Origin of the sequence: Roseburia amylophila, assembly GCF_025567465.1 — a bacterium.
Lineage (GTDB): Bacteria > Bacillota > Clostridia > Lachnospirales > Lachnospiraceae > Roseburia_C > Roseburia_C amylophila.
Genome location: NZ_JAOQKI010000006.1, coordinates 1 through 57,671 on the forward strand (window position 1 = coordinate 1; position 57,671 = coordinate 57,671).

General features: G+C 39.4%; 55 protein-coding genes and 1 pseudogene (1 of these 56 running past the window's edge). 5 read left to right on the forward strand and 51 right to left on the reverse strand.

Annotated features, from left to right (window positions below):
• The 25 genes from OCV43_RS04800 to truA all read right to left on the reverse strand — a co-directional run.
• The coding region (locus OCV43_RS04800; RefSeq protein ID WP_262623542.1) for a zinc-ribbon domain-containing protein at positions 1 to 390 on the reverse strand (390 nt) is incomplete at its 3' end.
• 131 nt (positions 391 to 521) lie between these two features.
• Positions 522 to 1,385, reverse strand: a complete 864-nt coding sequence (locus OCV43_RS04805) for a DegV family protein (protein ID WP_262623543.1) — start codon at positions 1,383 to 1,385, stop codon at positions 522 to 524.
• Positions 1,386 to 1,574: 189 nt separating this feature from the next.
• On the reverse strand, positions 1,575 to 3,197 hold the full coding sequence (gene groL, locus OCV43_RS04810; protein WP_022242509.1) for a chaperonin GroEL: 1,623 nt from the start codon (positions 3,195 to 3,197) through the stop codon (positions 1,575 to 1,577).
• 67 nt (positions 3,198 to 3,264) lie between these two features.
• Positions 3,265 to 3,549, reverse strand: coding sequence for a co-chaperone GroES (gene groES / locus OCV43_RS04815; protein WP_022242508.1), 285 nt, complete (start codon positions 3,547 to 3,549; stop codon positions 3,265 to 3,267).
• A 232-nt stretch (positions 3,550 to 3,781) separates the two neighbouring features.
• On the reverse strand, positions 3,782 to 4,570 hold the full coding sequence (locus OCV43_RS04820; RefSeq protein WP_262623544.1) for a Cof-type HAD-IIB family hydrolase: 789 nt from the start codon (positions 4,568 to 4,570) through the stop codon (positions 3,782 to 3,784).
• Between the two features lie 167 nt (positions 4,571 to 4,737).
• Positions 4,738 to 6,231, reverse strand: a complete 1,494-nt coding sequence (locus tag OCV43_RS04825; protein ID WP_262623545.1) for a glutamate synthase subunit beta — start codon at positions 6,229 to 6,231, stop codon at positions 4,738 to 4,740.
• A gap of 14 nt (positions 6,232 to 6,245) precedes the next feature.
• On the reverse strand, positions 6,246 to 10,799 hold the full coding sequence (gltB, locus tag OCV43_RS04830) for a glutamate synthase large subunit (protein WP_262623546.1): 4,554 nt from the start codon (positions 10,797 to 10,799) through the stop codon (positions 6,246 to 6,248).
• A gap of 538 nt (positions 10,800 to 11,337) precedes the next feature.
• Positions 11,338 to 12,009 carry a thioester domain-containing protein gene (locus OCV43_RS04835; RefSeq protein WP_262623547.1) on the reverse strand — a complete coding sequence of 224 codons (672 nt, stop codon included), beginning with the start codon at positions 12,007 to 12,009 and terminating at the stop codon, positions 11,338 to 11,340.
• Positions 12,010 to 12,307: 298 nt separating this feature from the next.
• Positions 12,308 to 13,075, reverse strand: coding sequence for a hypothetical protein (locus tag OCV43_RS04840; protein ID WP_262623548.1), 768 nt, complete (start codon positions 13,073 to 13,075; stop codon positions 12,308 to 12,310).
• Positions 13,076 to 13,127: 52 nt separating this feature from the next.
• Positions 13,128 to 13,463 carry a type II toxin-antitoxin system HicB family antitoxin gene (locus OCV43_RS04845; RefSeq protein ID WP_022242502.1) on the reverse strand — a complete coding sequence of 112 codons (336 nt, stop codon included), beginning with the start codon at positions 13,461 to 13,463 and terminating at the stop codon, positions 13,128 to 13,130.
• On the reverse strand, positions 13,460 to 13,711 hold the full coding sequence (locus OCV43_RS04850; protein ID WP_022242501.1) for a type II toxin-antitoxin system HicA family toxin: 252 nt from the start codon (positions 13,709 to 13,711) through the stop codon (positions 13,460 to 13,462). Before OCV43_RS04850 ends, OCV43_RS04845 begins: the two co-directional genes overlap by 4 nt.
• Before the next feature lie 92 nt (positions 13,712 to 13,803).
• Positions 13,804 to 14,193 (reverse strand): hypothetical protein, encoded by a 390-nt coding sequence (locus OCV43_RS04855; RefSeq protein ID WP_022242500.1) that lies wholly within the window; start codon positions 14,191 to 14,193, stop codon positions 13,804 to 13,806.
• Positions 14,156 to 14,410, reverse strand: a complete 255-nt coding sequence (locus OCV43_RS04860; RefSeq protein WP_022242499.1) for a helix-turn-helix domain-containing protein — start codon at positions 14,408 to 14,410, stop codon at positions 14,156 to 14,158. Before OCV43_RS04860 ends, OCV43_RS04855 begins: the two co-directional genes overlap by 38 nt.
• A gap of 267 nt (positions 14,411 to 14,677) precedes the next feature.
• Positions 14,678 to 15,421 (reverse strand): CPBP family intramembrane glutamic endopeptidase, encoded by a 744-nt coding sequence (locus OCV43_RS04865; protein WP_022242498.1) that lies wholly within the window; start codon positions 15,419 to 15,421, stop codon positions 14,678 to 14,680.
• Positions 15,408 to 16,871 carry a 2-amino-4-hydroxy-6-hydroxymethyldihydropteridine diphosphokinase gene (gene folK, locus OCV43_RS13845; RefSeq protein ID WP_022242497.1) on the reverse strand — a complete coding sequence of 488 codons (1,464 nt, stop codon included), beginning with the start codon at positions 16,869 to 16,871 and terminating at the stop codon, positions 15,408 to 15,410. The genes OCV43_RS04865 and folK overlap by 14 nt, the downstream gene beginning before the upstream one ends.
• Positions 16,864 to 17,682, reverse strand: a complete 819-nt coding sequence (gene folP / locus OCV43_RS04880; RefSeq protein ID WP_022242496.1) for a dihydropteroate synthase — start codon at positions 17,680 to 17,682, stop codon at positions 16,864 to 16,866. Before folP ends, folK begins: the two co-directional genes overlap by 8 nt.
• Positions 17,683 to 17,748: 66 nt before the next feature.
• Entirely contained in the window at positions 17,749 to 18,255 is a 507-nt protein-coding gene (locus OCV43_RS04885) for an HD domain-containing protein (RefSeq protein ID WP_227701199.1), read from the reverse strand.
• A gap of 13 nt (positions 18,256 to 18,268) precedes the next feature.
• On the reverse strand, positions 18,269 to 18,823 hold the full coding sequence (folE, locus tag OCV43_RS04890) for a GTP cyclohydrolase I FolE (RefSeq protein WP_022242494.1): 555 nt from the start codon (positions 18,821 to 18,823) through the stop codon (positions 18,269 to 18,271).
• A complete protein-coding gene (locus OCV43_RS04895; protein ID WP_262623549.1) occupies positions 18,813 to 20,135 on the reverse strand; it encodes a bifunctional folylpolyglutamate synthase/dihydrofolate synthase in 1,323 nt (440 codons plus the stop codon). The genes folE and OCV43_RS04895 overlap by 11 nt, the downstream gene beginning before the upstream one ends.
• A gap of 1 nt (position 20,136) precedes the next feature.
• Complete coding sequence (locus tag OCV43_RS04900) at positions 20,137 to 22,374, reverse strand: DNA gyrase/topoisomerase IV subunit A (protein WP_262623550.1); 2,238 nt, start codon at positions 22,372 to 22,374, stop codon at positions 20,137 to 20,139.
• Positions 22,375 to 22,469: 95 nt separating this feature from the next.
• Positions 22,470 to 24,392 (reverse strand): DNA gyrase/topoisomerase IV subunit B, encoded by a 1,923-nt coding sequence (locus tag OCV43_RS04905; protein ID WP_117840847.1) that lies wholly within the window; start codon positions 24,390 to 24,392, stop codon positions 22,470 to 22,472.
• 208 nt (positions 24,393 to 24,600) lie between these two features.
• Entirely contained in the window at positions 24,601 to 25,680 is a 1,080-nt protein-coding gene (locus tag OCV43_RS04910) for a DUF1002 domain-containing protein (RefSeq protein ID WP_022242490.1), read from the reverse strand.
• A gap of 14 nt (positions 25,681 to 25,694) precedes the next feature.
• Complete coding sequence (locus OCV43_RS04915) at positions 25,695 to 26,633, reverse strand: lysophospholipase (protein ID WP_262623551.1); 939 nt, start codon at positions 26,631 to 26,633, stop codon at positions 25,695 to 25,697.
• A gap of 166 nt (positions 26,634 to 26,799) precedes the next feature.
• The gene (recJ, locus tag OCV43_RS04920) at positions 26,800 to 28,560 is read right to left on the reverse strand and encodes a single-stranded-DNA-specific exonuclease RecJ (RefSeq protein ID WP_262623552.1); all 1,761 of its coding nucleotides are present in this window, start codon (positions 28,558 to 28,560) and stop codon (positions 26,800 to 26,802) included.
• 19 nt (positions 28,561 to 28,579) lie between these two features.
• Complete coding sequence (gene truA, locus OCV43_RS04925; protein ID WP_227701208.1) at positions 28,580 to 29,317, reverse strand: tRNA pseudouridine(38-40) synthase TruA; 738 nt, start codon at positions 29,315 to 29,317, stop codon at positions 28,580 to 28,582.
• Positions 29,318 to 29,409: 92 nt separating this feature from the next.
• On the opposite strand from truA, the gene OCV43_RS04930 reads away from it, so the two are divergent.
• Positions 29,410 to 30,417 carry a SpoIID/LytB domain-containing protein gene (locus tag OCV43_RS04930; protein WP_262623553.1) on the forward strand — a complete coding sequence of 336 codons (1,008 nt, stop codon included), beginning with the start codon at positions 29,410 to 29,412 and terminating at the stop codon, positions 30,415 to 30,417.
• Positions 30,418 to 31,073: 656 nt separating this feature from the next.
• On the forward strand, positions 31,074 to 32,411 hold the full coding sequence (locus OCV43_RS14125) for a DNA translocase FtsK (RefSeq protein ID WP_317246656.1): 1,338 nt from the start codon (positions 31,074 to 31,076) through the stop codon (positions 32,409 to 32,411).
• Positions 32,412 to 32,678: 267 nt separating this feature from the next.
• Here OCV43_RS14125 and OCV43_RS04945 read toward each other — a convergent pair whose 3' ends face one another.
• The 16 genes from OCV43_RS04945 to OCV43_RS05020 form a co-directional block, all read right to left on the reverse strand.
• A complete protein-coding gene (locus tag OCV43_RS04945) occupies positions 32,679 to 32,975 on the reverse strand; it encodes a Txe/YoeB family addiction module toxin (protein WP_262623554.1) in 297 nt (98 codons plus the stop codon).
• Between the two features lie 4 nt (positions 32,976 to 32,979).
• Complete coding sequence (locus tag OCV43_RS04950; protein ID WP_262623555.1) at positions 32,980 to 33,228, reverse strand: type II toxin-antitoxin system Phd/YefM family antitoxin; 249 nt, start codon at positions 33,226 to 33,228, stop codon at positions 32,980 to 32,982.
• A 333-nt stretch (positions 33,229 to 33,561) separates the two neighbouring features.
• Complete coding sequence (locus OCV43_RS04955; protein WP_262623556.1) at positions 33,562 to 33,864, reverse strand: hypothetical protein; 303 nt, start codon at positions 33,862 to 33,864, stop codon at positions 33,562 to 33,564.
• A 182-nt stretch (positions 33,865 to 34,046) separates the two neighbouring features.
• Positions 34,047 to 34,193, reverse strand: a complete 147-nt coding sequence (locus OCV43_RS04960) for a hypothetical protein (RefSeq protein ID WP_262623557.1) — start codon at positions 34,191 to 34,193, stop codon at positions 34,047 to 34,049.
• Between the two features lie 96 nt (positions 34,194 to 34,289).
• The gene (locus OCV43_RS04965) at positions 34,290 to 34,871 is read right to left on the reverse strand and encodes a rhomboid family intramembrane serine protease (protein WP_331494970.1); all 582 of its coding nucleotides are present in this window, start codon (positions 34,869 to 34,871) and stop codon (positions 34,290 to 34,292) included.
• Positions 34,872 to 34,930: 59 nt separating this feature from the next.
• Positions 34,931 to 36,091, reverse strand: coding sequence for a toxic anion resistance protein (locus tag OCV43_RS04970; RefSeq protein ID WP_262623558.1), 1,161 nt, complete (start codon positions 36,089 to 36,091; stop codon positions 34,931 to 34,933).
• Positions 36,092 to 36,113: 22 nt separating this feature from the next.
• On the reverse strand, positions 36,114 to 36,992 hold the full coding sequence (locus OCV43_RS04975; RefSeq protein ID WP_262623559.1) for a toxic anion resistance protein: 879 nt from the start codon (positions 36,990 to 36,992) through the stop codon (positions 36,114 to 36,116).
• Between the two features lie 22 nt (positions 36,993 to 37,014).
• Positions 37,015 to 38,121, reverse strand: coding sequence for a 5-bromo-4-chloroindolyl phosphate hydrolysis family protein (locus OCV43_RS04980; RefSeq protein WP_262623560.1), 1,107 nt, complete (start codon positions 38,119 to 38,121; stop codon positions 37,015 to 37,017).
• 20 nt (positions 38,122 to 38,141) lie between these two features.
• Positions 38,142 to 38,720 (reverse strand): His-Xaa-Ser repeat protein HxsA3, encoded by a 579-nt coding sequence (gene hxsA3, locus OCV43_RS04985; RefSeq protein ID WP_262623561.1) that lies wholly within the window; start codon positions 38,718 to 38,720, stop codon positions 38,142 to 38,144.
• Complete coding sequence (locus OCV43_RS04990) at positions 38,713 to 40,077, reverse strand: MORN repeat-containing protein (RefSeq protein WP_262623562.1); 1,365 nt, start codon at positions 40,075 to 40,077, stop codon at positions 38,713 to 38,715. Before OCV43_RS04990 ends, hxsA3 begins: the two co-directional genes overlap by 8 nt.
• Before the next feature lies 1 nt (position 40,078).
• Positions 40,079 to 41,470, reverse strand: coding sequence for a His-Xaa-Ser system radical SAM maturase HxsB (hxsB, locus tag OCV43_RS04995; protein ID WP_262623563.1), 1,392 nt, complete (start codon positions 41,468 to 41,470; stop codon positions 40,079 to 40,081).
• Positions 41,467 to 42,573 carry a His-Xaa-Ser system radical SAM maturase HxsC gene (hxsC, locus tag OCV43_RS05000; RefSeq protein ID WP_262623564.1) on the reverse strand — a complete coding sequence of 369 codons (1,107 nt, stop codon included), beginning with the start codon at positions 42,571 to 42,573 and terminating at the stop codon, positions 41,467 to 41,469. The genes hxsB and hxsC overlap by 4 nt, the downstream gene beginning before the upstream one ends.
• The gene (locus OCV43_RS05005) at positions 42,570 to 43,571 is read right to left on the reverse strand and encodes a hypothetical protein (protein ID WP_262623565.1); all 1,002 of its coding nucleotides are present in this window, start codon (positions 43,569 to 43,571) and stop codon (positions 42,570 to 42,572) included. Before OCV43_RS05005 ends, hxsC begins: the two co-directional genes overlap by 4 nt.
• 20 nt (positions 43,572 to 43,591) lie before the next feature.
• A complete protein-coding gene (locus OCV43_RS05010) occupies positions 43,592 to 43,804 on the reverse strand; it encodes an HxsD-like protein (protein ID WP_262623566.1) in 213 nt (70 codons plus the stop codon).
• Positions 43,791 to 44,156, reverse strand: a complete 366-nt coding sequence (gene hxsD / locus OCV43_RS05015) for a His-Xaa-Ser system protein HxsD (RefSeq protein WP_262623567.1) — start codon at positions 44,154 to 44,156, stop codon at positions 43,791 to 43,793. Before hxsD ends, OCV43_RS05010 begins: the two co-directional genes overlap by 14 nt.
• Positions 44,157 to 44,182: 26 nt before the next feature.
• A complete protein-coding gene (locus OCV43_RS05020) occupies positions 44,183 to 44,383 on the reverse strand; it encodes a helix-turn-helix domain-containing protein (protein WP_262623568.1) in 201 nt (66 codons plus the stop codon).
• Positions 44,384 to 44,599: 216 nt separating this feature from the next.
• Here OCV43_RS05020 and OCV43_RS05025 point away from each other — a divergent pair, with 216 nt between their 5' ends.
• The 3 genes and pseudogenes from OCV43_RS05025 (at position 44,600) to OCV43_RS05035 (ending at position 47,167) form a co-directional block, all read left to right on the forward strand.
• A complete protein-coding gene (locus tag OCV43_RS05025) occupies positions 44,600 to 46,108 on the forward strand; it encodes a recombinase family protein (RefSeq protein WP_262623569.1) in 1,509 nt (502 codons plus the stop codon).
• A 27-nt stretch (positions 46,109 to 46,135) separates the two neighbouring features.
• Positions 46,136 to 46,549: pseudogene (locus OCV43_RS05030) on the forward strand (peptidoglycan-binding domain-containing protein); the annotation flags it as partial.
• 111 nt (positions 46,550 to 46,660) lie between these two features.
• Positions 46,661 to 47,167, forward strand: a complete 507-nt coding sequence (locus OCV43_RS05035; protein ID WP_117946658.1) for a flavin reductase — start codon at positions 46,661 to 46,663, stop codon at positions 47,165 to 47,167.
• A gap of 145 nt (positions 47,168 to 47,312) precedes the next feature.
• Here OCV43_RS05035 and OCV43_RS05040 read toward each other — a convergent pair whose 3' ends face one another.
• The 10 genes from OCV43_RS05040 to OCV43_RS05085 all read right to left on the reverse strand — a co-directional run.
• The gene (locus OCV43_RS05040) at positions 47,313 to 47,969 is read right to left on the reverse strand and encodes a FadR/GntR family transcriptional regulator (protein ID WP_022242484.1); all 657 of its coding nucleotides are present in this window, start codon (positions 47,967 to 47,969) and stop codon (positions 47,313 to 47,315) included.
• A 46-nt stretch (positions 47,970 to 48,015) separates the two neighbouring features.
• The gene (locus tag OCV43_RS05045; protein ID WP_262623570.1) at positions 48,016 to 48,708 is read right to left on the reverse strand and encodes an LrgB family protein; all 693 of its coding nucleotides are present in this window, start codon (positions 48,706 to 48,708) and stop codon (positions 48,016 to 48,018) included.
• A complete protein-coding gene (locus OCV43_RS05050; RefSeq protein WP_022242482.1) occupies positions 48,701 to 49,066 on the reverse strand; it encodes a CidA/LrgA family protein in 366 nt (121 codons plus the stop codon). Before OCV43_RS05050 ends, OCV43_RS05045 begins: the two co-directional genes overlap by 8 nt.
• Positions 49,067 to 49,376: 310 nt before the next feature.
• Positions 49,377 to 50,207, reverse strand: coding sequence for a delta-lactam-biosynthetic de-N-acetylase (locus OCV43_RS05055; RefSeq protein WP_022242481.1), 831 nt, complete (start codon positions 50,205 to 50,207; stop codon positions 49,377 to 49,379).
• Positions 50,208 to 50,287: 80 nt separating this feature from the next.
• A complete protein-coding gene (locus tag OCV43_RS05060; RefSeq protein WP_022242480.1) occupies positions 50,288 to 51,595 on the reverse strand; it encodes an O-acetylhomoserine aminocarboxypropyltransferase/cysteine synthase family protein in 1,308 nt (435 codons plus the stop codon).
• A 74-nt stretch (positions 51,596 to 51,669) separates the two neighbouring features.
• Positions 51,670 to 52,602 (reverse strand): cysteine synthase A, encoded by a 933-nt coding sequence (cysK, locus tag OCV43_RS05065; RefSeq protein ID WP_227701193.1) that lies wholly within the window; start codon positions 52,600 to 52,602, stop codon positions 51,670 to 51,672.
• Positions 52,603 to 52,756: 154 nt separating this feature from the next.
• Positions 52,757 to 53,191 (reverse strand): RrF2 family transcriptional regulator, encoded by a 435-nt coding sequence (locus tag OCV43_RS05070; protein ID WP_022242478.1) that lies wholly within the window; start codon positions 53,189 to 53,191, stop codon positions 52,757 to 52,759.
• Positions 53,192 to 53,268: 77 nt separating this feature from the next.
• The gene (gene nifU, locus OCV43_RS05075) at positions 53,269 to 53,706 is read right to left on the reverse strand and encodes a Fe-S cluster assembly scaffold protein NifU (protein WP_022242477.1); all 438 of its coding nucleotides are present in this window, start codon (positions 53,704 to 53,706) and stop codon (positions 53,269 to 53,271) included.
• A 24-nt stretch (positions 53,707 to 53,730) separates the two neighbouring features.
• The gene (gene nifS, locus OCV43_RS05080; protein WP_262623571.1) at positions 53,731 to 54,909 is read right to left on the reverse strand and encodes a cysteine desulfurase NifS; all 1,179 of its coding nucleotides are present in this window, start codon (positions 54,907 to 54,909) and stop codon (positions 53,731 to 53,733) included.
• Between the two features lie 254 nt (positions 54,910 to 55,163).
• Positions 55,164 to 57,671, reverse strand: partial view of an alpha-amylase family glycosyl hydrolase gene (locus OCV43_RS05085; RefSeq protein WP_262623572.1) — the 3' portion only. Its footprint extends 2,067 nt past the window's final position; the window shows 2,508 of its 4,575 coding nt (coding positions 2,068-4,575); its start codon lies beyond the right edge, outside the window; the stop codon is at positions 55,164 to 55,166.

Consider the following 57,671-nt stretch of genomic DNA (forward strand, 5'->3'; position numbering starts at 1 on the left):
TCCCTGGAACTGTCCCTGCTGCGGCTGTCCCTGGAACTGTCCCTGCTGCGGCTGTCCCTGGAACTGTCCCTGCTGCGGCTGGCTCTGGAACTGTCCCTGCTGCGGCTGACTCTGGAACTGTCCCTGCTGCGGCTGCTCCTGTACCGGTGCTGCCTGCTCTGCCGGCTGCTCCTGTACCGGTGCTGCCTGCTCTGCCGGCTGCTCCTGTACTGGTGTTTCCTGCTCTGCCGGCTGCTCCTGTACTGGTGTTTCCTGCTCTGCCGGCTGTTCCTGTACCGGTGCTGCCTGCTCTGCCGGCTGTTCCATCTCCCCCTTTAATTTCTGGCCACAATTCGGGCAAAAATCTGCATCATCACCCACTTGTGTGCCACAATTTCCACAAAATGCCATTTTCATTTTCCTCCTTGGTTTTACTATGATATGTTACTTGCTTTTATACATTAACAAGTTAAACTATTTCAATTCTACACAATATTTTGTGGTTGGTCAATCAATTTTACCAAGAATTTACACTTTAAATCTTATAATTTTCTAGCACAGGCAAGTGCTAATGCTCCCGGTCCGATATGGCAGGATACATTTAAAGAAAGCGGATCCATCATAATGTCTGTAATTCCAAATTCTGCTTCCACTTCTTTGCGGAATTCCATCGCTGCACTTATATCTCCAGTGTATGCAATACAAAGCTGCATCTCATCCTGACACTCCTTAAAGCGGGATGCATAGTCATCTTTTACTGCTTTTATCATAATGCTTTTTGCCTGCTTTACCGTTCTGGCTTTTGCAAAAGCATCCAGCTTTTCACCCTGAATCTGTAATACCGGTTTTAATTTCAACAATGTTCCCAGTGCTGCTGCTGCCGGTGTAATTCTTCCACCTTTTTTCAGATAGTAAAGGGTATCTACCATGATATAAATGCTGGACTGGAATTTTGCATCCTCTAAAATATCTTTAATCTCTTTTCCGCTCTTGCCACTCTCTGACAGCCTGATTGCATCAAATACGGACTGTTTCTGTGTTACAGAAATTCTCTGATTGTTTACTACAAAAACCTTGCCCTCATACTCTTCATCTGAAGATAATGCTGTTGCTGTCTCACAGGAACTGCTCAATCCACTGGATAAAGGAATGTATACTATTTCATCATATTCTTTTAAAAGCTCATCCCAACGGTCTGTAAGGTCTCCTACTGCCGGCATGGATGTTGAAATCTCAGCTCCATCTGTCAGATGCTCATAAAATGTATCCTGTGTCAGATTGATATCCTCAAACAGTGTTTCACCATTTATAAAAAAAGGCATTGGTAATACGCTAATCCCTAACTGCTGCGCTTCTGCCTGACGAATTCCACTGGAACTGTCTGTAAGAATAACTACCCTTCCCATTTTTCTTCCTCCTTGCTATTCAGACTTCATGTTACACAATGAAATAATTGTAACATATTTTGCAAATCAAAACAACTGCCCCCAAAAACTAACATCAGGAAAAAAACTGCATAGCAAAACTCCTGACTGCATTATCCGCAGCCAGGAGCTCTCTATCCTTACTTTTCAGTAATATATTTTATTTTCTTATTACATCATTCCCATACCTGGGTTTCCTGCCGGCATTGCAGGAGCATCTTCTTTGATATTTGCTACAACAGATTCCGTTGTAAGTAATGTAGATGCTACAGATGTTGCATTCTGCAAAGCACTTCTTGTAACCTTAACCGGGTCAAGGATACCAGCTTCTACCATATCTACATATTCTTCTGTTGCTGCATTAAATCCGATACCAGGAGCCGACTCTTTTACTTTATTAATAATAACTGCACCTTCAAGACCTGCATTTGCGGAAATGTAATACAATGGAGCCTCCAATGCTTTTAAGATAACCTTTGCACCGGTCTTCTCATCACCTTCCAATGTCTCAGCAAGCTTTGCAACCTCTTTGGATGCATGGATGTATGCAGAACCGCCACCTGCGATGATTCCTTCTTCGACTGCTGCTCTTGTTGCATTCAAAGCATCTTCCATACGAAGTTTTGCTTCTTTCATTTCTGTCTCTGTTGCAGCACCAACACGGATAACTGCTACGCCGCCTGCCAGTTTTGCAAGTCTTTCCTGTAATTTTTCTTTATCAAATTCAGATGTTGTCTCTTCAAGCTGTGCACGAATCTGGCCGATTCTTGCCTGGATTTCTTCTTTATTTCCTTCACCATCAACGATAACGGTGTTCTCTTTCTTAACCTTAACAGATTTTGCACGGCCAAGCTGTGCCATAGTAGCATCTTTTAATTCCAGGCCAACTTCTTCTGAAATTACCTGACCACCGGTAAGGATAGCGATATCTTTTAACATTTCTTTTCTTCTGTCGCCATATCCTGGAGCTTTTACTGCTACAACGTTAAATGTTCCACGCAGTTTATTTACAATCAATGTAGTTAAAGCTTCACCCTCGATATCTTCAGCAATGATAAGAAGTCTGGAACCGGACTGAACAATCTGTTCTAACAGTGGAAGGATTTCCTGAATGTTGCTGATTTTCTTATCGGTAATTAAGATGTACGGCTCATCTAAAACTGCTTCCATCTTATCCATATCTGTGCACATATATGCGGAAATGTATCCACGGTCAAACTGCATACCTTCTACCAGGTCAAGCTCTGTCTGCATGGTCTTGCTCTCTTCAATGGTAATAACACCATCATTGGAAACTTTTTCCATTGCGTCTGCTACCATGTTGCCAACGCTTTCATCACCTGCGGAAATAGATGCAACTTTTGCAATCTGGTCTTTTCCGGTTACTTTAGAAGACATTGCTGCGATTGTTTCAACTGCTTTTTCAGTTGCTTTCTTCATACCACGTCTTAAAACGATTGGGTTTGCACCAGCCTCTAAGTTCTTCATTCCTTCCTGAATCATTGCCTGTGCAAGAACGGTTGCTGTTGTAGTACCATCACCGGCGACGTCATTGGTCTTGGTTGCTACTTCTTTTACAAGCTGTGCGCCCATATTTTCGAATGCATCTTCCAATTCGATTTCTTTTGCAATGGTAACACCATCGTTTGTGATTAATGGAGCTCCATATGATTTATCCAGTACAACGTTTCTTCCTTTTGGTCCGATTGTTACTCTGACTGTATTTGCCAGTTTATCAACTCCAGCCTCTAATGCTGTTCTGGCTTCTGTTCCATATTTGATTTCCTTTGCCATAATTTCTTACCTCTTTCTTCTATTTTCCTATTTTATTATTTGTTTTATTTACCAATTATCAATTCGATTATTCTACTACTGCAAGAATATCATTCTGCTTTACGATGATATATTCTTCGCCATCCAGTTTTACTTCTGTTCCGGCATATTTAGAATAAATAACCTTCTGTCCTTCTTTTACCTGCATGGTAACTTCTTTGCCATCTACCACTCCGCCAGGACCAACTGCGATTACTTCTGCTTCCTGTGGTTTCTCCTGTGCAGCACTTGCTAAGATAATTCCGGATTTGGTTTTTTCCTCTGCTTTTAACTGTTTTAATACAACTCTGTCTGATAATGGTACTAATTTCATGATTCATTGCCTCCTTGATTCGGTCTCTTTGTTTTCTTTCTTTTTTATTAGCACTCATTCAAGCCGAGTGCTAACCGATAGTCATATAATAGTTTCTGCGTCTCTTTTTCGCAAGCCTGACCATTTTTTATTTTTCTTTTGTTTCCTTATATTTACTCTTAATATCTCGTTTTTTCTCTCGTTTTCTCACTTTCTTCAATTTGTAACGATTTAATACTTTTTTTAGATTTGTTTATGAAATCAGTCCAAAATGCTCCAATCCCTTATAAATGCCGTCTTCGTGCAATGGTGCTGTGATATAATCCGCTGCTTCTTTTGCTGCTTTGGTACCATTTCCCATGGCAATTCCATGCTGCACATGCTTTAACATTTCCACATCATTGATACTGTCTCCAAATGCATAGGTATCTTCTTTCTCAATACCAAGAAGTTCACAGGTTTTTTCGATGCCGGACGCTTTGGAAAATCCTTTTGGAATAAACTCTGCGCATGCCGCATCATGCACCAGCGGTGTGAAATTCTCTTCCAGATGGGAAAGTACCTTAAGATAAGCATCATCCGGTGTGGAGCAGGAAAACTTACTGATTTCCATAATTGCTTCATTTCCCGTTACCGGCAGCAAATCCTCTCCCAATGTCTCTTTTAGTCTCAAGCCATAAGGGTCTTCTTCAAATTCTTCCAGATCCATATACAAATTCCGGCTTCCCTCATATACCGTAGGAATTCCATACTCTTTTAATATATGTATGGTATCCTCTATCAATTCCTGTTCTAATTTTTTATAAAAAAGTGTTTTTCCATCCATCTCTATCCAGGTACCGCAGCCTGCCACAATTCCGTCGAATCCCAGTGCCAGCAATCTTTCATCCTGAATAAATGCTCTGGTTCTTCCGCTGCAGAGAAATGCCAGCTGTCCATTTTCCCGCAGCTTCCGGATTGCTTCCTTTGTGCTCTCCGGTATCACAAAATGCTCGTCCCACAATGTTCCATCAATATCAAAAAATACTGCTTTCCTGCTCATTCTCTTTATGTCCTTTCGCTGTTTTCTTCTCGCTCTTTTTGTCACAAGGGTTATTTTATGCCCCAAAAGCAGAATGTGTCAACCACGAAAAAGCCGCCTGCCACAGTTCACCTTCCGGCGTCACCATAGTCAGACGACTTTCTTCTATCATTATATTGTAATTTTCATTACTGTACAGAAAGATAAGAATATCCCATCAGACTTTCGTCTACTTCACGGGCTGCTTCTCTTCCTTCACGGATTGCCCATACAACCAGGGACTGTCCACGATGCATATCTCCTGCTGTAAAGACATTTTCCACGTTGGTCTTGTAATGACCGGCTTCTGTTGCCACATTGGTTCTGGCATTTAAGTCTACGCCGAATGCTTTGGCAATGTAATCTTCTGTTCCAAGGAAGCCTGCTGCAATCAGAACCAGATCACAATCTAACTTGCTTTCGGAGCCCGGTACTTCCACCATCTGCATCCGTCCGGTCTTTTCATCCTTTTTGCCCTCTAATTTTACGGTTTTTAATCCGCAGAGCTTACCGTTCTTGTCTTTTAAGAACTCTTTTACGGTTGTCTGGTAAATACGAGGGTCGGAACCGAACATGGCAATTGCTTCTTCCTGACCGTAGTCTGTCTTGCAGACTCTTGGCCACTCCGGCCATGGGTTGTTCTCTGCACGCTCATCCGGTGCTTTTGGCATCATTTCAAGCTGGATGACACCGGCTGCGCCGTGACGGATAGAAGTTCCGACACAGTCATTTCCGGTATCTCCACCACCGATGATAACTACTTTCTTTCCCTTGGCAGAAATATATTTGTTATCTTTAAGCTCGGAATCTAAAAGGCTCTTGGTAGTTGCCTTTAAGAAATCTACTGCAAAGTAAATGCCTTCTGCATCTCTGCCCGGAGCTTTGATGTTTCTTGGATTCTTTGCTCCACAGGCTAAGATGACACGGTCATATTCTTTTAAGAGTTTTGCCGGCTTGATGTCTTTTCCAACATTGGCATTGGTAATAAACTCGACACCCTCTTCTTTCATTATATTAATCTTACGGTCAATAACCCATTTTTCCAGCTTCATATTCGGGATCCCATACATCAAAAGTCCACCGACACGGTCATCTCTTTCAAATACAGTAACGGAATGTCCTCTTTTATTCAACTGGTCTGCTGCTGCAAGTCCGGCAGGACCGGAACCGATGATTGCAACCTTCTTTCCAGTACGGACTCTTGGAGGTTTTGCTGCCGCATATCCTTTTTCATAGGCATTTTCAATGATTCCATGCTCATTTGCCTTACAGGTTACCGGGTCTTCCCAGTGTCCACAGGTACAGGCTGCTTCACAAAGTGCCGGACATACTCTTGAGGTAAATTCCGGGAAGTTGTTGGTCTTGGTCAGACGGTTATATGCCTGCTCCCAGTTGTTGGTATACAAAAGGTCATTCCACTCCGGTACCAGATTATGCAGCGGACATCCGCTGGTCATTCCCATGATATTCATACCAGCCTGGCAGAACGGCACGCCGCAGTTCATACAACGTGCTGCCTGTACTCTTTGTTTTTCTTTTGAGAGAGGGGTATGGAACTCGTTAAAGTTCTTGATACGCTCCTTTGGTGCAACCGCTGCTGCATTCTCTCTGTCATATTCCATAAATCCTGTTGGTTTTCCCATTTTGCGTCCCCTCCTTAATTTCTTGTATTCGCATAAAATGCTTCAATCTGTGCCTGTTCGGAAGACAATCCTTTTTCTTCCATCTGAACAATTGCCATTAACATACGATTATAATCGTATGGAATTACTTTCTTGAACTTCGGCAGATACTCACTGAAGTTATCTAAGATTTCTTTTCCCTTTTCAGAATTGGTCAAAGCTACGTGTTCTTTAATCATATCTTTTAATTCCATAACATCGTATTTGTTTCCGACTTCTTCTGAGAATACCATTTCCTTATTGATTCTGGTATAAAGGTCGTTGTCCTCATCTAATACATAAGCGATACCACCGCTCATTCCGGCTGCAAAGTTTTTACCAGTCTTACCAAGGATAACCACACGGCCACCGGTCATGTATTCACATCCATGGTCACCGACACCTTCTACTACTGCAGAAGCTCCGGAATTTCGTACGCAGAAACGTTCTCCTGCCACACCACTGATAAATGCTTTACCACTGGTTGCACCGTAAAGTGCTACGTTACCGATGATGATATTTTCATCCTTCTTATATTTCACACCTGCCGGAGCGTAGACAACCAGTTTTCCACCGGAAAGTCCTTTTCCGAAGTAATCGTTGGAATCTCCTACCAGTTCTAAGGTAAGTCCCTTTGGAATGAATGCGCCAAAGCTCTGTCCGCCGGCACCGGTACATTTTACGATAAAGGTATCTTCCTCTAAAGTATCGTCATATTTCTTTGTAATCTCGGAACCAAAGATGGTGCCAAAGGAACGGTCTGTATTGCTTACTTCTACATCAATGCTTCTCTTCTGTTTCTTATCCAGTGCAGAAGAAAGCTGTTTTAACAGTACAGTTTCGTCCTTGGTCTTCTCCAGTTCGAAATCGTATACATGTTTTGGATCAAATGTAACTTTCTCCTTTGGTCCTGCAAACGGGTTATTCAAAATCTTGGAAAGGTCGATTTCTTTTTCCCGGTCTGTCAAATCCTCTCTTACCCGGAGAAGGTCACTTCTTCCTACCATTTCATCAATGGTACGGCAGCCTAACTTCGCCATGATTTCTCTTAATTCTTCTGCAATAAACCGCATGAAGTTTTCTACATATTCCGGTTTTCCCGCGAAACGTTTCCGAAGCTCCGGATTCTGTGTTGCGATTCCGGCAGGGCAGGTATCCAGATTACATACACGCATCATCACGCATCCCATGGTTACCAGCGGTGCAGTTGCAAATCCGTACTCTTCTGCTCCAAGCAATGCAGCAATTGCTACATCACGGCCGCTCATCAGCTTACCATCTGTCTCGATTCTTACCTTATTACGAAGTCCGTTCATAATCAGAGTCTGGTGTGTCTCTGCAAGTCCAAGTTCCCAAGGAAGTCCTGCATTATGGATAGAACTGCTTGGTGCTGCACCGGTACCACCGTCATATCCGGAAATCAATACTACCTGCGCTCCTGCTTTGGCAACACCGGCTGCGACTGTACCCACACCTGCTTCTGATACCAGTTTTACGGAAATTCTTGCATCACGGTTGGCATTCTTCAAATCATAAATCAACTGCTCCAAATCCTCGATGGAGTAGATATCATGATGAGGTGGCGGCGAAATCAAGGATACACCCGGTGTGGAAAGTCTTGTCTTTGCAATCCAAGGATATACTTTCTTGCCCGGAAGGTGTCCACCTTCACCAGGTTTTGCACCCTGTGCCATCTTAATCTGAATCTCTTCTGCACTGACTAAGTAACGGCTGGTTACACCAAACCGGCCGGACGCTACCTGCTTGATTGCAGAACATCTGTCTAAGCTTGTATGTTTACTTGCGATACGGTCCGGATCTTCTCCACCCTCACCGGTATTGGATTTACCATGTAAATGGTTCATGGCAATTGCCAGTGTTTCATGGGCTTCCTTGGAAATAGAACCATAGGACATCGCACCTGTTTTAAATCTTGTTACAATAGAATCTACGCTTTCTACTTCTTCAATCGGAACACCTTTTTTCGGGAAATTGAAATCCATCAGTCCACGAATATTTGCATCACGCTCTTCGCTGTTTACAAGATCTGTGTACTGTTTGAAAAGGTTGTAATCTCCACGTTTGGTTGATTCCTGTAAAAGGTGGATGGTTGCCGGATTGTAAAGATGGCTGTCTGCGCCACTTCTCATCTTGTGACGTCCCTTGCTGTCTAAAGTAAGGTCTGTCTCTAATCCCAATGGATCATAGGCTGCAGAATGCAGAGTATCTACATCTTTTGCAATGTCTTCCAGTGTAATTCCACCGATACGGCTTACGGTATTTGTGAAATATTTATCAATTACTGCGGAGTCAATACCAATTGCCTCAAAAATCTTAGAACCCTGATAAGACTGAATGGTTGAAATACCCATTTTGGAAGCAATTTTTACGATACCACTGATAATTGCCTGATTGTAATCATGGATTGCTGCATAGTAATCCTTGTCTAACATATGCTCGTCTACTAACTGCTTTACGGTATCCTGTGCCAGATATGGGTTGATTGCACAAGCACCATAACCAAGCAATGTTGCAAAATGATGTACTTCTCTTGGTTCACCGGATTCCAGAATCATGGCAACTGCAGTTCTCTTCTTGGTCTTTACCAGATGCTGCTGCAAACCGGATACTGCCAGAAGGGATGGGATTGCCACATGGTTCTCATCAATGCCACGGTCGGAAAGAATCAGGATATTTGCACCGTCACGGTATGCACGGTCTGCTTCTACAAACAGATGATCCAATGCTTTTTCCAGGCTTGTATTTTTATAATATGTAGTAGGAAGAACCACAACCTTGAAGCCTTCTACTTTCATATTTTTAATTTTCATCAAATCTGTGTTGGTAAGAATCGGGTTATCTACCTTTAATACCTGGCAGTTAATCGCCTTTTCTTCCAGCAGGTTACCATCTTCTCCGATATATACGGTAGTTGATGTTACCACTTTCTCACGAATGGAATCAATTGGCGGGTTTGTTACCTGTGCAAATAACTGTTTGAAATAATTAAACAGTGGCTGATGGTCTCCTGCCAGTGCTGCCAGCGGAGTATCAATACCCATTGCAGAAGTTCCTTCTCCTCCGTTTAATGCCATCGGAAGGATTGCTTCACGCAGTGATTCGTAAGTATAACCGAATGCTTTCTGCATTCTCTGACGCTCTTCTTTGGTATATTCCGGAACACGCTGATTTGGAATCTTTAAATCCTCCAGTTTAATCAGGTTACGGTCAAGCCATTCACCATAAGGCTGTTTGCTTGCGTAATACTCTTTTAATTCATCATCATTGATGACTCTTCCCTGGATGGTATCTACTAAGAGCATTTTACCCGGACGAAGTCTTTCTTTTACAACAATCTTGGTCGGATCAATATCAAGTACTCCGACCTCGGAAGAAAGAATCAGCTGGTCATCATCGGTAATATAATATCTGGAAGGTCTTAATCCATTACGGTCAAGAACAGCTCCCATGACATCTCCATCTGAGAAAAGAATGGAGGCTGGTCCATCCCACGGCTCCATCATGGTTGCATAGTACTGATAGAAGTCTTTCTTCTTCTGGGACATGGTATTGTTATTTGCCCATGGCTCCGGAATCATAATCATAACTGCCAGTGGTAAATCCATTCCACTCATTACTAAGAACTCTAAGGTATTATCTAACATTGCTGAGTCAGAACCTTCGGAATTAATAACCGGAAGGACTTTCTGCAGTTCCCCTTTCAGTTCTTCGGACTCCATGGTCTCTTCACGGGCAAGCATCTTATCTGCATTACCTTTGATGGTATTAATCTCTCCGTTATGTACAATGAAACGGTTCGGATGTGCTCTCTCCCAGCTTGGATTGGTGTTGGTTGAGAATCTGGAATGTACGGTTGCGATTGCAGATTCATAATCTTTATCCTGAAGGTCTGCAAAGAACTGACGCAGCTGGTCTACTAAAAACATTCCCTTATATACGATGGTTCGGCTGGAAAGGGATACTACATAAGTGTCATCATTGGACTGCTCGAATACCCGTCTTGCCACATACAGCCGGCGGTCAAAATCAAGTCCCTTGGCTACTTCAGCTGGACGTTTTACAAATCCCTGCATGATATATGGCATACAGTCTACTGCTTTCTGTCCCAGTTTATCCGGGTCAGTCGGAACTTTTCTCCATCCTAAGAATTTCATTCCTTCCTTTTCCACGATAACCTCAAACATTTTCTTTGCCTGATTCCGTTTCAGTTCATCCTGTGGGAAGAAAAACATTCCGACACCGTAATCTCTTTCTCCACCAAGTTCAATATCTGATTCCTTTGCTACCTTGGAGAAAAATTTGTGTGATACCTGAAGCAGAATACCAACACCGTCACCGGTTTTTCCTTCTGCATCCTTACCAGCTCTGTGCTTTAAGTTCTCTACGATTTTTAAAGCATTTTCTACCGTCGCATGGGATTTGATACCTTTGATGTTTACCACAGCTCCGATACCGCAGTTATCATGTTCAAAATTCGGATTATACATACCCTGTGCTACTGCTGTACTTTCATTCCACTGTTCTGTCATAATCGTTCCCTTTCTGCTTTCTCTTTATTTTCTGTCTTACTTTGTTACCTGCACTCTGCTGCTTTAAAGTGCTTTTATTTTCTGAACTAAGTTTACACCCGGCGTAATATACTTTGCAATAGTTTTTTTCTTGCTATTGTCTGATTATTAGACAATTCATTTTATATTCTTTTATTGTATTTATATTTATCAGTTTTTTGCATATAAAAAAGGCTTATCAAAACAATTCAACGTGTTCTTTGTTGAAAATATTTTTTCATAAGCCTTTTGAATTTGCCCGCTATTTTAAATTGTGTCTGAATTGTTTCTATGTTATTCTGGAATTTCTTAGGAAGGTTTTGAGTGTATCTGCCTTTTCATCGAATACGGATATTACATAAGGACTGTAAGGGGCACTGGGAATTTCGATATACTTTTTTACCTATCCGGCAACCGGTGCAAATTCACATCCATGTTCATATGCACCTCACCGGCACATCCCTGTGCCAGCGTTGCCAGTATATCAAACGAAATTCCCAGTGCCCCTAAACAGCCCTTATTATATATCTGTATTTCGATGAAAAGACAAATAAGCATCAATATCCATAAGATTTACCATGTTTTTAATACCATCTGCAGTAGCTGCATTCCCCTTAAAGGCATCAGAATCATCACTACAGCCATCATACACCCAGGATAAAGCCATATGGGTAATAACATACGCATATGGACGAACATTCTCCTGCAGCATGTTGTACATACCCTTATCACTTTCATATCCCGGTCCACCATATCCATAGTAGGCTACTGCTGAAAGCAGTGCATCATTGGATACGGAAGTTGTATATTGTCCATTGCTCGGATTTGCTTTACTTGGTTCCAGACAACAAACTACGTTTCCATCCGAAAGACTATACTGGTGTGTCTGATAGCCATTGTAATTAATCGTCTTTTCTACAGTTAAATCTACATTAAAATCATAGTTTCCAGAGGCATAAGTTTTAACTACCAATCCCTCATCGGCACTGTTAAGAGCAATCTGCTCCGCTTCATGCTCTTTGTTTTCTTCTGCCGCCTTGCGTACCAGTTCATCAAAGTTATCTGAAAGAATCGATTCTTCCTGCTCCGGTAAACTTTCCGCAAAAGCAGTCAGCGGACTGGCTGCCATACAGACACATAATGCTGCAGCCAGGAACGCTTTTAACTTTTGTTTTACGCTAAATTTCTTCATACTTTCTATTTTCCTCCTTCCATTTGCTAAAAGAAAGCATATCCTTGTGAAAATACTTTTCACAAGATGTTACGGTATTCGTCAAAGTCCTGTACAAGTACAGACTTTTCCTCATTACACGCACAAAAAAAGAACCGATAGCATTATCAGTTCCCAGTTACCTTTATATTTTGTTTTCTATCCTCCCTTCCACTAAGCTATACGTACCGGATTCCGGTACAAGTATCTATAAAAAAAGGACTCAAAGTAAAACTACCTTGAATCCTTCTCTTACCATCTTTATATAAAATCTATTTCATTAATTAATGGATATACCGGAACCTACCGGTCCAATTTCTCCACATCCACTACACTGTGCATAAGGTGCTACATCCTGTACCCATACCTGTTTTGTTTCCGCATCATGATGAACGGTTCCTGTTTGAACCTGTACATAATCTATCCTATAGCTTCTTCCACAAGTATAACCGCTTTCCTGTGCATGTTGGTCAATTATTCCCGTTATATCAGCACCACACTGATTACAAATTGTTTTTGCCTGTGTTTCATATACCGGCTCGTCCCAGGCTTCTTTAACAACCTGTGTCTCATAATGACCGCTGCCCTCATGCAGCACCCAGGTATGAACATGTGCCGGAGCTGCACTATTGTCAGAAGTATTGGTGTTATTACTGCTTCCAGTTGTTCCACTGGCATTACTGGTCGTTGTTCCGGCTGATGCAGTACTGCCTGCACTTGCCTTATTGCCGGAATTGCTGTTGCTCTTATTTGATTTGCTTGTATTATTGTCAGATGGCTGTGCTGCAGTATTCTCTGCACTGGAAGTATTGCTCTCCAGTTTTCCAGTGGTCTCCTGCTCTGCAACTGCCTCTGTTTCCGGCTCTTCTGTCTCTGTAGCTGCTTCCAATTCTTCCGTTGCCGGCTCTTCTGCCTCTGCTACCTCTTCGGTAGCTTCTGTATTTATAACAGATTCCTTATCAGCGGTAGTATCTTTTTTCCCGCCGCAGGCTGCCATACTTACTGTTACCATCAACATTGTTACAATCATCGCTAATCTTTTCTTCATAATGATTCCTCCCATCAGCTTTTCTTTTTTGTCAATTATAATATAACAAATACTACAGCTTAACCATATTGTCGATTGCCTCTTCCACCGCAGCATTTAAACTTTTTCCATGCTCCATAGCATAGATTGCAATAGTTCTATGCAATTCCGGACTAATTCTTACATTAAAAGTCCCCTTATAAGGTTGCTCTGGCTCAATATTTCTCTCCTTACAATCCTCAAGATATTCATCCACTGCATTATGGAAATCCTGCTCTAATTCCTTTACGGATGCCCCTTCATAGGAAATCAGCGATTTAATACCGATTACTTTACCAAATAAACAATTATCTTCTTTCGAAAACTCTACTGTACCATTATAATTTTTGTATGATAGTAAGTCACTCATAATACGCCATCCTTTCTTAGTTTTTCAATCACCTGGTCTAAAATATAGCGTTTTAATGTCCCATTAGGATGAGGTCTATGAAAATTTATCACTTCATTAGAACCATCCTTTATAAATTTTACCCCTGAACCAGTGCCTCCCTGTTTTAATTCATATCCCAAATAGGAAAGTAATGATACCATTTCATCAAAGGTAAAATCTTTTGGCTTCTGCAAAAGTTTCTCTAATAATTTATCCTTTCTGCTCATAAATTTCTTCTCCTTTTATATTATACTCCCTGCTCACAGCAGATGCAACTAAAATTAGTTGCACTCACATATATGCCTTTTATACCTTGCCATTAAAAACATTCTGTTCTGACATCATCCCAGCAAAACTCTGGATGTATTATTTTCTGATGTTCATCTATTTCACATATTCTTGAATAGATTTTATTACATACCTCGGCTATAAGTGTATTAATATTCTTTTCTAATGGATATTTGTTTTGCGTATCCGAAAGATATGCTGTTTCATTATTAAATATCGGGCAATATAAATAACATCCATCCTCTTTCCGAATTAACGAAATATCGAAAAAATTTCGGTTCACATTTAATGTATAAATATTTAATTCCAATAAAAAAGTTAAATACTTTCCAAAATCATCCAATCTTGTAATACTTTTTACATCATCCACAAATTTTTCTATTCTATTGGACCTCTGCAACATCTTTCCCCGGTTCTTCATACTTAGAAAGTCTCTCCTCCAACTCCTTTACTCTTTTCTCAAGATGAAGTATACAACTCATCATTTCCGGAATATATGGAGCTGGCGTATTTTCTTTCTGTTCCCATTTTTGATACGTTCTTGTTGGTATTCCAAAGTATGCTGCAAACCGGCTCTGACTTAATCCAGTTTCCTTTCTCATCTTTGTTATTTCCACCAGTATTGTATCTTCTTTCATAATATAGTGTACCTTCCAGTTCTAATAATTTTTCTACCCATACTATACCCTATTAGGGTACAGGTGTCAACAAGCAATCCAGGATAGTTGTCATATCTATCAGCGAATACCTTCTACCTTTTTAGCTTCTCATGTTTCCAGTTTCTCTCCATTTTTTCAAAAAAATTCCCCTTAAGTAGACTAAGAACATTTACCTTATCTACCAAAGGGGAATTTTATCAAAATTAGATTCCTTTTATTTTTACAATTTATTCAATTAACCAGATTTTACTTCTCTTTTCCACCACGGAAAGCCAGCACAAGCAACACCACTATCAGCACGCTCTCCACCACGGTGCATATGACGCTTCCCGTCATGGATGCATCCATGAAATGAAACAGCTTTGTCTCGCTTCGAAGTACCGATACCAGATTCGTTACCATATGGGCTGCCATGGCTGCGCCAAGCCCTTCCTGTTCCATGATGACTGCCAGCAAGAGTCCTACCGCTGTGGCATAAAGGAACTGCACCAGATTAAAATGCATGGCTCCAAATATTACTGCCGATAATACAATTGCTGTCTTCACTCCCAAAAACGCTTTCAAACGCTGGTAAACGATGCCACGGTAAAGAAGTTCCTCTAAGAACGGAATTATGATACAGGTTCCAAGGATTTCTAATGCCAGAGTACTTCCGTAAAAAGCAGCACTTACATCCTGATAGCTCTGCGATGTTTCTTTTAAGCCGGTATATTCGATAAGATTATTTAACACTACGCCAAATAAGCCTGCGGCTGCTGCAAATAAAATGGTTCGTGGCAGATTTGCCATTTTCCCGCCATCTTCTTTCCGATAGAAAGCATAGATAAAGGGAAATGCTATCACCGTTGCAATAATCTGATAAATCATATAATTTTCATTGGTCATTGTATGCATGAGATTTAACACAAACATCACAACATTTGTTACTACAAAATAAATACCGATGGGATAAATCACTTCCCAGATGCGAAGTAGCTTATAATCTTTCAATATATTCTGCCGCCTCCTCAATACTGTCACAGATTGCTTTTGCACCAGCCTCCTGCAACTCTTCTTTCGTTCCGAATCCATAAGTGATACCGATGCAGTCCATATGTGCTTCTTTGGCTCCTGACACATCAAATCTGGTATCTCCAATCAATACTGCCTCGGTAGTATCATAAATATGCATCCGCTTTATCGTTTCCTGCAACACCTCATATTTGCTGTCTATTCTGCCATCCATTGTGGCTCCCACCACTTCATCAAAATAGGACAGGATATGGAAATGCTCCAAAATACGCCGGCAGGATTCTTCCGGCTTACTGGATGCCAGTCCGATACGATAGCCTTTTCGCTTGAGAGATTTCAAAGCATCCTCAACGCCATCAAAAAGGCTGCATTCAAAGATACCGGTTGGATGATAGCGTTCCCGGTACTTGGCTACTGCCGCTACTGCGGTCTCTTCATCCATGCCATAATGTTCCATAAAAGTATTTTTAAGTGGCGGTCCGATAAAGAATTCAAGCTTATCTGCATCCGGTTCGTCAATACCATATGCCTTTAGGGCATACTGGGCACACTTTGTTATTCCTTCCTTGGAATTGGTAATGGTTCCATCCAAATCAAATAAAACAATGTCTTTTCTGCCCTTCAGTTCCTGTTTCATCTGAAGCACCGTCTTTTTTAACACCGGATGCCAGAGATATGGTGCGATTTCACACAGCGGTTCTAACACAAACAGGCGGTTTGCCATATCAATATGCGGAATCGTAAGTTCCGGGGTAGATATCACTTCATCATCATAAAATAAAATATCAAGGTCTATCGTTCTTGAGCCCCAGCGCATCTTACGCTCCCGGTTGCCATGAGCTTCTATGGCATGAAGCTTCTCCAATAATTCTTCCGGTGTATACAGGGTATGAAGTTCCAGACATCCATTGAAAAATGCGCCTTCTGCCACGCCGCCATAAGGTTCTGTCTCGAGGATATCAGATACCTTTCCTACCTTGCAGTCTTCTAAGTTCCGCAGTTCTTCAACGGCATCTTCAATATATTTTCTCCGGTCGCCCATATTAGAACCAAAGGCAAGATATACCTTATGCCAGCCCCGTTCTATTTCCACTGCCACATCTGATAAAGGCAGTCCCACCGGTGCCCATGGTTTATGTATGGAAAATTTTAATTTCTGAATCAACGGAAAATGCAATAACACTGCCCGTGCTGTCTGCTCTGCTGCAGCTTCAATCAGCTTATAGGTATGTGTCGTCAGAAATTCTGTTACAAAATGGCTGACTTCTCCATAATTTACCGATTCTGTCAAATCATCCGAATATCCTGCTTTTCTGGTTGGTAAATAAAGTTCCATATTGATTAGAAACTTCTGTCCAAGCTTTGTCTCCTCCGGAAACACTCCATGATTTGCAAATAGCTCAAGATTTTCTATAATAATCTTATCCATGTAATCCTCCATCCCTGATTGCTTCTGCCATCTTAATTGCCTCTGCATTGGCACGCACATTGTGTACGCGGACAAATCCGCAATGTGCCCATACGGCATAAGCACTGGTTACTGCTGTAGCTGTATCACGTTCCTTTGCCGGAACATCCAGTGTCAGACCGATTACCGACTTCCGGGATGTGCCAAGCAGCACCGGATAGCCCAGTTCATTCAGTTCTCCCACGCATCGGATAGCTTCTAAATTATTCTCATAAGTCTTGCCAAATCCTACACCCGGGTCTGTCATAATACCATCTTCACGAATCCCCGCTTCCTTTGCAAGACGTAATGTTTCCCGTAAATCATTTTTCATATCTTCCATAAAGTTCTTATAATCTGCTTCGTTGCGGTTGTGCATCAGACAGCATGCGGCATCATATTTTGCAATCACGCCAGCCATTTTATCATCTGCTTTCAGTCCCCAGATGTCATTTAAAAGATGTGCTCCTGCCGCAAGGTTAGCCTCTGCCACCTTACTTTTATAGGTATCTACTGAAACCGGCACATCAAAACGGCTTACAATTGCTTCTACCACCGGAACAGTACGCTCAATTTCTTCTTCATCAGAAATCTTTGTATAACCCGGTCTTGTGGATTCTCCACCCACATCGATGATATCTGCCCCCTGTGCCATCATTTCTTCTACATGCTTTAATGCAAGGTCTAACTGGTTATAACTTCCCCCATCCGAAAAAGAATCCGGTGTTACATTTAAGATTCCCATTACATAAGTATGATTTGCTGTGTCAAATGTCCGATTGCCTATTCTCATTTTTCTTCTCCTTTTATGCTGTCTGTAGAACCTGCTACCAACAGCTTCTTACGGATTCCTGACAGCTTAAAACCAGGTCTCCGGTTTATTTTTCTCTTCTTCACTCCACTTGCAGCTGTCTGCTGCTTCACAGGCAAAGCACATACGGGATGCCTTATCCGCCCATTTCATAAGCTGTGTAAATGCTGTCTGCCATAATTTCTCCCCATGCAGCTCACTGCAGGTCTCTCTGCGGTGAGCCAGAATTGCCTGGCAGATGATATCTCCTTTTTCCTTCGGATAGCCTATAGTTGCAAAAATCTCTCCTGCAAATTCGGCAGATGCCGCTGCATGAGAGATTCCCTGTTCATATTCTTTCATACGACCAATATCATGAAGCAGGGCATAAAGATATATCATCTCTTCATCCAAACCAAGCTGCTCCTTTAAATTGCGAATCTGTGCCAGACGTGCCACATCCATAAAGTGTTCCATATTATGTCTGCAATAGATTCTGTCCGCTTCCAGACGGGCAATTTTCTTTACGGTTTTCCGGTATTGCTCCTGATGCAAAAGTCTCGCTACATATTCCATTTCATCACCATATCTAACGCACCATCTGAAAAAATTTATTTACCAGACGCTCATCCTCATTAAAGATACCACGGGTCACATAAGTAACCGTCCTGCTGCCCGGCTTCTTAATACCACGCATCGTCATACACATATGCTCTGCTTCCATCATGACCATGACACCCTTCGGCTTTAACTGCTCCATCAGTGCATCTGCCACCTGTGCCGTAAGCTGCTCCTGAATCTGAAGCCGTCTTGCATAGATTTCCACGGTTCTTGCCAGCTTGCTGATGCCGACTACTTCTCCATTTGGAATATAAGCAACGTGGGCTTTTCCATAAAATGGAAGCATATGATGCTCACAGGTAGAATAAAAAGTAATATCCTTTTCTACTACCATCTCATTATTGCTGGCATGAAATCTTTTCTTTAAAGGCTCTGCGGCATCCATGTCCATTCCGCCAAAGATTTCTTCATACATCCGTGCAATACGATCCGGAGTCTCAAGTAAACCCTCCCGGTTCACATCTTCGCCAATGCCTTCTAATATCAGCCGTACACCTGCTTCCACTTTCTCTTTATCTATCATTCTTCTGTCCTTCCCGATACTGTATGACAGCCTGCTTTGCCTCTGCAAGATATGACAGGGAGCCAAATATCAGCACCACATCTTCTCTCGAGCTCTCAGCAATTGCATGTCTTACCGCATCTTCAATCAAAGGTTCTGTTATTACTGTTTGATAGCCTGCTGCCTTCGCTTCCTCCGACAGCTTCTCTGCCGGAAGTGCCCTGCCATTATGCGGCGTTACCGCATATACAGTTTCCGAATAAGGACGCATTATCTTTAAAATCTTCTCATGTGCCTTATCAGCAAGCACCCCTATTATATAGGTTATCTTACGATTTGTAAAACAGTTTTCCAGCGTTTTTGCAAGTTGCAGTGCTGCGCCCTCATTATGGGCACCATCCAGAATGCATAATGGTTCCTCTAAAACACGTTCAAAACGCCCATTCCAGCAGACTTTCTGGAAGCCATTTTGTATCACCGATAAGGTAAGCTGCGGAAATGTTTTCTCTTTCAATACTTCTATTACTTTAAGCGCACAGGCTGCATTGGCTGCCTGATAGGCACCGGTCAACGGGAATCTTATCTTCCACTGTGAATTATCTTCTCTTACATAATCAAACTGCATTCCATTCATATCATACAAAAGATTTCTTATGGCATCCTTCTTCGGCTGGTACAGCTGTGCTTTAAGCCGCTCTGCCTCCTTGACAAGAACCTCTTTCACAGCATCTTCCTGCCAGGCAGATACCACCGGGCAGTTCTCTTTTATGATTCCAGCCTTTGCAAATGCAATCTCTGATAACGTATTTCCCAGGAACTGCATATGATCCATGCTGATAGAAGTAATGACACTGCAAATGGGATGGGTAATCAGATTGGTTGCATCCTCTCTTCCCCCCATGCCGGTTTCCAATAACACCACATCACAGGCTTCTTCTTTAAAATATAAAAACGCTGCGGCAGTCTCTACCTCAAAGGAGGTCGGATGCGGAAGTCCTTTTTCTGTCAGTGTAAGACAGGCTGTCTTTACTTTTTCCATCAAGGCAGCGTATGCTTCTTCGGAAACTGCTTTTCCGTTTATCTGCCAGATTTCCCGATAAGAAAAGACTGCCGGGGAACTATATCTGCCTACCTTTAAGCCGGCTTCTTCCAATACTGCCTGAAGCATTGCTCCAACGGAACCTTTTCCGTTAGTTCCTGCAATGTGAATGGTAGATAAGTCTTCCTGCACATCGCCCAATTCTTTCATCAGTGCCCGAATACTGTCCAGTCCTAATATACTGCCATATTTTTTTGTTTCTTCTACAAATGCAAGTGCCTGCTGATATGTCAATTTATTTCTTTACTCCTTTGGTTGCACGGTTTCCAATATGAAGCCGGTTCAATGCAATTTCTTTATCTTTTACCATGACCACTGGCGGTTCTTCCTCACCCAGTGCATAGATGTTGGTCAGTTCATCCCCTGCTGCAAGCTTCATTCCGCAGACTCCGATCGCCCCCTTCTTCTTCTCCGGAATCGTATCTGCTGCGATTCTAAGGAACATGTCCTTTGCCGACTGCATAACAATAGTCATATTTTCTTCTACCGGTGCTACGAATATAACTGCATCATCATCTGCAAGCTTCGTGGCAGCTGTGGTACGTTTTGCTACGTCAAATTCTTTTCCATCCACCTGTTTTAACATGGCTGTCTTAGTTCCAAATAAAAGCTTCTGCGTACACAGTGCTGCCAGATCCGTGATATAAATCAACTGCTCTTTAGAGCTGTCATAATTACTTACATTATCAATCGGCTGTCCCTTGTCACGGAATTTTCCAAACGGCAAATCGACTACCTTCAGCAGATGCATCTGTCCGGTATTGGTAAAGATGCAGATTTTTCCAGTATTCATACAATGAAGTACATAACGGTTCTCACTGTCTGCTGCTTCTTTGTTACGCTCATAAGCCGCCACATCAATGGTTTTCGCATAGCCAAAACGATCCATCAAGAAGACCACTTCCATCTCTTCCATCTTCTTTTCTTCATAAACAGCAGCTTCCACATTGTCGATACGGGTACGGCGTTCTCTGGAATAGTTTTTCTTAAGACCATCCAATTCCTTCATAATTACCTTCGCCATTGTACTGCGGTTGGTAAGAATATCTTCGTATTCTGCGATATTCTTTAATGTGGTATTATGCTCATCCATCAATGCTTCCACTTCCAGACCAATCAGCTTATAGAGGCGCATCTCTAAAATTGCTGTTGCCTGACGTTCTGTAAAGTTTAACTTTGAAGCTTTCTTTTCGGATTCTTTTGTCTTGAATTTAATATTTTCTGTTACACCGTTCATCAGGCAGTTTTTCGCATCCTTGATATTACGGCTTCCTCTTAAGATTTCAATAATTAAATCAATGACATCGCAGGCACGGATTAAACCTTCCTGAATCTCTTTCTTATCCAGTTCCTTTGCCAGTAAAGTCTTATATTTTCTGGTAGCAAGTTCATACTGGAACTTTACATGGTGACGGATAATCGGAACCAGTCCCAGAGTCTCCGGTCTTCCGTCTGCTACAGCCAGCATATTGACACCAAAAGTATCTTCTAATTTTGTCTTCTTATAAAGAAGATTGCAAAGGTTCTGTGCATCTGCTCCCTTTCGAAGCTCAATGACAATACGGATTCCCTCTTTGGATGACTGGTTGGAAATATCCACAATATCATTTGTCTTCTTAGTCTCCACCAGACTGTAGACATCATTTAAGAATTTTCCAATATTGGCTCCAATCATGGTGTATGGAATTTCCGTAATAATCAGGCGCTCTTTTCCGCCTTTTACTGCTTCAATCTCTACTTTTCCCCGAACCTTAATCTTACCAATTCCAGTCTCATAAATGGAAAGCAGTTCATCCTGGTTGGTCACAATTCCACCGGTCGGGAAATCCGGTCCCTTGATATATTTCATTATTTCTTCCGTTGTAATATCCGGATTCTTCATATATGCTTTGACACCATCAATGACTTCGCCAAAATTATGTGGTGGAATGCTGGTTGCCATACCAACGGCAATACCCTCTGCTCCGTTTACCAAAAGGTTCGGCACCTTTACCGGAAGTACTTCCGGCTCTTTTTCTGTTTCGTCAAAGTTTGGCACAAAATCTACTACATCTTTATCCAGATCCGCAAGGTATGCTTCCTGGGTAATCTTCTGCAGGCGAGCCTCGGTATATCGCATCGCCGCCGCTCCATCTCCCTCGATGGAACCAAAGTTACCATGGCCATCTACCAGTGGCAGGCCTTTCTTAAATTCCTGAGCCATTACCACCAGTGCATCATAAATGGAGCTGTCACCGTGCGGATGATATTTACCCATGGTATCTCCCACGATACGGGCACATTTACGGTAAGGTTTATCATAACGGATGCCAAGTTCGTGCATATCATAAAGTGTTCTTCGCTGTACCGGCTTCAGACCATCTCTGACATCCGGCAATGCTCTTGCGATAATAACGCTCATGGCATAATCGATATAAGATTTCTGCATTACTTCCGAATACTCGGTGCGGATAATCTGTTCTTTCGTTTCCATAATCTATCCAATTCCTTCCTGATTTTCTGTTTCTATCATTTCCCATACATCCATAAAAATATGCCGTCAGCAATTCCTTACGGATTCATAGAAATTTATATGTCAAGTTCTGCATCCTTTGCATTATCATAGATGAATTTACGACGCGGCGGTACATCCGTTCCCATCAGCATCTCTGTTACATCCGATGCCATTCTGGCATCTTCGATTTCTACCTGTTTTAACATTCTTGTTTCCGGATTTAAGGTTGTCTCCCAAAGCTGCTGTGCGTCCATCTCTCCAAGACCTTTGTAACGCTGCAGTGTAAAGGAGCCTTTGTGTGTCTTACGGTAGCGGGCAAGGGCGGCATCATCATAAAGATATTCCTCTTCTCCCTTAGTTGGCATCGCCTTATACAAAGGCGGCATCGCAATATAGACATGTCCTTCGTAAATCAGTTCCGGCATAAACCGGTAAAACAAAGTCAGAAGCAGCGTTGAAATATGTGCTCCATCCACATCCGCATCTGCCATGATAATTATCTTATCATAACGAAGCTTGCTGATATCGAAGTCATTTCCATATCCTTCGGAAAATCCGCAGCCAAATGCATAAATCATGGTTTTTATCTCTGCATTAGCCAATACTTTATCAATACTTGCTTTCTCTACATTTAATATCTTTCCACGAATCGGAAGAATTGCCTGGAACATCCGGTTTCTTGCAGTCTTAGCAGAACCACCCGCAGAATCTCCCTCAACGATAAAGATTTCACATTTGGAGGCATCACGGCTTTCGCAGTTGGCCAGTTTTCCATTGGAATCAAAGGAGAATTTCTGCTTGGTTAAAAGATTGGTTTTCGCTTTCTCTTCTGTCTTACGGATTTTTGCTGCTTTTTCTGCACATCCGATAATTGCCTTTAAAGTATCCAGGTTACGGTCAAAGTACATCTGAATTTCATCATTGGTTACTTTTCCGGTGGCTCTTGCCGCATCCTGGTTATCAAGCTTGGTTTTCGTCTGCCCCTCAAATCTTGGGTCCGGATGTTTCACAGAAATAACGGCAGTCATTCCATTTCTTACATCTGTTCCGGTAAAGTTTGCATCCTTTTCCTTTAAAATGCCAAGCTCTCTTGCATAGGAATTAATCACCTGGGTAAAGGTTGTCTTAAAACCGGTCAGATGTGTTCCGCCCTCTGCATTATAAATATTATTACAGAAGCCCAGCACATTCTCATGAAATTCTGTTGTATACTGGAATGCCACTTCAACAGAAATGCCCTCAGATTCTCCTTTATAATAAATGACATCATGGAGACATTCATTATTCTGATTCATCTCTTTTACAAATCCAATGATTCCATCCGGCTCATGATATTCAATATGTTCTACTTCTTCCCCACGCCTATCTTCATAAATAATAGTTAAAGCAGGATTTAAATATGCAGTCTCATGGAGACGGCTCTTTACTTCATCCTCTTTAAATCTTGTCTTTTCAAAGATTTCCGGGTCCGGCAGGAAATTAATCTTTGTTCCGGTCTTTTTCGTCTTTCCAATTGTCGGCAGCAGTCCGTTTACCAGCTCTACCGTTGGCACGCCACGCTCATAGCGGTCATGATGCACATAACCATCTCTGCTTATTTCTACATCCATATAAGTAGAAAGTGCATTTACAACGGAAGAACCTACTCCATGAAGACCACCGCTGGTCTTATATGCTGCATTATCAAACTTTCCGCCGGCATGCAGAGTAGAAAATACCACACGGGCTGCCGATACGCCCTTCTTATGCATTCCCACCGGAATTCCCCGTCCGTTATCTTCTACGGTACAGGAGCCATCTGCCTCTAATGTAACACGGATGGTATCACATACACCAGCAAGATGCTCATCTACCGAGTTATCCACGATTTCATATATTAAATGGTTCAATCCTTTTCTTGAGACGCTTCCAATATACATTCCCGGTCTCTTCCGGACAGCTTCCAGTCCTTCCAGTACGGAAATACTGCTTGCATCATATGTTTCCTGTTTCGCCATTGTTCCATTCCTTTCTTTCTAAAAACTGCTTCAAAAGAAGCCCTGCGGCTAGTATAACACATGGAGATTTTTTTGGCAAACATGTGTTTTCTTATTTCTATCTGCGGAGCGTTTTTTACTTTACAGGAAAACAATTTCCTGCAAAGCAAAAAACAACTACCAAGAATATCTCAGTAGTTGTTTTGAACTGCCAATAACAGATTCCGTCTTAACTAAACAGATTCTTAAAGAAATCTGCAATAGATGAAAACAGATTTGAGAAGAAGCTTCCAATCTTATCAAAGATTCCATCTGCACCAAGGTTTTCAATCTTATCATAAATGGATTTTGCCTGATTTACAAGACTGTCCACATCAAGGTCCAGATCACCGATTTTCTTCAAAAGCTCTAATAACTGTGCTTTCTGGTCTTCGGTCAGTGTCACATCAAATTTATCTGCAGCTTCATCAATGGCTTTGCGAATGCTGTCATCATCGGTGAGGCCATTCTCTGCAATCTGCTGTTTTAAGTATGCTACCAGACCTTCTACCGACTCAGCATCTGCTCCGGTGCTGCTTTCAAGCTGTCCGGTTAATACCAGCTCATTTAATGCGGTATCCACATTTTCCTGTGGAAGCTCTTTACCAGTCATTTCCTGATATGCTTTAAATACGCCAACCAACGCAGCAGTTCCGGAAATATTTTTCGGTCCTGCTACAATGATATCTGCATCTTCAATCCCTGCTGTTACCAGTGCATTTTTATACATACCAACGGTACAATAAGAAATATTCTTTGTGGAAATGTTGATTCCATTTCCTTTCTCCTTCTTTACAATCACAACGGAGGACCAGGACTTGCTTCCAATCTGGGAAGATGGAATATAAGCGTCCAGATACTGATGCTCCTCAGAGTTGCTTACTGTTACTACGTCATAGTTACCAAGCTGTGCCGGGTCAATTCCCATCAGGCTTAAAACAGTGTTCTTCTGGTCTTCGGATAAGTCTGCGCCCAATGCCAGATATGGTTTGTCGCTTTCCTTGATTACAACATTGTCATCTGCTTTGTCATTGGCTGCTGCCGGGTTATCTGCAGCTGCTCCGGCATCCGGCGTGCTGCTGTCTGCTCCACTGTCCGGATTTGCTGCTGCATCGGAACTGTTATCCGCTCCGTCTGCCGCACCATCTTCCCCGGATGTCTCTGTCGATAAGGTACCGGTCACTTCTGCTGCGGATGCCTGAAATGGCACTCCAAGAAACAGCATACATGCCAATCCCATTCCCATTATTTTTTTGATATGTTTTTTCATTTTTTCCTCCTTTTTCAGGCAAGGTGAACATTCATCCATGCCCGAATATCATGATATACAACATCACGGTCTGTCTCATTTAAGATTTCGTGACGGTCGTTGTCATATAATTTCCAGGTAATATCCTCTTTGCCGGCTGCGTCAAATTTATTATATACCTTCTTTACGCCGCTGCCGCAGCCTCCCACCGGATCCATTGCTCCCGATACAAAGAATAACGGAAGACTCTTTGGAACTGCTTCAATATTTTCCTTCTGGTTGTCAAATAGAACTGCCTCAAACAGTCCCATATAAGCATTTACTGTAAATACAAACGTGCATTTCGGGTCTGCATAATAGGTTTTTACTATTTCTTCATCCTTGGTCAGCCAGCTATTGGAAGCATCTTTTCCTGTCAGGTCAAACTGATGATAGTATTTATCATAAGATAATTTCTGTAATAATTTACTTCTGTGATGCCAGCCGAAAAATGCTGCCTGCAGCTTTGCAATAAACATGGCAAGCTTTGTGGTATTGTCCGGAATACAGCCGGTTCCCATAATTATAGCACCGGTAAGCCCCTCTCCATGTATCGCCAGATATTTCCGAAGCATATAAGAACCCATGCTGTGTCCTAACATAAAATAAGGCACACCCGGATGCTCTTTCCGTGTTATCTCCCGGAGTGTATGCATATCGGCAACCACCGTATCGCTGGGATGCTCTGCAAAAAATCCCCATTCATCCTTAGATACAACGGATTCGCCGTGTCCGATATGATCATGACCTACCACCAGAAAACCATTGTCATTTAAAAATTCTGCAAAAGCCCGGTAGCGCTCAATATATTCCACCATACCATGTGTTATCTGTAAAACTGCACGATACTTTCCATCTTCCGGAGTCCATCGTACTGCATGAACTGTGGTTCGCCCATCTGCGGAAGGGAAAGAAAACACTTCCTCTTTCGTCATATAATATACCCCCTGTATGTTATAAATCCCTTATATTTTACAATGATTCTGCCCTTTTTACAACCGAAGCGTCCTGCAAAAACCATAATACTCTATTAAATTTTTCTTAAATTCCTAAAGTTTCACCTACAGAACCCGCCTCTGAAAGCTTCCTGTGTATGCCGGACTATCGAAAACGCCGTATTATTGCCTGTACACTTTCTCTTCCACTGTAAGTGTCCACTGCCGGCTCATAAACGGCTGCAAACTGTATGCTGTTTTCTTTTCCATGCATAGCTGCATCCACTTCTTCACTGCCAAACTTTTCACTGAGAAATGTAAGAAATTTTTCCACTTCTCCAAAATAAACTCCTGCCACCGGATTCCCCTTTGAATCCAACAAATGAAGCTTTAACACATTCCGGTTTACGCCCACTATACCGGCTCTCGTAATCTTAATATTACGGTCTGCAAATACCGGTTTGGTATTGGACTTTCCGCAAGGCTCCAGCACACTTAACTGCCGGATGGTATCTACCGTAAAATAGGACATCGGAAGCACCGCATCCAGCCTTACCACCTCTGCCATATCTTCTTCAGAAAGTTCTGCCTTCTGATTAATCTGTTCCCGCAATTTATCAATATCTTCTTCCCGCATGGAAAGTCCTGCTGCCATAGGATGTCCGCCGTATTTTGTAAACAGCTCCGCCACTTCTGTCATTTTATCAAACATGGAATAGGCTTCGATGGAACGACCGGAGCCTTTGACTCCTTCTTCTCCTCTGGTCAGTACAAATACCGGTCTCTGATAGGCTTCCCGGATTCTTCCGGCAATGATTCCCGCAAGACTCTCATGGCATTCCGGCAGGTAAACCACTAATACTTTATCTTTTTCCCGGCCTTCCTTTTCAATCTGTTCCAATGCCTTCTGTGTCTCCTGCTGTGTCATATATTTCCGGCTTTCGTTAAGCTCCACTAATTCGCCTGCCAGTGCAGAAGCCTTTACTTCATCCCGCTCAAGCAGCAGCTCCAGGGAACGTTTTGCCGTATCCAGTCTGCCGCTGGCATTGATACATGGTCCCAATACAAAGCCGATATGATATGCACTCAACGGCTTGTCAGAAAGCTTGTTTTTTGCAATCAACGCTTTCATTCCGGGATTCTTCGTATGCTCTAACGCTTTTAACCCAAGCTTTACCAAAATACGGTTCTCTCCGGTTAAGTCCATGACATCCCCCACCGTTGCAAAGCCTGCATTTTCAATAAAAATATCTGCTTCTTCCACCGGAATATCCATTCTCTCATAAAGCACCTGCACCAGCTTCCACGCCACTACTGCTCCGCAGATTCCTTTGCAGGGATACGGACAATCCGCCTGCTTGGGATTTACAATGGCATCCGCATTGCTCCGTAGAAATTCCTTTCCCTGTTCTGTATTACGATAAGGAATCTCATGGTGGTCTGTTACCACAACGGTCATTCCTTTTTCCTTTGCAAAATTAATCTCGTTGATTGCAGCAATTCCATTGTCACAGGTAATCAAAAGTTCTTTTCCATCGGACAATGCCTGCTCGATTAAATGCTCATTGATTCCATAACCATCTTTCATCCGGTCCGGGATTGCAGCATCCACATTGCCGCCGCACCGGCGGATTCCATCTAATAAAATATAGGTTGCATTGACACCATCAATATCATAATCACCAATGATACGCATGGTCTTTTTCTCTGCAATGCCCTCTGCAATAATTTCTGCAGCTTTATCCACATCCTTTAATAAATGAGGATTATGTAATGTCTCTTTTCCACCATACAAATATTCTGTAATTTCTTTTTCATCTATTATATCCCGGTTTCTTATAATCCGGGCAATCAGTGGGTCAATTCCATATTTCTTTGCCATTTCCATGAAATTGCCGCCTTTTCTGATTTCAATCCATTTCTCCATGAAGCTTTCTCTGCCTTATCTATTCATATTCCACATTTATGAGCACCAGTCCCTTTGCTGCTGCCATTGGTCCTGCCAGACTGCGGTTTCTGCCCTCTAATATTTCTTTCATCTCACGAACTTCCCGCTTTCCCGTTCCAACTTCTAACAGTGTTCCGGTAAGGATTCGCACCATGTTCTGTAAAAATCCATTTCCGGTAAAAGAAATGTCAAGTTCATCCTTTTTCTCTTCTATCCGAATCTCATAAATCGTCCGTACTGCCGATTTTTTGAAATGACGGTTGCCGCAAAAAGAAGTAAAATCGTGGGTTCCAAGCAGCACTTCCGCCGCTGCCTTCATTTTGTTAATATTCAGGTTTTCTGCCACCGGTGTTACATATTTTCTCCGGAATACATCCGGCTTCTCCCCTAAGAAAATGCGGTAGCAATAAGTCTTTTTTACTGCGTTTAATCTGCTGTGAAACCGAAGCGGTACTTCGGATACCTCTAATACCACAATATCCTCCGGCAGATACTGGTTACAGTACCGCTTTATCTCTTCCGGTTCATATGCGCTCTGAAGTTTAAAATTTGCCACCTGTCCCATGGCATGCACGCCCGCATCCGTTCTTCCGGAGCCATGTATCTCTATTTCTTCTCCTGTCATTTTCTCCAATACCGACTGCAGCTTTCCCTGAATGGTCTGCTCTGTATTTCCCTGAACCTGCCATCCGCTGTATCTGCTGCCATCGTATTGCAATATCATTTTATAATTTATCATGTTTTCTCTCCATTCATTCTGCAACAGTATAACACGTTTTCCCGCTTTCCGGCATATACTTTATGGAATAAATATCATGAGGTTTCCATATGTCAAACCTTTCTTATATGCAAAAAGCCACAGACAGAGGACAACTGAAGATTCATGTCACCACAGAGCGTGGCTTTTTCCCCATTAAAGATGCCTCCATCCGTCTCTCCTATACGGGAAATCCTACTGAAATTATTGAAGAACTATCAACTGACATTTCCGGTCAGACTGCAGCAGTTGAACTGCCGGCTCCCCCCTTAGAATATAGTATGGAGCCTTCTGAATTCCAGCCTTACTCGGAATATACCATTCAGGTAAATGCGTCCGGCTACCGTCCCATCAATATTTCCGGTATCTCCGTTCTGCCGGATAAAACTTCCATCCAAAATGTCCGGATGGAAACTGCCACCATAGAAAATCCACTGGAACGAAATATTGTTATAACAGCCAACACTCTCTATGGGAATTTTCCGCCGAAAATCCCAGAGGATGAAATCAAGCCGATGACTGAAAGCGGCGAGATTGTCTTAAGCCGTGTTGTCATCCCGGAATATGTCATTGTCCATGACGGCCCGCCAAGTGATTCTTCCGCCAACGACTACTATGTCCGTTACCGGGATTACATCAAAAATGTTGCCTCCAGCGAAATCTATGCTACCTGGCCGGATGCTGCTCTCCGTGCAAATATTTTAGCGATTATGTCCTTTACCCTGAACCGGGTGTATACGGAGTGGTACCGGAACAAAGGCTATGATTTTACCATTACTTCTTCTACCGCCTTTGACCACAAATTTGTCTACGGCAGAAACATTTTTTCCAACATTTCCAATATCGTTGATGAGATGTTTAATAGCTACCTTTCCCGCCCGAACGTCCGCCAGCCGATTCTGACCCAGTACTGTGACGGGCAGCGGGTAAGCTGCCCGAACTGGATGCCCTTTTTGGTTTTGCGTATGGGGGAAATTCTTATAAAAATAATCACAATCACTCATTTAATTAGTGATTGTGATTATTTTTATTTTCTTTCACTTTTATTTTCTGACTTATATTGTCCAATTCAAGATTAATTCTATTATACTTATCCATTCTTATTTTTATGCAATTTCAGTATTTTTCATTCATTTTCCAAACTTCTCATTTTTCCTTGTAGAAAAGCAAAAAAAATTAAGGTGATTCGTACATATTGTATGTGCAATTCTTATTTACCAAAGCCAATAACACATAATTTTTCAATTACCAAAAGAGGAGGATTTAATATGAAAAAAGATACTATTTTAGCAATTTCCATTTACGCAATCCTAGAATTCCTTAATTATTATTATGACACATTTCCTACATATGTGCTCTGCGAGGTCTTCAAAGCCTCCTATCCTAGGATAACACGTTTTCTTCTCGAACAGACTGTAGAAAAAAATTTTTTCTTTTTATGTCCATTGCACAACTCCAATATTCTATAAGAGTTTGTAGAATTCCTCAGAGGGGGGTGTGGGTATACATATCCCCCTCTGTTTCAATTCTATTTAAATAGATCGGCAACAATTCCACCTTTCTTAATACTATTCAGCTAATTTCTATATCTTGCACTTTCCTATTGACCATCATCCAAAAGAAAAGTAATATCTATATATAGCATTTCTAATTGCTCAAAAATCATCTGATTATAATAAAAAATATAATTTCTAGATTCAAATTTAACACCAAAACACAGGGAGGAACACGAGCTATGTATAACAACAACTCAACAACTACATTTCATCATAAAACAAATTCCATAAGCTATCCTTTTGAGGCAGATCCTTATCTATCTGCTGCCGGTCAGATATTAATTGAACACGGTCGCGGTTCAATTGGTACTATACAACGTTATTTAAAAATTGGCTTTAACCGCGCTGCCAGAATCATGGACCAATTAGAAGAAATAGGTGTAGTAGGACCCGATTGTGAGACAAAACCTCGTAAGATTCTTATGAATATAGAGGAGTTTAACGATTACATAAAAAACTTTGACTATCGGGAAAATACCACTACTTCTGATTGCTATCCTGCTACACCACCAATAGCTAATGAATCTGCAAATAATATTCCTTTGGAAGAATCTATTCTTCAACAACAATTTAATATTTCTGCAGATTTTACATCTGATGGTGCGTTACTAAATAATATGCAAAATTCGTTCATCTACAATTGTAGCGAAAAAGTGCAGCACGAAATGATAGATTGTCTGATTTCATCAAATTCATCTAATACTATGCGCTTAATTATTTTTGATAAAAATAACTTATCTTATTTCAGCTATGAGGATTTACCACAACTTTTTATTCCTGTCGTTTCCGATGACGTCAAATTATCTACCGTTTTCGATTGGTTAATGAAAGAAATGTCAGAACGGTTACATACATTTGCCGCCCATAAATTAAAAAACTACAATGATTTTAATAAAAACGGTTTTGAACATTTTCCGGCAATAGTTTTTATTGTTTCAGAATTTCATTTAGTAGAAAACTATTTTTCAAATAACAACACGATTCTTCAACTTTTAATGCGCGGAAATAATGCAGGCATTTACTTCCTGTTCTTTTCCCAATTTGAAACCAAACATTTATCCATCGATTTATTGGAAGACTTAGTCCATACCTATACACCATCCCAGGCTAAGCAGATTCTATTAAATTCGGGTGAAAATTCTTCTAATAATTTATTAGATTTGAATTCCATTGATGATATGGATGGAAAACAATTTGAAAACTATTGTATCTCTCTCTTACAACAAAATGGGTTTTCTAAAATAGAAACTACACAAGCCTATGGCAATCACGGAATAGATATTTTAGCCGAAAAGGATGATATCACCTATGCCATTCTATGTAAATGTTCCTCTGTTAATATTGGAAATTCCATTATTCAACAGGTTTATACCGGAAAAAGTATTTATCACAAAGATATTGCTGTCGTTATTACCAATCAATTTTTCACCCAACAGGCAATAGATGACTCCACCATACTTGGTGTTAAATTATGGGATAGAAATAAATTAGAGACAATGAGAAGTCTTATATCTTAGATTCCTTTTAGTTCTTGGTAAAGAAAATAGCCGTCCTGCTCTCGGAAAAGTTTAGGAACGGCTATCTCTTGATAAAAATAGTAAATTTATTACCGGCAACTAGGCTTCATCTAGCTCTCGGTTCTCTTGTCAAATATATTATATGTGATTTTAGTATTTTTGCAATACACTTTTTTATAATCATAAAATTATCTGGAAATTTTTAACTTTATTCCAAATAGAACAAGCACCTTCAGAAAGATATTTCTTTCTATCGATGCTTTTTTCTTAGCGAATTCCAGCATAATGCGCCCACATTCTGATTATTTTTACCGTTCCCTCATATGCAATTCCATCTACTTGGACAGGTTCAGTGTAAACCTGATAAACCAGCCTATGCTGTATATTGATTCTTCGTGAATAAACGCCTTCCAAATTTCCAACAAGTGCTTCATAAGGTGGTGGATTTTGAAAAGGATTTTTCTTTACAACTTCAATCAATTTCTTCGCTTTTTGGTCGAGCCTGACACTCTTTAAATTTTTAATATCTTTCACAGCCTGCTTAGTATAGACAATTCTGTACATAAAATTACCAATCTACATCTTCTTCTGATACACAATCTTCTATCGGCGTTTCCATTCCTTTTTTTATAGATTCAACCATTCCAGGTATTGAATTAAGGTATACCGTTTCCTGAATTGCATTCCAATCATTTTCAGAAACAAGAACTGCATTCCCCTTCTTACTTACAATCAAAGTCGGTTCACTATAGAGATTGACTTCTTCTACCAGATTGTAGAGTTCCTTTCTTGCGTTTGTTATATTAATTGCTGACATAATAAATCTCCTTTTCTATTTCTGTATTTCCTTACACTAATTTTTCATCTAAAATTTTTTGTAAATTCCTTAGTAAAACTTCTCGAACATTCCTGTGTATCTATATCTGTATTTTGATTAGTACCGTATCCTAAATTTGTATCTTTTACACTGTAATATCATTTTCTTTATATTCTATATTATTATGAATGGACGAGATTTTTTATGTCATAATTATTATAGCGTACGTTTTTGCGTACGTCAAGTAAATATATTTACAATATTCACCAAATGCTATCTCAAGTGTCTTATATATAGAAGTCAGTTGTTTAAAATTAATTACCTATATAAAACCTATTTATCATCCATATCAAGTCTTCCATCTTCAAAAAATTTTTTCAACCTTTGAATTACTTTTTCATCATCCACCTGAATATATGTTCCATAATCAATATCATACACCAAGCAGAATGACCAATCTGACCATTTGCATTTGTATAAGTCTTCCGACGGGCCTATTTGTTTTCTGCCTATTTCAATTTCTTTACAACTTTCTAATTTTGTCAAAATATTTTGAAACAGAATTTCTTCCTCTATCCTATTAGAATTGGAGAAATATAAACGCTTAGGTTCACTGTCTATCTGAAATGTTCTCATCCTTTTTTCCTTTTCCTCATACATATATCAATACTGCATATAATATATACAGGAGGTATTCACATGATTGCTTGGTTTTGTTATTTATATCTAAACCTTAAGGGTTAGGCAAGCCGGAACTCTCTGGTTTACCTACTGGCATATTGCATTCTGTTTTTTCTAAATTGTATTGTATATTTTCATCACACCGTCTTTGGTACTAAAACAATTTTTTCTGCTGCCTGCCGATTTAATTTATCTCCGACGCATTTCTTTTCTTCCTCTGTTAATGCATCGACATTCCGATAATTCTCATTCTCACCAAACCGAATATAAACAGTTACCTTCATACTTTCACCCCGATATATCATATGATGAAATGCATGTACTTTATCTTATTTTTTATATAAAAACTATACTATTCTCTCTATTTACTTATTTTCTTTTTATAGTCCATACTTACTCTTTCTATTTAATGAATACCCCATTATTGCTCCTATGACTCCGCCCATAATATGTGCCATATTCGAAATATTATCCTGCATGCTAATTCCTTCGTATATCTGCTGCCCTATAAAAATAGCTGCTACCAAGAGAAATGTTAGTGGAATTTCACCCTCTCTGAATCCTGTAAACGATGCAAGAACAATAAACGCAAATACCACTCCGCTCGCTCCACACAATCCAATATTCACAAAGAAAATGTAATTTACCACCCCGGTAACTAACGCAGTAATTCCAATAACTTCTATCAGTTCTTTTGAACCATGCTTTTCCTCAAGCATTGGTCCAAGAAGTAAAAGATATGATGCATTTCCAATAAAATGTGTCCATCCTTCATGACCAAATACATGTGTTACAAACCTTATATATGTCATTGGCTTCATCAACGATGAATGATATGTCATAAAAATTATTTTTGTAATTCTTCCATTCGAAAGAACTCCTAGTAATGTTGCAATAAAACAAATCATTGTAAAACTTAACGTCACTGGTGAATTAAATGTAATCCTTATTTTTTTTTTCAAATTATCTCACCCTCTCAAAATGGGAAGATCATCTAACTGTCTTCCCATTCTATTTCTCATTATTTTCGTTTTATTCCAGTTTCAAGCATAGCCTGTTTTAAATCATCTTCTATTTTAACTAATTCCTCTTGTACCTTGGCTCGTTGTACTTCTCCCTGCTCATGAACTTTTACCACCTCATTTATTGAAGCAATCAAATCTCTATTACACTGTTTCAATGTATCAACATCGACAATTGGTCTTTCTGATTGTTTAGCCGTCTCTATCGTTGCCAACTTTAATGTCTCCGAATTTTTCTTCAAAAGCTCATTAGTTTTATCTGCCAATGTTCCCTGTGCGGCCAACGCTCTACTGGTATGCTCTATTCCCAAAGAAAGTACTAATTGATTTCTCCAAAGAGGTATTGTATTTGCTAATGATGACTGTAATTTATCCATCATTTCGCGATCATTATTTTGGAGCATCCGAACTTGCGGAGCAGATTGAATGGAAATGACTCTTGTAATTTCCAAATCAGATAATTTTTTTTCAAATCTATGGCATAAATCTTCATAGTCCCGATATGCCTGAACATCTTCTTGCTTATCACTATTTTCCGCAATATCTTTTAACTGTTTAAGCTTTGTTGTTTTTGCATGATCCAACGCCTTTTTTCCTGCAATAATATACATTGTCAATTCTTTATAATACTGTACATTTAACTCATACATTTGTTGATACATCGAAATATCCTGCCCCAGAATATCTCTATGCTTTATCAAATCTTTTTCAATTCTATCAACATTACTCTCAGCTTTTGCATAATTAGCTCTTATAGAACCAATACCTCTTTTAGCTTTTTGAAATATTCCTAGAATACCCTTCTTTTCTGATTCTGTTGTTGCATCTAGAGCTATCGTTAACTCTTTTAACGAATCGCCAATTTCTCCTAAATCATATGTTTTTACTTTTTTTAATATTGTAGTAGAAAAATCAGATATATTTGTTTGCGCTTTTATTCCATAATTTATAATCTGATTCACATTTTCAATATTAATTTCACTTACCAATTGATCTACCATTGTTCTTTCTTCTTCGGAAAGCATACTTTCATTAATGGTTCCAACCGAGTAATTTGTTACACCATTCTCAGTTATATTTTTCATTGTAGGAATATGATTCATTTCCCCTCTAATTACTTTATCTGACTCTAATGTTAAATCTACCTTTTCTTCTTCCATAGTGAAATCCTCCATCACAATATTATCCTAATAAATTACTAAATTCCAACCTGATATCATCATTATTTTTTTCAACAGAATCAATCTCGTCAATCACTTTTTTTAGTGATTCATTTGTTTGCAACAACTTTTCGACACTAACTTCTTTATTGTTCTTATCCGCTTTACTTCTACTAACCAAGCTCTGTGTTATTTCTGCCAATTTACTTTGAATCATCATATTACGACTCATCCGCTCTATTCCTAACAAAATAGAAATTTGATTTCTCCATATAGGTATAGTTCCAGATACCGCCCCCAAAATCTTATCTACCAGTTTAGTATTATTTTCTAACATAAGTTCCATTTGTGCTTGACATTGCAGAGCAACCGTATGTGATATTTCTAAATCCTGTATCTTTTTTTCAAGTCTTTCGTACCAATTCTCTGTTTCTTTTGAATCGCATACGTTTGATTGTTGGTTTATCACTTTCTTGCCATATAAAATTGTATTTTCCAAATTTGATAATACATCTACTATATTTTTACTTAGTTCTTCATATAGCTTTAACTCTTTCACTATTTGGGCTTCTTGCAATTTTAACGCAATTTCCATTTTATCAATACTAACAAGTATCTCACCGTATTTTTTTATTAGTAAACTTCTTTTTTTATCTGTTTTTCCAATTGAAAAAAAAGTATTTTTCCTAATTAGCCCTTGAAAATCATCCATTTTCTTCAAAATATCATGAATAAGATATTCCACATCACCATTTTCATTAAACAACTGACATGAAATTAATTTAGAAAAATCACGTAATTGTTGCTGTGCAGTACAGCCAAATAGTAATATACTGTCCTGATTTCCCACTTGTAACTCACTCTCGGATACCAGACAATAACCATTATATTGCTTTTGCAAATGCCCCACTCCTTTAAGAATCTTATTCTATAAGTCCATCTTGTTTCATAAGAATTTCCATTGCCGAGATATCCGTTGCTATATCTAATTCTTTTTCTTGATAAAATTTATCCAATATTCCTTCAAAAGAATCTATAATTTTATCAATAGATTCCTCTATGTCTTTCTTTACTTTTTGCAAAGTTTTACCCTTCACTTGTTTTTCATCAATTTCTATATAAGCTTCCAGCAACTTTTCTGTAGTTGGTAAATAGTAATTCATAAACATTCCCAATTTGTCTGCATGTTGTGGATTTATATCTACTTCATGGAATATCATTGAAACTACACTTTCCATTCTGTCAAGCTTTTGAGAAATAATTTTATCCTTAATAATGTCATTGCTCTCATGAATTTTTTCTACATATCGTTGTCCCTGATTCAAAATTTCTTGCATTTCCCTAGTACGTTCTTCCATCCTCAACCGCTCCTCCATCTGCTTTCTATAATACCGATCATATACAGCTTGCTTATCTTTATATTCATTATATACTTCATTTGAAATAATAAAAATCAAGTCGTCGCAGCACAGATGCCCTTGTGGTATAAGTTTTAATCTTATTGCCCTTTTTAAATCCTTTATTACTTTTTCAGGATTTACCTTTGAATACGCAGCTAAATCATCAATTATTTCTATATTTTTAAATCGGAGATTCTTTATATATGTATCATAACGCTTATTAAAACGCATTTGAATAATCATATTTGCAATAACTATAATATTAAAAATGATAATTGCTAATATTATTATAATTCCTGCAATTGCAGTTACATTATATATGTCAGAATATATTAATGTTCTGATTAAAATTGGAAGAAACCATATAAATCCCATAAGAAAAATAGTACATACTATAATACTCCATCCACATATTGATGAACTACCAACTTCAAAAATGAACTTTTCTCTACTAATCCCTATATTAGGTAACCTGCCTAGTTGTTCTGTCACTCCAGAAAAAGAACCTTTTTCAACACCATCCCTAACAATATCATTTACTTCCTTTGCCTCTTGCAAGCATTCATCTTTGCTACTATCCTCTTGTTCTTCTGATTTTTCTTCTGAAAAGAATTTATTCATTATTTCCATTAAGTTCTCTCCTAACTAAATCACTCAATTTTTTCAGTTGCTGACGGTTGATGTAATTTTCCTGCATCAATTTTCGTTCCTATACTTGATGCCGGCACCGCTAATGATGGCATAATGCTTGATGTTGGAGTACCATTTGGTAATTCAATATTTTGATTTACATCTGGTAACTTAAATGTATCTGCTGTTGCTGTCACTGCTGGTGTTTGAATAGCCGGCACAGAAGATGCGGCTGGTGCACTATATGTAACATCTCCCTCCGAACTATATGATGAATTCGAATGGGATGATGTATTTGAATGTGATGTATGACTAGCGTGGCTTGAATGAGTATTTGAATGCGATGTATGGCTTGAATGACTCTCATGACTACTATGACTGCCATGTCCTCCAGAACCTGATCTGTGCGAACTATGTGAACTATGTGAACTATGTGATCTATGACCCGCAAACACATCCATAGCCATTAAACTTCCTAATACCACAATCATTGTTCCTAATACCAGCAGTTTTCTACCTGGAATATTTCCTTCCTCATCCTCTATTAAATTTTCTATACCCTTTTGAAACCTTGGAAATAACTCATCTTTTTTATTCATATATTTTCACACACTTTCCATTCGACCAATCTGTTTGATAATAAGTTGACGAATCTGTATAATACTGACATTCTCCGCTTGGTTTGCCATCCTCAAATGACCCAGCAAGTTTATATCCACTCTCATTTGTGGGATAAAAATATGTTCCACTCCCATTCATTTGATCCTCTGACCATTTACCTTCATACGAAGCGCCACTTATCCATGTATATGTCCCTTGGCCTGATTTTTGTCCATTTAAAACATTTCCATCATACTGGTCGCCATTACTATATTTAATTTGCGCTTGTCCAGACAGTTCTCCATCACTCATAGCACCACTATAGGCAGTTCCACTAACTAAAGACATTTCAACTGCAGTTGGTTCTCCTTCAGTTATTGTAAATGTATAACTCCCAAAATCATTTTCAACATGATAGCTTCCATCCGTAAATGTATTTTTATCAAATGTTCCACTTGCATAACTTCCATCAGAATAGGTATATGTTCCAGACCCACTCATCTGATCATCCATCCACTCTCCATCATATTTATCCCCAGATGCCCATATATATACACCTTGTCCACTCCTATATCCATCGGAAAAGGCGCCTTCATAGGTATCTCCACTAACAAATGTCATTGTCCCCGACCCTGTTAGTCCTTCAATATCACATGTACCTAAATATGTAGACCCATCTGCATATTCTATCGACGCTATATCTATATTACCCGATTTATAAGTTAACGTATACTTTCCTGTACTATTTTCAAATGTGCAAGTACCATCTTGAAATGCATTATTATTAAATGTTCCAACATAAACAATTCCATCCGGTGTTGTATATGTTCCTTGCCCACACATCTGATCATTTTTCCACTCCCCTTGATAAACAACCCCATCATTCCAGTAAAAAGTTCCCTCCCCACTTTTTTGCGATGCCGAAAACTCCCCCTGATATGTACCTTCACTTGGGACTTTAAGCGTTCCATTTCCATTTAACTGATTTTGTTTCCAATCCCCTATATACTCTGTCCCTGTTTTAAATGAAAATTGCCCTTGTCCAGAGAAATATCCAAAATCAGTTGCACCAGTATATATCCCTTCTGTTAATTGAATTTGTCCTGCTGAACGCATCGCATATTCTCTTACTACTCTCTTTTGTAAATCCTCAGAATTTATTTTTTGACCTAAACTAGCAATTACTATTCCCTCAATAACAATTAACAGCCCAAACCCCCATCCTGCTAGTTTTCTTCTTTTTTTAATTGCCTTTTCATATTCTTCTTCCGGGGTCACTATATCTTCTACTGCTTTATCTATTTCCAATTCCTTAACATCTTCTTGTGGTTCATTTACCTCTTTCAAACTTATCACCTCAATCTCGCCATGAACTTAATATTCGCATTGTTTCACTATTATTTTCATAAAACTTTGAAAATAAATAATCTAATATCCCGGAATATACTCTACACTTATACCCCCTTGGTTGTTTTTCAATTACATCACTTTCTAGAGCATAATTTACAACCGGACACGTTCCACAATATGACTGATACACACAATCACAACATGTGGGAACAGACTCTAATATACTGGAAGCACATACCGTTTTACATACACTGTTATTTATCAAATCTGTAAATGTACTCCTATATACATCTCCCAATTGAAATGTACTTTGTCCCATTTCATGTAACATTCTTCCTTCATCACAGGTGAAAATTTTTCCATCCGCATAATATGCTAATTGCCCCACACCTGCCCCACACGGAGAACGTAATTCCATATAGTTCATGAAATCACCTCTTATTCTCCTTAATAAAATAGTTGCATGATCTTCTTTAATAAATCTTCCTTTTTTGTTTATTTCAATCAATTCATTTAATGCCTGCCTATAAAACTCTACAAACTCCTCAGCTGTATATCCTATTTCATTCCAATGCTTTGCCGCTTTCCCCAATGGAGTTAATGGTCTTATAAAAATACTATCAAATCCATTATCTATATATGCATGAATGATTTCCTTAGGATAATTAAGAGAATGTCTGGTAGTAGTTTCTATTGCCCCTACCTGTAAACCAGCTTTTCTTATACGATCTACAGATTCAAGTACTTTCAGAAACGTTCCTTTTCCACCAATATATGGTCTATTACTATTATGTACCAGTTCATTTCCATCCAACGAAGTAGATATACCAAAATTATAACGTATAAAAAAATCTAATATTTCATCATCCAGTAATGTCAGATTAGTTACCACTGTATATGCTATGTCATGCTTTTCCTTATGTTCTTCGGCATACTCTACAATATGTTTTATAATTTTAAAATTAACTAACGGTTCTCCACCTTGAAACTCAAAACACAAAGATTGTTCCGGAGACTGCAAAGCAATATCAACTGCTTTTTCAGCCATTTCTTTACCCATAATGAGATGCGAGCATTCTGTACCATTATTTGCCTGACAATACACACATCCCATATTACATACTGTCGTTACCACAAAAATATGCAATGCTGTTGCCGTATTTACATGCCCCTTTATCTCTCTCAGTAAATATTTGTTTATTGATGAATACTCAAGATTCGACTCATCATATATCATTTTTTCATCAATAAGCTTTTTATAAAGTGCTGAGTCCTTTATAATTTGTTTCAAAATTATTTTTTGAAAATCCTCTTTGCTAACAAATACATATTTTCCAAAATCATTAGTCAATAAAACGCTGTTCCCAAACTGTTTAAAATTAAAATAATTTAATTTCATATAATTGCCCTTAATTCTCCCTTTTCCATAGAAATTGTTCCAGAAAAAAGACCGCCACATGCTTTTTTCAATTTACAAGTATCACAAATTTCAGCATATCGAACCTTGTCTGGTGAAATACTCTTCTCACATAATGTCCAGAATTCTCTCTTAACCGTACATAATGGGAAATTATATAGTTTTACATCAATCTCATTTTCAAGTAATAACATTACTGCTTCCTCTATTTTTTTTGCTGCTTCTCTATATGTAATCCATACCTTTTCAACATTTATTCTTGCACTTCCCGTCATTTCCATTGCCATAATACTCACATAGTCTATTCCAGAAAGTTCATCACAAATCAATCTTGCAATATTACATATATCATTTTCATTCATCTTACTAACAACTATACGTAACTCAATATGTATTCCAGCCTTCAATAAATTTTTAATTCCTCTAATTGTCTGTTCAAAACTACCTCTTGTCTGAGTTATAGAATCATGAATTTTTTCCCTCGAACCATGAATTGGAATTGCTACAATACTACTTGCAGGCACTGTTTCAACAAATCTTTGAACATAAGACTCTAGTGCAAAAATTCTACCATTGGTAAGGAACAAAAATTCTGTATATTCAAATTTATCTCTTAGGTATGCAATAAATCTAAATATATCTTTTCCTATCATAAATGGTTCCCCACCTGTAATCGTAAGATGTGGCGTATCCGTAGGTATATGTTTTGCTATCTCTATCAATGTATCAACACTTGTACTTCCACCTTTCTGTCTAGAAGCATCTGGAGATGGACACATGATGCAGTTAGAATTACATTTAGCTGTCACAAAAAAATAATTATCCACTGAACTATCATCATAATATTCCGAAAACCTTCCATTTTCCCACAGCTCGTATACATCATAATTATGAGCATTCTGCAACTTATCGATTATTTTCTTGTCTTCAGAAATAACCATATTCTCAGGATAAATGCGTATATCATTATCCGTAATAAATACGAAATCTATATCTTCTTTTAACAACTCTTCCTTTGTTGATTGATCTAAAGCCAAAGATACAATCCTATATTTTCCATTGTATTTTTCAAGCTTACCAATCATCTAACCACTCTCCATATAATAAAATAACTTAAAAATCCACCAAATATAAAAATTGCAAATGGAATTTTACGTACTACTGTTACACTCACAATATTTCTACTACCAGCCCATCTTCCAATGCTTGCTATCTGTTCTTCTGTCAGCCTGCTTTTCAAATCCTCCGAAGATACTGGTGGTAAGCCTCGAACTCTTGAATTCTGCATAATCATTGAAGAAACGCTCGATAAAATCATTCCTTTTTTTAAATCAGTTATCTGCACTTCATCATAAAGACTTGTTCTTATCATCATTTGACACAACAGTAATATCATTACTAAAATATAATTTTCCAGATTAAAAGAAAATGGTATATAACCCAACAATATTCCAACTATTATATCTATGATATAAATTCCAAATACCATTGACCATTTTTTTAGTATAGTACTCTTTCCAATAAGCCATGCCGTCATCATACATACTATTCTAGGAATCCACTTATTAACGTATATTCCATATATTCCAATCCCCATAAATAGTAAATTAAGTGCACATATATATCCCGTAGCTGATATAAACGATTTGAAAAAAGATGCAAAATATCCTTTTACATACTCCTTAGTAATTTTTATTCTTCCTTTTACCACAGCATATATTGAAAATCCTAACAAATAAAAATATCCATATAAGATTGCTATACATAATGCAAAATACAAGGTCATCTCCACTTTTCCATATACCAAATAGTAATTTGCTGGGTATAACATTGCCATTACTATAGTTAATTTGCAATCCCCACCTGCAAATGAATGTGTATAAAATAAAATCATACCTATAAAAGTTATAATTCCCAAATTCATCACAAATAGCCATAGCAAATCTCTAGCAAAATATCCATAATAAATTATCTCCAATACTATCGCAATCATAGCAAAAAACAATAATGTTTTGTTATAAATATATCCATCTTTTACATCTGATATTGAGACAATTATTCCCAAAGATATTAATGCAACCATAAATAAACATTCTATAATAATCATTTTTTCAAATTCTCTACATTTATTAAATAATTTTCAAACTCTTTTATTGTAATATTCGGATCATATTTGCACTTATCAAACCTCAATTCAACATAGGGTTTTTTCCATTTAATTTTGATTCTTGCATACTCTTTATAAATATTGCAAGTTTCTCTTATATTTTTTTCTGAATAAATATCTGTGTTTAAAAGTAATTTAATTGTTTGCATCAAACCAATCCTTCAATATTTCATCTTCACTAAATTCTTTTTCTATTACAGTATCTACTTCGTTTTTTTCATTCTGGGGTGCAACTACACTCGTAGCAACTGCTCTTGCAAGCATAAGTTCACGTATGTTTTTTGTTTGTAAATAAACCTCATGTCGAACACTTTGTGCTAACATTTCGTTTTCAAACTCATTATCTAAAATTTCTTTCTGTCCTTCTTTACTCGTTAGCAATACATAATAATAATCTCTATCTGCATCAAGATGTATATACGCCCTATCTGTAAAATTATACGCTGCCTTAATCAGTGCAACCTTGGAATAAAGTTCTCTATTATATTTTAATTGTTTCATAAACACAGTACCTCGTTATTTATTTTCTACGATTTACGCCAGTTTTTATACTCACCCGTAGTAATTCTACTATCTATTGGCTTATCTGAATTTACCGGAATAGCCCATGCTCTTCCAAATTTAGTTACTCCTTCTATTTTTCCCTCTGCGCACATAATTTGTACTGTTCTCGGTCTAACTCCCCACTTCTTTGCAATTTCTGCAACTGTAGTATATCCCTCGATCATTGTTAACCTCGCATTTTTTGAATTAAAAAGAATATAACCATATTAGCAATGCCTGTCCTTCTACACAAAAAATATTTTTTGCATTGTGCATAAGCATTATAATTAATTTTACTCGTCTTTGCGAAAAATGTCAATTTATGTATTCATCGCTATTTCCAAACGCTGGCTGTTATTTTTGTACCCATTTTTTCATACACTTAACAAAGGAGTGATAACATGACCAACAACACCTCCATGCGTACCGGTGCCCTCTACATCCGGGTATCGACCGGCAAGCAGGAAGAACTATCCCCGGACGCTCAAAGGCGGCTGCTCTTAGATTATGCTTCCAAGAACAATATCATTATCTCCAATCAGTATATCTATGAAGAAGATGGCATATCCGGACGTAAAGCAGATAAACGTCCGCAGTTCCAGAATATGATTGCCCATGCCAAATCAAAAGAACATCCCTTTGATGTAATTCTTGTATGGAAGTATTCGAGATTTGCCAGAAATCAGGAAGAATCCATTGTCTATAAGTCCATGCTCCGGAAAGACCATGTGGAAGTCATTTCCGTGTCCGAGCCGCTGGTGGATGGTCCTTTTGGTTCATTGATTGAGCGAATCATAGAATGGATGGATGAATATTATTCTATCCGTCTGTCCGGTGAGGTTGTGCGAGGTATGACGGAGAACGCTTTAAGAGGGCGAAATCAGGCTCGACCGCCTTTAGGCTATAAAGTACCGCATGCCAAAGAAACTCCCGTTATTGTGCCAGAAGAAGCTCTTATCATACATACGATATTCGACATGTATACCGAGAATGGTGCCAGTATGTTTGCAATTGCAAAACACTTAAATAACCTCGGCTATCTTACCTCACATAAGAAGCCATTTGAGCGGCGGAGTATCGGCTACATTTTAAGCAACCCTACTTATATTGGAAAATCTGTCTGGAACCGTCATTCTAACGATAACAAGGCATTAAAGGATGAATCCGAATGGATTATAAGAGATGGCAGCCATGAGCCGATTATCAGTGTGGAACAGTATGAAAAGGCACAGCAGCGTATCAAGGCAGAATACACTCCCAAATATGCCAAGCCACCGGAACTGCACCGGCACTGGTTATCCGGCATGGTAAAGTGCCACACCTGCGGACGCTCTCTCTCCACTTCCATTCATAAGGATAAACGATACGGACGGACATACACGAATTTTCAATGCTATGGATATTTAAAGGGGAAATGCAACGTGTCCCATCAGATTTCCGCCCGGAAATTAAAACCGGCTGTATTAGAAGGTCTGCAAGAAATTATGGAAGGTGTGCGACCGCTCCAGTTTAAAATCATCAAGTCAGAAGAACCAACCGCCCAGTCCGCCCATGAGATACTCACCGAAAGACTGCATGACATTGAGAAAAAAGAAGAACGTATCCGGCAGGCTTACCGGGATGGCATTGATACCATAGAAGAATACCGGGACAATAAAGCCATTCTTTTCAAAGAACGGGCAGAAATAGAAAGCCGGCTGGAAGAATTAACCCCTGCTCCTGTTCCATCTGAGACAGATACAAGGGAACTCATGCGCAACCGGCTTAAGAATGTATATGAGATACTTTCCAGTGAGGATGTCTCTACCGTCACCAAAAGCAATGCGCTAAAATCCATTGTAGATAAAATTGTCTATGACAGTGAAAAGAAAGAATTAAGCATTTATCTCTACTGCTCCGACACCCTCTAAACCCGCATAAAATAAGGCTTTAGACGTACTACATACGCAAATGGGAAAAGGTTGACTCAGTGGGGTTCGAAATACTTAGCCGACCAAGGGTATTCCACCATTGAAATTCTGCGCTATTATTACGGCAGCAGTATGTATATCAACACGGCGGATGAAATCAGTGGTGTGCCTGCTTCCTGGCCGGGCAGCAACCTTGAGGTTGGTTCTACCGGGGATAAGGTGCGGATGCTGCAGGAGCAGCTGAACCGGATTGCACGTAACTACCCTGCGCTTCCGACTATTGCCGTGGATGGCATTTATGGTTCTGCAACCAAAGCTGCCGTAGAAAAATTCCAGTCCATCTTTGGGCTTCCGGTTACCGGAATTGTAGATTTCCGTACCTGGTACCGTATTTCCGAAATTTATGTGGCTGTTTCAAGAATTGCAGAATTATATCAATAAATTTCATAACTTAAACCTTTTCGGGAATTCTTTTTACCACAAATCCATAGTAATTATGAAAATACAATGCTATACTAAATTCATATTACGAATTTACTGGAGGGAAAAATAATGCATACATTTCAACCATATCCAATTGACCTTATGGAAATGAATCCATTTACTAAAATCGGCAAAGAATGGATGTTAATCACAGCAGGTGATGAGAAGAAAGCAAATACAATGACTGCAAGCTGGGGCGGTGTTGGTGTCCTCTGGGGCAAAAATGTTGTCTACATCTTTGTAAGAGATACACGCTATACCAAAGAATTTATTGATAATGGAGAGACATTTTCACTGACCTTTTTAGATGAGTCCAATAAAGGAGCTTTAAAATATCTTGGAGCTGTTTCCGGACGTGATGAAAATAAAATTGAAAATGCAAGAATGCATCTTGATTACTGCAAGGACACACCTTATATTGACGAAGGAAATCTGGTATTTATCTGCCGTAAATTATCTGCTACAAAGATGACTCCGGACCAGTTTATTGATTCTTCTATCGAAAGCAGCTGGTATGCCGATGGCAACCTTCACACCATGTATGTAGGTGAAATCTTAGAAGTACTTGCCCGCTAAGCTACTCGCGTAACCATGGGAAACATGCTTTGCAAGTTTCTACAGTTATCGCGATGCTCGCCAAAGTCTGGCAGAAAAGAAGGAGCCAAGTTCGCTCAAGCAAACTTGGCTCCTTCTTTTCTGCCAGACTTTTTTTACCATCATTTTACTTATGAATAATATCATAATGTGCCTGTACGGCAGCATCGATTTTTCTCTGGTCTCCCGTTTCGATTGCTTCTGCAATTTCTACATGAAGCTTCCACATTTTTTCAAATTTCTCGGCATCTGCATTTTCCCAGCCTTTTCGGATACTTTCCTTATAAATTTCTGAAAATACCTGCATAATCGTAATCATGAAACGGTTGCCGGAACCTAATATTAATTTCTGATGAAACTCCCGGTCAATCTCATAACTTCTCTGCTGGTCAGCATTCTGCATAGATTCTGCCAGTGCTTTTAACTCCGCAAAATCCTGTTTACCCATGTTTTTAGCCGCAAGAAGACCTATTGTGTATTCTAAAAGGCAGCGTGCCTCTGCAAGCTCATCCTTATCTATCTGCTGCAATAGCAGCATCATATTAATTACTTCTGAAAGGCTTTTTTCCATGTTGCAGCAGATATAATTGCCGGAGCCCTGCTGACTTTCAATCAATCCGATATTCTCCATACTCTTTAATGCTTCCCGAATAGATGGACGTGACATACCAAGTGTTTCTGCCATTTCACGTTCTGTTGGCAGCTTGCTGCCTACCCGAAACTCCCCGCTCCGTATTCCATCTTTTACGAATGCCATTACCCTCTTATACTCTCTGTCCTTCATCTGAATCTCCTTTCATCCCTTGCAAAATTATTGCATCATAGATACATCAATAAAAATTAGCAAATACAGTTGCTGCTGCTACCGTCAGAAGTCCTGCTACTGCAATGGCAAGACTGCTCATTGCTCCTTCTACTTCTCCCATTTCCATGGCACGGGCGGTTCCGATTGCATGGGCGGAAGTACCAAGTGCCAGTCCCTTTGCCACCGGCTCTTCTATATGAACTACACGGCATACCACTTCTGCAATCATATTTCCCAAGACTCCGGTAATGATAATTACTGCCACCGTAATCGTTACGATTCCTCCAAGTTCTTCAGATACTCCCATTCCAATTGCTGTGGTAATGGATTTTGGCAGAAGGGTTACATATTCCTCATGATTCAGATGGAATATCACCGCAAAAAGAAGCACACTTCCCATACTTGCAATGACACCGGATATAATTCCTGCTACAATGGCACTTTTATGTTTCTTTAACAATTCCAGCTGCTCATACAACGGAACAGCAAGACATACCGTTGCCGGGGTTAAAAGATAGCTTAAATACTTTGCTCCTTCATAATAACTGTCATAGTCAATTCTGCCTACACTTAATACAACCATAACAAAAATAATAGAAATCAAAAGTGGATTAAACAGCGCCAGCTTTAATTTACGCTTTAACAGTGCTCCGATTTCATATCCAATGAGACTGATTACTACACCAAAGAAAAGGGTATCTCCTGCAAAATTATTCATTTTCTTCTTTCTCCCTTCCCTTTCGTATCACATTCTGTGTCACTCTTCCGGTCACGACCATAACAATAATCGTCGTAAGTACTGTAATGACAATCACCGGCACAATAGTCGGACGCAGAACGCTCCAGGAGTCCAGAAGTCCTACTGCTGCCGGAATAAACATCACCGGCATAATTTCAATTAAGAATACCGCAGTGTCCTTCACCTGTTCTATCTTAACGATACCCGTTACCAGAGCAAGCAGCATTAACACCAGTCCGTAAATGCTTGCAGGAACCGGTAATGGCAGCACCATATGCAGAATTTCTCCAGCAAAAGAAATTGCCAGAATTAAAAAAAACTGTCTAAAATACTTCATTTCTAAATCCTCCGATTGGTATTACCAATCAAAGAGTATAATACAAAAGAAGTAAAAAGACAAGTTTTATTTAATGATTTTTCAAAATTTTATTCATTTTCTAATTCTATAAAATCTGAATACTGTTTCCCTCTGTATGCTTTGCCGCTTTTTTCTTTTTTACCAGTTCGCCCGAAAATTCACTCATATTTCGAAAGGTATAATTCCTATTACTTATCATAGCAATAGAAAGTGTTACCAGTGGAAAATACTCTTCACCACCTTTCTTTTAAATATAATAATACTTAAGCTGTCTATAAAGAGCATTTTTCTAAGAATTAGAACCTGCGATTAACTCATCCAGAGTACCAAAATGGTACCCCATCTCTTCCCACTTTGTAAGTAGTTCATCTAATATTTCACCATTGGTCTTTGAAGTATTGTGCAGCAGCACTATAGCTCCCGGATGAATACGTCCGGTGAGTTTTTCAAAGGCCTCTTCTTTTGTTGGCTGATTATCCGGATCCCAGTCCACATAGGCAAGACTCCAGAAAAAAGTATAATAACCTAATTCTTTTGCCATTTTCAGATTTGATTCACTGTATTTCCCCTGAGGCGGCCGGTAAAATTTAACCATCTCCTTGTCTGTAATCTCTTCATAAAGTAACTTGACATCTTCAACTTCCTTTTGAAATGACGATACATCTGCAATTTCTGACATATCCGGATGATGATAAGTATGGTTTCCTACGGTATGACCTTCTTCCACCATTTTCCTTACCAGATCCGGGCTGGTCTCTAAGAAATGCCCTACTACAAAGAAGGTTGCCTTTACATCATGCTTTTTCAATGCTTCCAGTATCTTCTCCGTATTTCCATTCTCATAGCCGCAGTCAAAGGTCAGGTAAATCACCTTATCATCGCCATTACCAATAAAATATGTATTATATTTCCGCAATTCTTCCGGTGTGGCATTTCCGGTTGGCTGTGTCCCCGATTCACCAAATCCAAGTCCCCAGTTCTCTGTTGTAGATGCCACTGCATTTACTCCCAGTAAGCCGCCATTCTGCCAGCTTTTTACCAGCACTGCACTCCCACGGCCTGCACAAAATACCAATGCCAGCATTACCGCCACTGCCAGTATCCTTTTCCATTTTTTCATAAAAAAAGCCTCATATACTCTTTCTAAAGTATATGAGACTTCTTTTATCTCATGCTTTTCATTTTAGTTCTTTCAGTCATTTACTCTACTGCCTTGAATGCTTCCTCTAAGTCTTCAATAATATCGTCGATATTTTCTGTTCCGATTGAAAGGCGGATGGTATTCGGTTTGATTCCCTGCTCTTCTAATTCTTCTGCACTAAGCTGGGAATGCGTGGTTGATGCTGGATGAATCACCAGAGATTTTACATCTGCAACATTTGCCAGTAAGGAGAAGATTTCCAGATTGTCGATGAAATCTTTTGCCTTTCTGTCATCACCTTTGATTTCAAAGGTAAAAATAGAACCGCCACCGTTCGGGAAGTATTTCTTATATAATTCCTGCTGCTTTGGATCTGTACTTACTGCAGGATGATTTACACGCTCCACCTGTGGATGGTTATTTAAGAACTCTACTACCTTCAATGCATTCTGTACATGACGTTCTACTCTTAAGGATAATGTCTCTAATCCCTGTAAGAAGATAAATGCATGGAACGGAGATAAAGTTGCTCCGGTATCACGGAGTAAGATTGCACGAATCTTGGTTACAAATGCTGCCGGTCCTACTGCCTTGGTAAAGCTGATGCCATGATAACTTGGATTTGGCTCAGTTAAAGATGCAAATTTTCCACTTGCCTCCCAGTCAAATTTTCCGCTGTCTACGATAACTCCACCAATTGTTGTTCCGTGTCCACCAATGAATTTTGTTGCAGAATGTACCACGATGTCTGCGCCATATTCAATCGGACGAACCAGATAAGGTGTTGCAAAAGTGTTATCTACGACTAATGGAATCTTGTGTGCATGTGCTACTTTTGCGATGGCTTCAATATCAGCTACGTCTGAGTTAGGATTTCCTAATGTCTCAATATATAATGCTTTTGTATTGTCTTTGATTGCTGCTTCAAATGCTTCCGGCTCCGGCTCAACGAAGGTTGTTGTAATGCCGTACTGTGGAAGTGTATGCTCCAACAGGTTATAAGAACCACCATAGATATTCTTTGCAGCTACAATATGGTCACCATTCTGTGCAAGATTTTCAATCGTATAAGTAATTGCTGCTGCTCCGGATGCTACTGCCAACGCTGCAACTCCACCCTCTAATGCTGCAATTCTCTTCTCAAATACATCTTCTGTCGGATTCGTAAGTCTTCCATAAATATTTCCTGCATCTGCAAGACCAAATCTTGCTTCCGCATGGTCGCTGTTGCGGAATACATAGGATGATGTCTGATAAATAGGTACTGCTCTTGCATCTGTCACCGGATCCGGATTTTCCTGTCCTACATGTAACTGTAAAGTTTCAAATTTTAAATTACGTTCTGCTCTGCTTTTCTTTGTGCTCATCTTCTTTTTCTCCGTTCTGTTATTTATTTCTGTCACTCTGATGTTACATCAGATTTTTTCCATTCTACTGCAAATTACTCTGTAAATAAAGCTGTTGAATAATATCTGTCTCCATTGTCCGGTAATAAAGCTACAATTGTTTTTCCTTTATTTTCAGGTCTCTTTGCCAGTTCAATTGCTGCATAAGCTGCTGCTCCGGAAGAAATTCCTACTAATACGCCCTCTTTGTGTGCAATTTCTTTTGCCACACGGAAAGCATCTTCGTTCTCTACCGGAAATACCTCATCATATACTCTGGTGTTTAATACATCCGGTACGAATCCTGCACCGATACCCTGAATCTTATGTGCTCCACTCTTACCTTCGGATAATACCGGTGAAGATGCCGGCTCTACTGCTACAACTTTAACATCTGCTTTCTGCTCTTTTAAGTATTCACCGGTTCCTGTTACGGTTCCACCTGTACCAACTCCTGCTACAAAGATGTCTACTGCTCCGTCCGTATCTTTCCAGATTTCCGGTCCTGTTGTCTCTTTGTGTACTTTTGGATTCGCAGGGTTTACAAACTGTCCAGGGATAAAGCTGTTTGGAATCTCTTTTGCAAGTTCATCCGCTTTTGCAATTGCACCTTTCATTCCTTTGCTTGCTTCTGTCAGAACAATTTCTGCACCGTAAGCCTTTAAGATGTTTCTACGTTCAACACTCATGGATTCCGGCATAGTAAGAATGATACGGTATCCTTTGGCTGCCGCAAGTGCTGCAAGACCAATTCCTGTATTTCCGGATGTCGGCTCGATAATAACAGAACCTTCTTTTAACTGTCCTTTTGCTTCTGCATCTTCAATCATTGCTTTTGCGATACGGTCCTTTACGCTTCCTGCCGGATTGAAATATTCCAGTTTGAAAAGTAATTTTGCTTCTAAGTTATACGCCTTTTCTAAATTAACTGCCTCGATTAATGGTGTATTTCCAATCAGTCCTAATGTTCCTTTATAAATGTTTGCCATGATAATAATCTCCTTTTCCCTAAATTCATATATTTCCTATCTGTTTGATATGGATTAAGTATAATATAAAACGATGTGTACCAATTGTCAAGACTTTTTTCAAATAAATTATTTAAAATATTTTGTTTCATTGGTACACATCGACCTCGTCCATTTAAATGACATAATCGCTGCTGATATCCTGCTGCCATTCCATCAAATCCTCTAACGTATACCTGTCTACTACACTCTTAATCGCATCGTTTAATTCTTTCCAGATACGAAGTGTTACACATTCTGACTGACGCTCACAGGTGTTCACCTCATCCTCAAGACACGATACCGGTGCAAGACTTCCTTCTACCTGACGTAATATCATCCCTATCGTATATTCCTTCGGTGTCTTTGATAAACGATATCCTCCCTGGGGGCCTCTGATGCTCTTAACAAACCCTGCCCGTACCAGTGTAGAAATAATCTGTTCCAAGTATTTCATGGAAATATCCTGACGTTCCGCAACATCTTTAAGACGTACCGGTTCAACTTCATCATTCATTGCTATATCAAGAAGAAGTCGGACAGCATAACGTCCCTTTGTTGAAATCTTCATACTGTACCTCCATTTCTATTTGTCTATGGGTACAGTATATTCCTTTTTTCCTACTATGTCAATAGGGATATGTTGTTTTAATATTCTTCCTCTTCTTCACCCTCAGAGATGTCGTTCTTCGGCTTCTTTAAGCCTTCAATGACAATGCCATTCTTCTCAGCATAATCCCAAAGTGCAGCATGAATACCTTCTTCTGCCAGAAGGGAACAATGCACTTTAACCGGTGGAAGTCCGTCTAATGCTTCCATTACTGCTTTATTGGTTACAAGTAATGCTTCCTGTACGGTCTTTCCCTTTACCAGTTCTGTTGCCATACTACTGGTTGCAACTGCAGCACCACAGCCAAAGGTCTTAAACTTACAGTCCTGAATCACACCATTATCATCAATATCTAGATAGATTCGCATGATATCACCGCATTTTGCATTTCCTACTGTTCCTACTCCGCTGGCATTTTCAATCTCCCCTACATTTCTCGGATTCTGAAAATGATCCATAACTTTTTCACTATACATAATCGTTACTCCTTTTCTTCTCTATTACTGCTGGTTCTTTACAAAATCTTCGTATAACGGTGACATGCTGCGTAAATGTGCAACAATCTCTTTGATTGCGTCTACCGTGGTGTCAATCTGCTCTTTGGTGGTATCTGCGCCTAAAGTCAGGCGGAGTGAGCCATGTGCAATCTCATGTGGCAGACCAATTGCCAGCAATACATGAGACGGATCTAAGGAACCGGAAGTACATGCTGAACCGGAGGATGCACAAATCCCCTTCATATCTAACATAATCAGCATGGATTCTCCCTCCACAAAACGGAAGCATGCATTGACATTATTGGCAAGACGATGCTCTCTGTCTCCATTGATTTTCACATATGGGATTTCCTTTTCAAAACGGGAAATCATATAATCTCTCAATTCTCTTTCTCTTGCAGTACGCTCTTCCATGGAAGCAAATGCCAGTTCTGCAGCTTTACCGAAGCCTACGATTCCCGGTACATTTTCCGTTCCGGCTCTTCTCTTTCTCTCCTGTGCACCACCATGTACAAAGGAGCGGATTTTTACACCTTTTCTGATATAGAGGAAACCGATTCCCTTTGGTCCGTTTAATTTATGGCCACTGCTGCTTAACATATCAATATTCATTTCATCTACCTGGATTGGCTCCTGACCAAATGCCTGTACTGCATCAGTATGGAATAAAACTCCATGTGCCCTGGCAATTGCACCAATCTCTGCAATCGGCTCGATGGTACCAATCTCATTGTTGGCAAACATAATAGAAATCAGAATGGTATCCGGACGGATTGCAGCTTCTACATCTGCCGGATTGATACATCCATTCTCATCCACATCAAGATAAGTTACCTCAAAGCCCTGTCTTTCCAACCATTCACAGGTATGAAGAATTGCATGATGCTCAATCTTACTGGTGATGATATGTTTTCCTTTTTCTTTATAAGCTTCTGCTGTTGCTTTCAGTGCCCAGTTATCAGATTCACTTCCACCTGCCGTAAAATATATTTCTTCCGGTTTTGCACCGATTCCTGCTGCAATAATATCTCTGGCCCTTGTTACTGCCTTGCGGCTTTCCTCACCTAATGCATAAATGGTAGATGCATTTCCATAATACTGGGTAAAATAAGGAAGCATTGCCTCCACTACCCGCTCGTCCGTTCTTGTTGTTGCCGCATTGTCCAGATAGATTAATTCCATCGGTTTTCCTCCTTTATCAATTTGCTTTATCAGCTATTTTCGTCCTATTTCCAAGTAATTCAGTCGGAACTAAGAATAACACCTTAGGAATAGTATGTCAATCTTCTGCCTGGATTTATTCCTTTTGTACTTTTATTTATCCAAGAGGGTTAAAAGGGGAAAGGGCAGCTTTCGCTGCCCTTTCCATCTATCCTCTTATTTCAGACGATATACATTATAAAAACTAAACTCTCCTGTTTGCAGTTTTGCTCTGCTTAGACTCTTTTACGTCTTCTGTAAAGTACAACTACCGCTGCTCCTGCAACGAATAACAATACTACCATGCATGCAATCGGAGTATTATCTCCTGTCTTAACCTGCTTCTCTGCTGTTACAGCAGGTGTTGCATTCGGAGTTGTAGATGCTGCTGGTTTCATATCTGTATTGCTAAGTACAATAACATACTCAGATGCATGTGAGAATTTGAAATCAACGGTTCCGTCTGCATTTACCTTTACAGCCTGAACATATTCTAATGCTCCGGTCTTTTCATTATAATAGTAAAGGTTTGCATATTTTCCACTGTTCTCTGCACCAACGTTGACACGAAGTGTAGCATCAAATCCAAATGCTCCGTCATGTGCCAGTGAAAGTTCAATGGTCTTGTTGTCTCCAGCTAATGCTTTAATCTTATCAGCCGGGATGCTGCTCTTACCTACGGTTACACCGAGGTCTATTGCATCTTTTAATTTACTTACAATGTTCTTTCCGTTTACAATCCAGCTTACGTTGTCGTTCAGCTTGAAGGTAATGGTAATATCTTTTCCAATCATGCCATTGAATACTTCTGCCGGAACTTTTGTGGTATCTGGCATTGTAACATTAATCTTTGCTGTATCTCCTACAGCATCAATGGTATCAATTACTTCCTGGAAATCTTTACCCGGAACAGTAATGTCAAGATTAATCTTTTTATCTGCTCTCAGCACTACAGTACCGCCATCCTTTGCTGCCGGAATGGTAACTGTTACTGTCTTATCAGAAGAAACAGTATATGTTTTACCATCATAAAGATTTACAACTGTATTTCCTGCATTTGCATTAACCGGAACTTTTACTTCTTTTGCGGTATCCTTGATATTCATACCAACATATAAGGTTGTTCCTCCATAGGATCTTGAAACTACATCATAGCCTTCCTCATCAGAACTTGCCACAACCTTTCTGCTTCCTCTTGCAAATACATCTGTGTATGCATTACGGATGCTCAGCAGATTCTTATAATGCTGATAAGTTACATTGTCCTCTGTTGCCAGAGAGAAATCCATGTCATATCTATTAGTCTGGTATGGATAATTATTTAATCCGCTTAAACCAACTTCTTCACCATAATAGATAACCGGAATACCCTTTGCAGTAAGCTGTAAGGTAGCTGCAACTAACGCTGCTGATGTTGCCTCATCCTCGGTATATCCTTTTCCGTTCATTAAGGACGCCTTAAATCCATCTTCATCATGACTGCTTAAAAACTGACCTGTCATGTATGCGTTATTAAGTGCTGCATTTCTGGAAGAAAGGAAGCTTTCTACAGAAGAAATATTACCACTGACAAAGCTTGTTGCCTGATCATTAAAATCAAAATCAAGGTCTGCATCCATCTGACCGGTACCTAAGGTACTACCATTTGACGCATATCCTGCGCCATAATATTCTCCAATCATCTTGAAGGATGGATTTACTTCTGTTGTAGAATTCTTAAGTGCTGCCCATGTTGTACTGTCAACATGCTTTACTGTATCTACACGGAAATAGTCAACACCATAATCCTTCATCCATGATGTCTGCCATTCTACTAATTTTGCCCTGACATCTGCTTTTTCTGTTGCAAAATCCGGCAAGCCAGACTGCCATGATTTAATATCGCCTTCACTGACGCTCTTATCCCTAAGCATATCAGCAAATGTTGATTCTGTACCATATCCAGCATGGTTTACAACAATATCAACCATAATACGCATGCCACGTTTATGTGCTTCGCTAATCATAGTTTCAAATTCTTCTGTTGTACCAAGTGTCGGATTCAATTTTGTAAAATCACTTGCCCAGTATCCATGGTATGCTGCATTATAAGGAACATCTTCTGAACCCTCATCTGTTACAGCTACACCTTTCACATTTTCTACAATTGGTGTAATCCAGATTGTATTTACACCTAAATCCTGTAAGTAATCTAACTTGGTTGTTACACCTGCAAAATCTCCACCATGATACAGTCCCGGATTGTCTCCGTATGTATCTGCACCACTTGCTGTATTGTTAGATTCATTACCATCAAAGAAACGGTCTGTCACCATAAAGTAGACAACAGATTCATCCCAGTCGAAATCATTTTTGTTTTCCTTCACACGGTCTGTAATTTCAACATCCACTGTAGTACTGAATTTATTACCGTACTGGTCTGTTACAGTAATTGGTAATGTCTTAATTCCTAATGTTGTATCTGTTGTAGCAGAAATGGTAACTGCCTGCAATTCCGGTTCAATCGGCATTGCATTGCTTCCGCCAAGGGAAGAAACATCGATACTTGCGCTAGCTACTTCTAATGTTTTAGCATCTGAACTATCCTGTTCAACCTTAAACTTAACAACATCATTTTCATTGTAGTTAAAGGATTTATTCATAACTTCTGCTGTAACTGTTGCATTTAATTTATAGTATTCAAAATATGAGTAATCTGCTTTCTTGTACTCTTCACTGTTTGAATTGAATGCATCTACAACATA

What these genes read in the sequence shown, in the direction of transcription:
- folP (WP_022242496.1), bottom strand. Translation starts at nt 17,682, where the DNA reads ATGAGAATAGGCAATCGGACATTTGACACAGCAAATCATACTTATGTA.
- OCV43_RS04905 (WP_117840847.1), bottom strand. Translation starts at nt 24,392, where the DNA reads ATGGCGAAACAGGAAACATATGATGCAAGCAGTATTTCCGTACTGGAA.
- OCV43_RS05045 (WP_262623570.1), bottom strand. Translation starts at nt 48,708, where the DNA reads ATGAATAATTTTGCAGGAGATACCCTTTTCTTTGGTGTAGTAATCAGT.
- OCV43_RS05005 (WP_262623565.1), bottom strand. Translation starts at nt 43,571, where the DNA reads ATGGTTGCATTAATATCTTTGGGAATAATTGTCTCAATATCAGATGTA.
- nifU (WP_022242477.1), bottom strand. Translation starts at nt 53,706, where the DNA reads ATGTATAGTGAAAAAGTTATGGATCATTTTCAGAATCCGAGAAATGTA.
- hxsB (WP_262623563.1), bottom strand. Translation starts at nt 41,470, where the DNA reads ATGAAATTAAATTATTTTAATTTTAAACAGTTTGGGAACAGCGTTTTA.
- hxsA3 (WP_262623561.1), bottom strand. Translation starts at nt 38,720, where the DNA reads ATGAATAAAAAAGATGAGTTATTTCCAAGGTTTCAAAAGGGTATAGAA.
- OCV43_RS04845 (WP_022242502.1), bottom strand. Translation starts at nt 13,463, where the DNA reads ATGAGTGACTTACTATCATACAAAAATTATAATGGTACAGTAGAGTTT.
- groL (WP_022242509.1), bottom strand. Translation starts at nt 3,197, where the DNA reads ATGGCAAAGGAAATCAAATATGGAACAGAAGCCAGAACAGCATTAGAG.
- OCV43_RS05010 (WP_262623566.1), bottom strand. Translation starts at nt 43,804, where the DNA reads ATGCAAACAATTAAATTACTTTTAAACACAGATATTTATTCAGAAAAA.
- OCV43_RS04900 (WP_262623550.1), bottom strand. Translation starts at nt 22,374, where the DNA reads ATGGAAACGAAAGAACAGATTATCCGCACCGAGTATTCGGAAGTAATG.
- nifS (WP_262623571.1), bottom strand. Translation starts at nt 54,909, where the DNA reads ATGGAATTAATCTATCTGGACAATGCGGCAACAACAAGAACGGACGAG.
- OCV43_RS04960 (WP_262623557.1), bottom strand. Translation starts at nt 34,193, where the DNA reads ATGAAGGTAACTGTTTATATTCGGTTTGGTGAGAATGAGAATTATCGG.
- recJ (WP_262623552.1), bottom strand. Translation starts at nt 28,560, where the DNA reads ATGGAGAAATGGATTGAAATCAGAAAAGGCGGCAATTTCATGGAAATG.
- OCV43_RS05035 (WP_117946658.1), top strand. Translation starts at nt 46,661, where the DNA reads ATGCATACATTTCAACCATATCCAATTGACCTTATGGAAATGAATCCA.
- OCV43_RS04885 (WP_227701199.1), bottom strand. Translation starts at nt 18,255, where the DNA reads ATGGAATATGTAGCGAGACTTTTGCATCAGGAGCAATACCGGAAAACC.
- OCV43_RS05025 (WP_262623569.1), top strand. Translation starts at nt 44,600, where the DNA reads ATGACCAACAACACCTCCATGCGTACCGGTGCCCTCTACATCCGGGTA.
- hxsC (WP_262623564.1), bottom strand. Translation starts at nt 42,573, where the DNA reads ATGATTGGTAAGCTTGAAAAATACAATGGAAAATATAGGATTGTATCT.
- OCV43_RS05070 (WP_022242478.1), bottom strand. Translation starts at nt 53,191, where the DNA reads ATGAAGATTTCAACAAAGGGACGTTATGCTGTCCGACTTCTTCTTGAT.
- OCV43_RS05050 (WP_022242482.1), bottom strand. Translation starts at nt 49,066, where the DNA reads ATGAAGTATTTTAGACAGTTTTTTTTAATTCTGGCAATTTCTTTTGCT.
- OCV43_RS04915 (WP_262623551.1), bottom strand. Translation starts at nt 26,633, where the DNA reads ATGACGAAAGAGGAAGTGTTTTCTTTCCCTTCCGCAGATGGGCGAACC.
- OCV43_RS14125 (WP_317246656.1), top strand. Translation starts at nt 31,074, where the DNA reads ATGTATAACAACAACTCAACAACTACATTTCATCATAAAACAAATTCC.
- gltB (WP_262623546.1), bottom strand. Translation starts at nt 10,799, where the DNA reads ATGACAGAACAGTGGAATGAAAGTACAGCAGTAGCACAGGGTATGTAT.
- folK (WP_022242497.1), bottom strand. Translation starts at nt 16,871, where the DNA reads ATGGATAAGATTATTATAGAAAATCTTGAGCTATTTGCAAATCATGGA.
- hxsD (WP_262623567.1), bottom strand. Translation starts at nt 44,156, where the DNA reads ATGAAACAATTAAAATATAATAGAGAACTTTATTCCAAGGTTGCACTG.
- OCV43_RS04970 (WP_262623558.1), bottom strand. Translation starts at nt 36,091, where the DNA reads ATGGAAGAAGAAAAGGTAGATTTAACATTAGAGTCAGATAAAGTAATT.
- OCV43_RS04820 (WP_262623544.1), bottom strand. Translation starts at nt 4,570, where the DNA reads ATGAGCAGGAAAGCAGTATTTTTTGATATTGATGGAACATTGTGGGAC.
- OCV43_RS04930 (WP_262623553.1), top strand. Translation starts at nt 29,410, where the DNA reads ATGTCAAACCTTTCTTATATGCAAAAAGCCACAGACAGAGGACAACTG.
- OCV43_RS04855 (WP_022242500.1), bottom strand. Translation starts at nt 14,193, where the DNA reads ATGAAGAACCGGGGAAAGATGTTGCAGAGGTCCAATAGAATAGAAAAA.
- OCV43_RS04850 (WP_022242501.1), bottom strand. Translation starts at nt 13,711, where the DNA reads ATGAGCAGAAAGGATAAATTATTAGAGAAACTTTTGCAGAAGCCAAAA.
- OCV43_RS05055 (WP_022242481.1), bottom strand. Translation starts at nt 50,207, where the DNA reads ATGAAAAAATGGAAAAGGATACTGGCAGTGGCGGTAATGCTGGCATTG.
- cysK (WP_227701193.1), bottom strand. Translation starts at nt 52,602, where the DNA reads ATGGCAAACATTTATAAAGGAACATTAGGACTGATTGGAAATACACCA.
- OCV43_RS04840 (WP_262623548.1), bottom strand. Translation starts at nt 13,075, where the DNA reads ATGAAGAAAAGATTAGCGATGATTGTAACAATGTTGATGGTAACAGTA.
- OCV43_RS04825 (WP_262623545.1), bottom strand. Translation starts at nt 6,231, where the DNA reads ATGGGAAAACCAACAGGATTTATGGAATATGACAGAGAGAATGCAGCA.
- OCV43_RS05040 (WP_022242484.1), bottom strand. Translation starts at nt 47,969, where the DNA reads ATGAAGGACAGAGAGTATAAGAGGGTAATGGCATTCGTAAAAGATGGA.
- OCV43_RS04980 (WP_262623560.1), bottom strand. Translation starts at nt 38,121, where the DNA reads ATGGAAATAATGAATAAATTCTTTTCAGAAGAAAAATCAGAAGAACAA.
- OCV43_RS04860 (WP_022242499.1), bottom strand. Translation starts at nt 14,410, where the DNA reads ATGAAAGAAGATACAATACTGGTGGAAATAACAAAGATGAGAAAGGAA.
- folE (WP_022242494.1), bottom strand. Translation starts at nt 18,823, where the DNA reads ATGATAGATAAAGAGAAAGTGGAAGCAGGTGTACGGCTGATATTAGAA.
- groES (WP_022242508.1), bottom strand. Translation starts at nt 3,549, where the DNA reads ATGAAATTAGTACCATTATCAGACAGAGTTGTATTAAAACAGTTAAAA.
- OCV43_RS04805 (WP_262623543.1), bottom strand. Translation starts at nt 1,385, where the DNA reads ATGGGAAGGGTAGTTATTCTTACAGACAGTTCCAGTGGAATTCGTCAG.
- OCV43_RS04955 (WP_262623556.1), bottom strand. Translation starts at nt 33,864, where the DNA reads ATGAGAACATTTCAGATAGACAGTGAACCTAAGCGTTTATATTTCTCC.
- OCV43_RS04910 (WP_022242490.1), bottom strand. Translation starts at nt 25,680, where the DNA reads ATGAAAAAACATATCAAAAAAATAATGGGAATGGGATTGGCATGTATG.
- OCV43_RS04950 (WP_262623555.1), bottom strand. Translation starts at nt 33,228, where the DNA reads ATGTCAGCAATTAATATAACAAACGCAAGAAAGGAACTCTACAATCTG.
- OCV43_RS05020 (WP_262623568.1), bottom strand. Translation starts at nt 44,383, where the DNA reads ATGATCGAGGGATATACTACAGTTGCAGAAATTGCAAAGAAGTGGGGA.
- OCV43_RS04945 (WP_262623554.1), bottom strand. Translation starts at nt 32,975, where the DNA reads ATGTACAGAATTGTCTATACTAAGCAGGCTGTGAAAGATATTAAAAAT.
- OCV43_RS05060 (WP_022242480.1), bottom strand. Translation starts at nt 51,595, where the DNA reads ATGAGCACAAAGAAAAGCAGAGCAGAACGTAATTTAAAATTTGAAACT.
- OCV43_RS04835 (WP_262623547.1), bottom strand. Translation starts at nt 12,009, where the DNA reads ATGAAGAAATTTAGCGTAAAACAAAAGTTAAAAGCGTTCCTGGCTGCA.